The following is a 55424-nucleotide window of genomic DNA, read 5'->3' as shown; positions in this document are numbered from 1 at the left end:
CGCAGGAAGCCTGGGCTGCGGCGAGTGGCCGGATCCTGGCGCATCATCATTCCCGAGCCGGCGCTGAACAGATAAGTCAGCGCAATGCAGGCAATGACCATATAGAACCAACGCATCACCATGCTGCCGCCCAGGCCGACGTGCAGATCGTGAGCGACACAGCGGTGCTCGACTTCCTCGGCACCGTGCCAGCGCAGCAGGTCGATCATTACCGGATCGGCGTTGTCCAGTTTATCGGTGGTGATGATCCAGTTGCCGAGCACGCAGGTGAAGTGTTCGACAGCGGCGATCAGGCCGACCCGCTGCAGCAGCCACCAATGTTTCAAGCCTCGGCCAAGCGCATGGTCGCCGATCGGCAGCTCGCCCAAGGGTTTGTCGAACAGCCAGCTGAGGCGGCGGGTGAACGGTTTCGAATTGATCCCGTGGCGATCCAGATAAGGCTGCAGGGCGCTGTCGTGGGCTCGGGCGTGCTGTGCTTCCTGCTTGATGAAGCCACGCACGTCGTCGCGCAGGCGCTCGTCGGTCACCAGCGGCAGAGCCTTGTTGTAGACCTTGCAGAACCAGAACTCGCCGGCCGGCAGGAGAATGTGCAAGGTGTTCATGATGTGCGAGGCCTCCGGTTCGTTGGGTACCCAATGCAGCGGGGTATCGGCGAAGTCGAAGCGCACCTTGCGTTGCTCCAGGCGGTGATGTTGCTCGGTCATTGTTGTTCTCCTTGGCGGCGGCAGGCCGGGGTATTGAGTGAAGCGGCGTCAGGCGTGTGGGGCGGGGGCGCCCAACTGCTCGATGTACTCATGGATCCACAGGGCCAGCTGCTGCGGTTCGGTGAGTAACTGCCAATGCCCGGCGCGGATTTCCCGGCGCGACAGATTGGGTGCCCAGCGCTGCAGTTGTTCGAACAGTTGTGGATGCACGAAGCGATCGCGAGTCGGCACGATCAGCTGCACTGGCACCGGGGTGTAACGTTCACGCGGGTTGAACATCGTAGTGATGAAGTTGGCCCGGTAGAGCTTGACCCCATGCTGTCCATCGGAGCAGAGCGTGCTGTTGGGGTGGGGGTCGTGGATGCCCTCGAGGCGCGCCAAGATCGTCGGCCACGCGCGGGTCAGGCCATTACGCCAGAGGAACTCCGGCAACCATGGGGTATGAAAGAAACCGATGTACCAGGAGCTGAGCAACTGGCTGCCGACCTTGAGCAACGAGGCCAGGCGTTTTTCCTTGAGGCGATCGCGCATCCAGTGGCCGACATGATCCAGGCACGGTCCGGAAATGGTGGTGTAAGACGCCAGCAGCGGCTGGATACGCGGTTCGGTGACGGCTTCCCAGGTCTGGATCGAACCCCAGTCATGGGCGACCAGGTGCACGGGGCGGTCCGGGCTGAGGGCCTTGATCACCGCTTCCAGGTCGTTGGCCAGCCGGGCCAGACGATAGTCCTGGGTGCGCCGGGGGATCTGCGAGGCGCCGAAGCCGCGCACGTCGTAACTGATGATCTGGTAGTCGGCGGACAGCTCGTTGATCAAGGGCAGCCAGACTTCATGGTTGTCCGGGTAACCATGCACCAGCAACAGCACCGGGCCCTCGCTATTGCCCCAGCGATAGACGGCCAGTTCGACGCCATCGCCCTGGATACGTAGTTTTTCCGCAGCGGCAGGCATCTTGGCCACAGGCAGGGCATGAGTTGCAGTCAGTGCAGATGCAGACAAGGCGGTGGGCATAAACCATCTCCGATCAATTGTTACATCAAACGATGGCAAGTTCGGCCGCGGTCGGAAACTTATCCAATGGTCAGTCGCAATATGCGCGCTCGCTAGCGCTGTTACCGAGCTACTCAATGTCTCGGCATTCAATCTCGGTGTGTTGTTGGTGGCTTGCCGCGACCGCTATGATCGGGCGATGAACGACTCCTCAAGCTTTCTCGGCCGCCTGTTGGCCCGCGGGCCAAGCGCCGCACAAGTGGCTGCCGCGCGCGAATACAGTGTCGATGAACTGGCCGACGCGGCGGGTACCACCGTGCGGAATTTGCGTGCCTATCAGGATCGCGGCCTGCTGGCGCCCCCAGAGCGCCGTGGCCGCATCGGCGTGTACCACGCAACGCATCTGGCGCGTTTGCGGCTGATCGGCCAACTGCTCGAGCGTGGCTATAGCCTGGCGAGCATTCGCGAGTTGCTCGCCGCCTGGGAGCAGGGCCAGGGTCTGGCGCAGGTATTGGGTCTGGAGCAGGCTATCGTCGGCGCCTGGAATCAGGTCGAGCCGACCCTCCTGGAGTTCGCCGAATTACAGGCGCTGTTCGGCGCTGAGCTGACCGATCACAACCTGGATCTGGCCCAGCGCCTGGGCCTGGTGGAGTTCGCCGGCGATCACCTGCGCGTCCTCAACCCGCGGGTGTTTGCCGCTGGCGTGGAGTTGCATCGCGTGGGGATTCCGCTGCCGACGCTGCTCGAACTGTTCGCCTCGATCCGCCAGAGTCTGCAGCCGGTGGCCAGTAGCATCGTGCAGATGATCGTTCAGCATCTAGTTAACCCGCTGCTGAGCAACAGCTTGCCGCATGTCGATCAGCTGCAAGCGCTTAACGAGCAATTGCTGCAGCTGCGGCCGCTGGTCGAGCAAGTGGTCGACAGCGAACTGGCGCAGGCGCTGCACGCCGCGGCGGATGTGGAATTGGGTGAGCGGGTCGGTGATGTGTTGCGCGGTTTCCTCAGCCCTTCATAACCTGCCGCGCGCCGTTTAGCAGGCCGTTGAAAAACGTAGCGAGCGAAGGCTAGACAAGGCGCAATCAGGCGAAAAAGCGCAGTTTACGAGTGGTAAATGAGCATTTTGAGCCTGATTTCAACGCGGTATAGCCGAGCGCAGTAGTTTTTCAACGGCCTGTTAGCGCAACGCCAGATGGCGGCTCAGCAGGGCGCGCAGGGCCGCCGGCTTGACCGGTTTGGCCAGGTAGTCGAGACCGGCGGCGTGCACTTGGGCAATCAATTCCGGGCGCCCATCGGCACTGATCACCACGCCCGGCACCGGCTCGCCCAAGCGGGTGCGCAGCCAGGCCATCAGCTCGGTGCCGGTTTCGCCTTCGTCCAGGTGATAGTCGACCAGCGCCACTTGCGGACGCACCGCCTCGTCGAGCAAGTGCTCGCATTCCAGGCGGTTGCGCGCCGTCCAGACCTGGCAGCCCCAGCGCGAGAGTAGGCTGTGCATACCGGTGAGGATGCTGTCTTCGTTGTCGATGCACAGCACCTGGGTGCCGCTGAGTGCCTGGCCGTTGATTTCGGCGACCACGCTCTTGGCCGGTGCCGCGCTTTTGGCTAGTGGCACGCTGACGCTGAATACGCTGCCTTGGCCTGGCCATGAACGGACTTCCAGCTGATGGTCCAGCACTCGACAGAGCCCGTCGGCGATGGCCAAGCCCAACCCCAGGCCTTTTTCGGCGCGGGTTTGGTGGCTATCCAGGCGTTTGAACTCCTCGAAAATCACCTTGCGCTTGTCCTCGGGAATCCCCGGGCCACGGTCCCAGACCTCCAGGCGCAGCTGCTCGCCCTGCCGGCGTACGCCGAGCAGCACATGGCCCTTGGCGTAGCGGAAGGCGTTGGTGAGGAAGTTCTGCAGCACCCGGCGCAGTAGCTTGATATCGCTGTCGACCCGTAGCGTGCTGCCTTGCACCCGGAAATCTATGCCTTGCTCCAGGGCGAGAACCTTGAACTCGGCGCCCAGGGCATCGAACAGGTTGTTCAGCGGGAAGGCGATGCGCTCCGGTGTGACGCGGCCATTTTCCAGGCGCGAGATGTCCAGCAGGTCACTGATCAGGTCTTCGGCCGAGCGTAGCGAGCTGTCCAGATGACGTACCAACTCCTGTGCATCGCGCGGCAGCACTTCAGGCTGGTGGGCGAGGGCGGCGGAAAACAGTCGCGCGGCATTCAGCGGCTGCATCAGGTCATGGCTGACGGCAGCCAGGAAGCGGGTTTTCGACTGGTTGGCGGACTCGGCGACGCCCTTGGCGGCGCCCAACTCCTGGTTCAGTTGCGAGAGCTCCTGGGTGCGCTCGACGACCCGCTGTTCCAGCCCCTCGTTGGCGTCCTTGAGCGCTTGCTCGGCTTCGCGGAAGGCGGTGATGTCGGTGAAGCTCATGACGAAGCCGCCGCCGGGCATCGGGTTGCCGATCAGCTCGATCACCCGGCCGTTGGGGAACAGCCGCTCGGAGGTGTGGGCGTTGCCCTGGCGCATCCAGTACAGGCGCTTGTCGATGTGTTGCTCGACTGCGCCTGGGCCGCACAGGCCGCGCTCGGCGTTGTAGCGGATAATGTCGGCGATCGGCCGGCCGACGCTGATCAGGTCGTCCGGATATTCGAACAGTTCCAGATAGCGACGGTTCCAGGCCACCAGTCGCAGCGACTGGTCGACCACACTGATGCCCTGGGTGATGTTCTCGATCGCTCCCTGCAGCAGGGCGCGGTTGAACTGCAGCACTTCCGAGGCTTCGTCGACGATGCGCACCACATCCTCGACCTGCATCTCGCGGCCCTCGATGGCCGCCTTGACCACCGCGCGGGTCGACGAGGCGCCGAGCACGCCGGCCAGCAGGTGCTCGGTATGGACGATCCATTCGCTATTGGCCGGCTGGCTGGGGTTGAAGCCCTTGCCCTGGCGGTAGGCGAAGCGCAGGAAACTCTGCCGCGCGCGCTCCTCACCGACGAAGCGGCTGGCCAGGGTCAGCAGGTCTTCGACCTGGACCGCCAGCAGGCTGCGGTTGCTGGGTTTGCTGCCGGCGAACTGGCCGATGAAACGCCCGGCCTGCCAATGCTCGGTGACCCGCGTGCGGGAGAAGTACGAAACCCACACGAACAGCAGGAAATTGCTGGCCAGCGACAGCACCACGCCCCGGGTCAGCGGCTCGACATCAATGCCAATGGGCTGGTAGAGCAGCACCGCCAGGCCGGGAATACTGTCCACCGACCAGCCCAGACCGCGTGCGATCACCGGCAGCACCAGGGTGTAGAACCACATCAGCGAACCCATCGCCAGACCGGCGAATACGCCGCGGCGGTTGGCCTGTTTCCATAGCAGCGCACCAAACATGGCGGGCGCGAGCTGGGTGATCGCGGCAAAGGAGATCTGCCCGATGGTCGCCAGGCTGGCGTTGGAGCCGAGCAGCCGATAGCTGACATAGGCGAGCAACAGAATCAGCACGATGCTTACCCGGCGCACCGAGAGCATCCAGTGACGGAACAGTTCGAACGGCCGCTCGGCATTCTTGCGCCGCAGCAGCAGCGGCAGCAGCATGTCGTTGGAGACCATGGTCGACAGCGCTACCGCCTCGACGATGACCATGCCAGTCGCCGCCGACGCACCGCCGATGAAAGCCAGCAGCGCCAGCGCCGGATGCGCCTCGGCCAGCGGCAGGCTGATGACGAAGGAGTCGGGAATGATCCCGGCCGGCAGCAGCATCTGCCCGGCCAGGGCGATGGGGACCACGAACAAGGCCGCCAGCAGCAGGTAGAGCGGGAATACCCAGCGCGCCACCCGCAGATCCTTGGGTTCGATGTTTTCCACCACGGTGACGTGGAACTGTCGCGGCAGGCAGACGATGGCCATCATCGCCACGCCGGTCTGCACCAGCATCGCCGGCCAGTTCAGCGTCTCCGCCCAGAATCCTTCCAAGGCCGTACTGCTCTGGGCCTTGCTCAGCAGGTCGCCGAAACCGTTGAACAGGCCATAGGTGATGTAAGCGCCGACGGCGAGAAAGGCCAGTAGCTTGACCAGCGACTCGAAGGCAATCGCCAACACCATGCCGCGGTGGTGCTCGGTGACATCCAGGTTGCGGGTACCGAAGAGGATGGCGAACAGTGCCAGGATCAGCGAGACGATCAGCGCCGTGTCCTGGGCGCGGGTGCCGGTGGAGTCGGCGCCGGCGCCGGTCAGCAGGTTCACGCCGAGGACGATGCCCTTCAGCTGCAGGGCGATGTAGGGCAGCACGCCGACCAGGCAGATCAGCGCCACCACCACCGCCAACGACTGCGACTTGCCGTAGCGCGCGGCGATGAAGTCGGCAATCGAGGTGATGTTCTCCTGCTTGCTGATCATCACGATCTTCTGCAGCACCCAGGGTGCGAATAACAGCAGCAGGATCGGGCCCAGATAGATCGGCAGGAATGACCAGAGCTGGCCAGCGGACTGGCCCACGGCGCCGAAGAACGTCCAGCTGGTGCAATACACCGCCAGCGACAGGCTGTACACCGTGGCGCGCATCGAGGCCGGCAGCGGCGCACGCCGACGATCGCCATAGAAGGCGATGGCGAACAGGATGGCCATATAGATCAACGCAACTGCTGCGATCAGTCCGCTGGACAAGGACATGCGTACTCCGGGTTGAAAGCACCGGGGGATTACCCCTCGGTGCGTGATGCTCTGCAACCTGCGCGCAGAGCCTAACAGGCCGTTGAAAAACTACTGCGCTCGGCTATACCGCGTTGAAATCAGGCTCAAAATGCTCATTTACCGCTCGTAAACTGCGCTTTTTCGCCTGACTTCGCCTTGTCTAGCCTTCGCTCGCTACGTTTTTCAACTGCCTGTTAATCCGGCGGTTGGCCGGGAATCTAAGGCTTCTGACAGTGTCGCATCAAAGTACAGTCCAGTCAGGCGCGACTAAGGTCGCAGCCCCCATCCACAGTGTTTCGCCAGTTACAATGTCGCTTGGCGTCGATGAGGATTTCCCATGTTCAAGCCGCAATTGGTCGCACTACAGCGTGGCGCACTGCGCTTGGAACCCATGCTCGATAGCGATATTCCGGAATTGGTGGCGCTGGCCGAGACCAACCGCGACGAGCTGGCCTATATGGCCGGGCCGCTGCGCCTGGACTGGTACCGTGCGGCCTTGAATGAGCAGCGCAACGATTTGGCCCTGCCGCTGTGCATTCGTCTCGGCGAGCGCCTGGTCGGCACGACGCGTTATTTCGATTTCATCACCAATCTGCCGGCCGCCGAGATTGGCGCAACCTGGCTGGACCGCGAACAGCACGGCACCGGGCTGAACACCACGATCAAGTATCTGATGCTGCGCCACGCGTTTGAAAGCTGGCGGATGGTCCGCGTGCAGCTGAAGACCGCCGCCAGCAACCTGCGCTCGCAGCGCGCCATCGAAAAGCTCGGTGCAGTACGTGAGGGCGTGCTGCGTAACCACCGGCGGTTGGCCGACGGTCGCCTCGACGATACCGTGATGTACAGCATCACCGACGCTGACTGGCCGCAGGTCAAGGCCGGCCTGGAGGCGCGTTTCGGCGCCTGAGGCATGGGCGCGGTTCGCGAACAGACCCACTTCTGGCAGGCGGATGCCTTGCCGGGCGTCGAGTTGCTGCATGCACATTACGTCGAGCAGCGCTTCGCCCCGCATGTGCACGAGGGCTATGTGTTCACCGTGATCGAGCACGGCGCGCAGCGTTTCCGCCACCGCGGCAGCGATCACCTGGCGCCGGTCGGCAGCATGGTGCTGATCAATCCGGACGAGGTGCACACCGGCTCCAAGGCGCATGAGCAGGGCTGGCGCTACCGGGCGTTTTACCCGGACAGCGCCCAGGTCAGCGACGTGCTCGGCGAGTTGGGATTCGCTCGCAGCGGCTTACCGTCATTCGCCAGCAGCGTGCTGCAGGACCCGAAATTGCACGTGGCCTTCGCTGCGCTGCACCGCTTGCTGGATGGCGGTGCCAGCGCCTTGCAGCAGCAGACCGCGTGGCGCGAAGCGATCCTGCTGCTGTTCCAGCGTCATGCCTGTTTGCCGCTGGCGCTGGAACCGGGCCGCGAGCCGCGAGCCGCGCGCGGTGGCGCAGGCCAAGGAACTGCTGAGCAGCCAGTTGGCCGAGCCGCCGTCGCTGGAGCAGTTGGCGGCGGCGGTGAACCTGTCGCCGTTCCATTTCGCCCGCGTGTTCCGCGCTACAACCGGGCTGCCACCGCACGCCTGGCTCAAACAACGGCGTCTGGAGCAGGCGCGGCTGTTGCTCAAGGCCGGTTGCGCGCCGATCGGCGTCGCCGCACAGCTGGGCTTCGCCGATCAGAGCCACTTGAGTCGCCAGTTCAAGCAGGCCTATGGCGTGGCGCCGGGCGAGTACCGCAAGGCCTGCACCCGCTAGGCTGGATCACGCCGCACTGCAGTCATCCGACGAGTAGCAAGATCGTTCAAGACGCTCTCCGACCCGCGCGCTAACCTCAGGCGTTCAAGGAGGTGGCATGTCCCGTCAACACGAATTCCTGCAAGGTGCGCGCGATATCGTCCCATTGGTGGTCGGCGCGATCCCGTTCGGCATCATCTTCGGCTCCCTGGCCAGCAGCTACGGGCTGTCGGTTTGGCAGACCCTGGGCATGTCGCTGCTGGTGTTCGCCGGTTCGGCGCAGTTCATCGCCATCACCCTGATCGGCGGCGGCGCCGGGGTGGCCGTGGTGCTGCTCACCACCTTCGTGGTCAACCTGCGCCACGCGCTGTACAGCGCCACCTTGCAACCCTTCGTGCGCCATCTGCCGAAGCGCTGGCGCATGCCGCTGGCGTTCTGGCTGACCGACGAAGCCTTCGCCGTGGTCCAGCACCGCTACGCCGAACGTGACGCGTCGCCGCACAAGCATTGGTACTACTGCGGCGCGGCGCTGACCATGTACCTCAACTGGCAGCTGAGCACCGTGGTGGGCGTGCTGTTCGGCCAAGCGGTGCCGAACCTGGCGGCCTGGGGCCTGGATTTCGCCATGCTGGCGACCTTCATCGGCATCGTCGTGCCGATGCTCAAGAGTCGTCCGCAGATAGCCGCGGCATTGGTCGCCGGCGCAGTGGTGCTGCTGTGCAACGAGCTGCCGTACAAGCTCGGGCTGATGGCGGCGGCGCTGTCCGGCATCGCCGTGGGTATCGTGCTGGAACGCCGCGCCGCCTGGCAGCAGGCAGAGGAGGGCGTGTGATGCAGACCTGGTGGCTGATTCTCGGCATGGCGGCGATCACCTTCGCGATTCGCTACAGCCTGTTCGCCTGGCCGGACTTGCGCTTCCCGCCGGTGGTGCGTCAGGGCCTGCACTACGTGCCGACTGCCGTGCTCACGGCGATCGTGGTGCCGGGCATGTTCATGCCCGATGGCCAGCACTTGCAGGTGTCGCTGGACAACGCCTTCCTGCTGGCCGGTCTGGCGACCATCCTCATCGCCGCGCTGAGTCGCCATCTGCTGGGCACCATTCTCGGTGGTTTGCTGATCTTCTTCCTGCTGCGCTGGGCACTTGGGCAACTGCCTGTCTGAAAGTCGCCAAAGTATTCCTATTGGCTAATTCCTCGTATTTACGTCGGAAAGCCTTTCGCGTAATTTGCGCCCCTTTTTACCGGCCGCTCGAGGCCGTGGATTGGGGAAGACACGTTATGCAGTCTGTCGGAATGCCTTCGCGCCTGGCTCTGGGCGTCGCGCTGGCGCTGGGCGCCATCACTTCGGTCGCGGCCGAGGAACTCGAACTGGGCAACGTCGAGGTGGTCGGCGACTGGTTGGGCGAGGCGACCGATGAGGACGTCAAGAACCACCCGGGCGCGCGTAGCGTGGTCAGTCAGCAGACCATCGAGGAAAGCGGCGCCAAGCAGGTCCGCGAACTGCTGCGCCGGGTACCCGGCCTGCAGGTGCAGGAAAGCAACGGCACCGGCGGCAGCGACCTGGCCCTCAACGTCGGCGCCCGCGGCCTCACCGCGCGCCTGTCTCCGCGTTCGACCATCCTCATCGACGGCGTGCCGATGGCCTTCGCGCCCTACGGCCAGCCGCAGCTGTCGCTGGCCCCGGTGGCGGTCGGCAACCTGGAGAAGATCGACGTGGTGCGTGGCGGCGGGGCAGTGCGCTACGGCCCGCAGAACGTCGGTGGCATCATCAACTTCGTGACCCGCGAGATCCCCGAGACCCAGGCTGGCAACGTCAACATCGGTACCGAAGTGGCCGGGCACGGCGGCTTCAAGACCCAGACAAGCGCGTTCCTCGGCGGCACCGCCGACAACGGCATGGGCGCGGCGCTGCTCTATTCCGGCATTCGCGGCGCCGGCTACCGTGACGACAACGACGGCACACTGGTCGACGATTTCATGCTGAAGAACAAGTTTGCCCTCAGCGAGATCGACGAGCTGGCGACCAGCCTGCACTACTACCGCGCCGACGCCGACATGCCTGGCGGCCTGAATGCCGCACAATTCGACGACGATCCTTACCAGTCGGTGCGCTCGTACGACAGCTTCGAAGGCGAGCGCAAGGACTTCTCCTTCAAATACACCCGTACCCCGGACGCCAACCGCACCTTCGAGCTGGGCTCGTACTATTACGAGAGCTACCGAGGCAGCAATATCGTCACCGAGCGCAGCGCGGTCAATGACCAGCTGATGTCCTACCCGCGCAACTACCACGTGTTCGGCATCGAGCCGCGCTACTCGCAGCTGTTCCTGTGGGGCGAAGTCGCCCATGAGGTTGGCGTCGGCTACCGCTACGTCGACGAGGGCATGCACGAGCAGACCAAGAGCAGCGCGGTGTACAAGCGCGCCAGCGGCACGCCGTACACCACGCCATTCACCGAGACCGCCGACAACACCGGCGGCACCGAAGCGCATTCGGTGTACATCGATGACCGTATCGACGTCGGCCGCTGGACGGTCACCCCGGGGCTGCGCTACGAGCGGGTGCGCACCACCTGGCACAACCGCCTGAAGGGCTACGAGCGCGAGGTCAACTACCTCGAGCCGCTGCCGTCGCTGAACGTCATGTACCACCTCTCCGATGCCTGGAAGCTGTACGCCAACTACAACACCTCGTTCGGCTGCCTGCAGTACTTCCAGCTCGGTCAGGACCCCGGAGCGCCGCTACCGTCCTACGGCAACGAAGTTGGCCCGGGCCTGGAGCCGGAGAAGGCGCACACCTACGAGCTCGGCACGCGCTACGACAACGGCGCCTGGCGCGGCGAGGTGACATTGTTCCGCATCGAATTCGACAGTCAGCTGCAGTACGCCAAGCAGGACGGCTGGACGCAGCTCGGCGCGACCACCCACCAAGGCATCGAGACGGCGCTGAGCTACGACCTCGGCAGCCTCGATCCGATGCTCGACGGGCTGTCCACCTACGCCAGCTTCACCTACACCAAGGCCACCGCCGACAAGGGTGTGTTCGCCGACCAGGACCTCAACTTCTATTCGCGCATCACCTCCACCCTCGGCCTGCGCTACACGCGCAACCGCTGGACCTGGAACCTCGACGGCTTCGCCCAGTCGCAGCAGTACGTTGCCGACGTCGCCAACGGCATCTATTACCGCGACGAAACCGCCGATGGCCGCTACGGCGACATCCCCGGCTACGCGATCTGGAACGCCCGCGGCGAGTACGCCTTCGGCCCGCAGCTGTCGAACCTGACGCTCGGCGTCGGGGTGAAGAACCTGCTCGGTCACGAGTACTTCACCCGTTCGCTGGACAACAACTACGGCAAGTACCTCGGTCAACCGCGCACCCTGTTCGTCCAGGCTGGGGTCAGCTTCTGATCCGCAGAGGGTAAAAAAGGGCGCCATTGGCGCCCTTTTTTCATGCGTCGGTCATCCGCCTGGCGAAAACTGTGGCTTGTGGTGCGCCATGTGCCGTCCTATCAGCTCTGGACGGTTTCGCCGCGCTCGCGGCTTTCCACGACCCTTTAAGGTGACAAGGACGATGACCCAACACTCGCAATTCGCCCTGCTGGGCAAGAAGCGTTTCCTGCCGTTTTTCATTACTCAGCTACTTGGTGCGTTCAACGACAACATCTTCAAGCAGTCGCTGATCCTCGCCATCCTGTTCAAGCTCAACGTCTCCGGTGACCGCACGATATTGGTCAACCTGTGTGCGCTGCTGTTTATCCTGCCGTTCTTTCTGTTTTCCGCGTTGGGCGGGCAGTTCGGGGAGAAATTCACCAAGCACCGGCTGATCCGCGCCATCAAAGTGGCCGAGATCGTCATCATGCTGATCGGTGCGGCAGGCTTCCTGCTCAATAACCTGCCGCTGATGTTTATTGCGCTGTTCGGCATGGGCACCCACTCCGCACTGTTCGGTCCGGTGAAATATTCGATTTTGCCGGCCGCGCTGCGCGAGAACGAGCTGGTCGGTGGTAACGCCCTGGTGGAAATGGGCACCTTCCTGGCAATCCTGGCCGGCACCATCGGTGCTGGCGTGATGATGTCGAGCCACGCCTACGCCCCCGTGGTAGCCACTGCCATCGTGCTGGTGGCGTGCGGCGGTTACCTGAGCAGTCGGGGGATTCCCTATGCGGCGGCGGCGTTGCCTTCGCTGAAACTGGACTGGAATATCTTTCGCCAATCCTGGTCGATCCTGCGCTTGGGCCTTGGGCAGCGCCCGGCGGTGTCGCGCTCATTGGTTGGCAACTCGTGGTTCTGGTTTCTCGGCGCGATCTATCTCACCCAGATCCCGGCGTATGCCAAGGAGTGGTTGCACGGCGACGAGACGGTGGTAACGCTGATCCTCACCGTGTTCTCGGTGGGCATCGCACTGGGCTCGATGCTCTGCGAACGGCTGTCCGGGCATAAGGTGGAAATCGGCCTGGTGCCGTTCGGCTCGATTGGCCTGACGGTGTTTGGTCTGCTGCTGTGGTGGTGCTCGGGCGGTTTTCCGCTGGCGGCCGCACCGCATGATTGGCTGGCGGTGCTCGGCTACGGCCAGGCCTGGTGGATACTCGGCTCGATCCTGGGTATCGGCGTCTTCGGCGGCTTCTATATCGTGCCGCTGTACGCGCTGATCCAGTCGCGGACCGCCGAGAGCGAACGAGCGCGGGTGATCGCCGCCAATAACATCCTCAACGCGTTGTTCATGGTGGTCTCGGCGATTGCCTCGATCCTGTTTCTTAGCGTGGCCGGGTTATCGATCCCCCAGCTGTTCCTGGTGGTGTCGTTGATGAACATCGCGGTGAATAGCTACATTTTTAAAATCGTCCCCGAGTTCACCGTGCGCTTCCTGATCTGGCTGCTCAGCCATTCCATGTACCGCGTCGAACATCGTGGCTTGCAGGCGATTCCCGAAGAAGGCGCGGCGGTGCTGGTCTGTAACCACGTGTCGTTCGTCGATGCGCTGCTGATCGGTGGCGCGGTGCGTCGGCCGGTGCGGTTCGTGATGTATTACAAGATCTACCGCTTGCCGGTGCTCAACTTCATCTTCCGTACCGCCGGCACCGTGCCGGTCGCCGGGCGTAACGAGGATCTGCTGATCTATGACGCGGCCTTCAAACGGATCGGTGAATACCTGCGTGCAGGCGAGGTGGTGTGCATCTTCCCCGAGGGCAAGTTGACCGGTGACGGCGAGGTGGATGAGTTCAGAAGCGGCATTGCTCGGATTCTCGAAGAAAATCCGGTGCCGGTGATTCCCATGGCGCTGCAAGGCTTGTGGGGTAGCTTCTTCAGCCGTGCGCCGAGTCGTGGGCTGTTCCGCCGGCTGTGGTCGCGCATCACGCTGGTGGCGGGCACGCCGCTAGCGCCCGAGCAGGCCAATCCACAGCTTCTGCAGGCTCAGGTGAACGAGTTGCGGGGTTCGTTGCGCTGAAGCCTGGCCCCTCTCCCGTGGACGGAGAGGGGCCAGCTGTTAATGGCTGACTTTGAGGCCAATCAGCCCGCAGACGATCAACGCCACGCTGATCAGGCGCAGCAGTGCCATGGATTCACCGAACAGAATGATCCCGGCGATTACCGTGCCGACGGCGCCGACTCCGGTCCAGATCGCATAAGCGGTGCCGAGCGGCAGATCTTTCATGGCCAGGCCAAGCAGACCCAGGCTGACTAGCATCGCTGCGATGGTCAGAGCGGTGGGAAGAGGGCGGGTGAAGCCGTCGGTGTACTTCAGGCCAATGGCCCAGCCGACTTCGAACAGTCCAGCGAAGAACAAGATGATCCAGGGCATACCGAGCTCCTTGATAGGGGCCGTCCCCGACGAGAATTACGCAGCAGCGCGTTGAGGTCGTCCTCACAAGAATGCCGATTTTGCCAATTGTTGACTTGTCGGGCAAGTTTTTCGGGCTTTCTTGGGCGGCTGCAAGGGCGCGGTCGATTGGCCTGCGCCCGCAGGAATATCAGATGCCTTGCGGAGTTTCCTCGCCGCCGAGGGCTTCGAACAAGGCCGGCAGGAACTCGTTGAAGGTCAGCATCATCAAGGCAAAGCTGGCGTCCTGTTGGCTGAGCGCGTCGTCGCCGCCATCTTGTTCGGCCTGATCGGTCAGCAAGTCTTCGAAACGCAGGCGTTTGACGATCATCTTGTCATCGAGGACGAAGGACAGCTTGTCCTGCCATGCCAATGACAGTTGGGTGGCTACTTTGCCAGAGGACAGGTGCAGCTGGATTTCATCGCCGGCCAGGTCCTGACGCTTGCAGCGGACCACGCCACCATCTTCTGCGGTATCGCGCAGCTCGCATTCGTCGAGCACGGTGAAATCGGCAGCGGCTTGCTGGTTTTTCAGCCAGTCGGTAAGCGTGGCCGTCGGCGCGATTTTCACGGTTAGCGGACGCACTGGCAGCGAGCCAATGACTTCACGCAGGGTCGAGAGCAAGTCTTCGGCGCGTTTGGGGCTGGCAGAGTTGACCAGGATCAGGCCTTGCTTGGGCGCGATCGCCGCGAAAGTGGCTGAGCGACGAATGAATGCGCGTGGCAGGAAGGCCTGGATGATTTCATCCTTTATCTGGTCACGTTCCTTCTTGTAGACCTTACGCATTTGCGTGGCTTCGATTTCATCGACCTTCTCCTTGAGCGCATCCCGCACCACGCTGCCCGGCAAAATACGTTCTTCCTTACGAGCGGCAATCAGCAGGAAATCTTGGCTGACATGCACCAATGGGGCGTCTTCGCCCTTGCCGAACGGTGCGACGAATCCATAAGTGGTCAGCTCCTGGCTAGCGCACGGGCGAGCAGGCTTAGCGGCCAGTGCTGCCTCCAGAGCTTCGGCGTCAAAAGGCAGATCCTGAGTAAGGCGATAGACGAGCAGGTTGCGAAACCACATGACGGTAAATCTCCAATGCCGCATAAAGCGCGCATTATTCTCTCCCTGCCGGAATAGGCCAACCCTGAGCTAAGCCTTTGGTGCGTCAGTGAAAACTATTTCAAAAAGAGGTTGCCAGGGTGTTTGTCGCTCCGTAGAATGCGCGCCACACCGAGAGTGAAGGGTGATTAGCTCAGCCGGGAGAGCATCTGCCTTACAAGCAGAGGGTCGGCGGTTCGATCCCGTCATCACCCACCAATCCTTCTTAGTGTTACGCGCAGCGGTAGTTCAGTCGGTTAGAATACCGGCCTGTCACGCCGGGGGTCGCGGGTTCGAGTCCCGTCCGCTGCGCCATTTTCCCTCCTCGCTTCACCTCTGTTTCCTTCAGTCCTTATTTCTCCTCGATAGCTACCCAAATACCTGAACTTATTCAGGTTTTCTCGTTCCTATGGCCGTAGCCAGTAAATGTGGCGGCCTGCTAAGCTCGCGCCTTCACTCGACAGCCTTTGGCGCACAGCACAGACAAGGAAAAAGTATGAAACAACATCGTTTAGCGGCGGCAATGGCCCTTGTGGGGTTGGTTCTCGCGGGTTGCGATTCGCAGACCAGCGTAGAGCTGAAAACCCCAGCCCAGAAAGCCTCCTACGGCATCGGTCTGAACATGGGCAAAAGCTTGGCGCAGGAAGGCATGACTGACCTGGATTCCAAGGCTGTAGCGCAAGGCATCGAAGACGCGATTGGTAAGAAAGATCAAAAATTGAAAGATGAAGAACTGGTTGAGGCCTTCGCCTTTTTGCAAAAGCGTTCCGAAGAGCGCATGGCCAAGGTGAATGAAGAATCCGCCGCAGCTGGCAAGAAATTCCTCGAAGAGAACGGCAAGCGTGAAGGTGTGGTGACTACCGCTTCTGGCTTGCAGTATGAAGTTGTGAAGAAAGCCGACGGCGCCCAGCCTAAGCCTACCGACGTAGTGACCGTTCATTACGAAGGAAAACTGACTGATGGCAAAGTGTTCGACAGTTCGGTCGAACGTGGTAGCCCGATTGATCTGCCAGTGAACGGAGTGATTCCGGGTTGGGTTGAAGGTCTGCAGCTGATGCATGTGGGCGAAAAGTACAAACTGTATATCCCGAGCGAACTGGCCTACGGCGCGCAAAGCCCAAGCCCGGCGATTCCGGCTAATTCGGTGCTGGTGTTCGACCTCGAACTGCTGTCCATCAAGGACCCGGCGGCGCAGCAGCAACAGCAACAGTAAGCGACTCGATTTCAACAACGCCCCGTCTCGACGGGGCGTTGTTGTTTCTGGTGGAAAATAACGAACGCGCTGTTGATCGTGGCGTCTCAACTTAGCGAGATGAGGGAGGAAGTGTTACGGTTATGCACATTGCACGGGCGTTCCGAATTGTTTTTTAGGGGCGAATCTCGGATTTTTTCAAATTTTTTAACTTATTGAATTTATTTGTTTTTTTCCTGTGTTTAAAAATTGCCCGATCTAACCGAAAGCCATGCGGGACGGGCGTTTGCCTCAATCACTCAGATTTTGTTAACAAGGTTATCCACAGGTTCCGTGGATAACCTGTGCGAGCCCTTTAGTACCGGCGTTTGCGAGGTATTGAGATGAAAGCACCATGGAAATTCGATCGTTACCTACCGATTGCCCAGCGTTTCCTCAGCCAAGGACGGCTGCCGTTATTGCTGTTGGCTGTGGCTCGAAAGAGTGCAGGGAAGGGGCGACGACTAGCTGGCGTCAAAGACGATTTACTCCTCCTGCAGTCGCTTTGTATTGCTTGGTGGCGGGGCGAATACCGAGCGATCAGCAAGCAGGCGTTACTCTCAGTCGTAGCGGCATTGGCGTATTTCCTTTCGCCGTTGGACGCGATTCCAGACTTTCTATTGGGCGTGGGCTTTGTCGATGATTTCGCCGTTCTGGCTTGGCTGATGAGTACCTGGCGACACGAGCTGGATGCTTTTCGCACATGGCGCGAAGCGCAGTCGCCTAAGCGGCGGGCGAAGCTGTTGACATTGCCGTCGCCACGCACCCTGCGCGGTAAGGGATGATTGAATCAGGCATGGTGCGCTGAGCGCGAATTTGTCCTGTTAAGATGAGCGCGTTCAATGGATGTCGTGGGAAATAAATGAACGTGCAGATGATCATGCGTGATGGTGAGCCAGAGTACGCCGTTTTGCCTTGGGCGGAGTACCAGGCGTTATTGCAAGCCGCCGGAAAAGGTTCGAAGGCCGCCACCGTAGTAGCCACGGTACGTTGCGGTTTAGACCAGCTCACACGTTTGCGTGAAGAAAAGGGCCTGACCCTTGAGCAATTGGCAAAGGCTGTAGGCGTCAGTCCGCCGTATTTAGCTATGATCGAAAGAGGAGAGCGTCAACCGGACGCGGCTATCCAGCGCGCCTTGGCATGGAATCTGGGCGTTGATGGTTGGGGGGAAGAGGTTTGAGTGTACGGATCAGTCGACAGCATTGGCAGGCGCTTCTTGGCGAGCTTGAAGATGCACGGCGACAGCGTCATCTCCTGACCTATCGAGCTCTCATTGAACGTTTGGAACTGCCCACCCCGGCCATGCAGACCCTGACTGCCGCCTTGGAACACTTGGCGGCCTTGGATGCGCGCGCCGACCGGCCGTTACGCAGCGCGTTGGTCATCAGTCAGGGGGCAAGCCGCTTGCCGCGCACAGGTTTCTTCGACAGCGTGGTACATCTGGGACGCTTTGCCGGTCCTCCCGATGGCGTGGCAGCAGCATCCTGGCATGCAGCGGAAGTGGTGCGAGTATTTGAGTTCAGCTATCCCGAGGATTGCTGACATGTGGCTCTGGCAGCTGCGTGCGCGGCTCGGCTATTGGTGCGCGCGGCGACTGATGCGTTGGGCGTGGTTGGTTCGCCAGCCTCGCGCTTGGCAATGGATGCAGGGTCAATTTTCTCGCCTGGCCGCTTTAGGCGATCAGTCCGCACAAAGCTTCTACGGGCATCTGCTGATATTTCGCGGCCAGGGATTTGGTTCGCGTGAGGAGGGCATTCGCTTGTTACGCCAGGCGGCAACAGCGGGTGACGGTAAAGCCGCTTACCAGCTCGGTGTGCTAAGCCTGGCCGGCGATAGCCGCCAAGCACCAGATGGCCGCGAAGCTGCACGCTGGTGGGTTCTGGCGTCCAATGCAGGGCATCCGCTGGCGAGCCGGCGTTTGGCCGAGCTGTACCGTACCGGTGGTGCAGGCTTGCCAGCCGATACGCAGCAGGCTGACCGTTATGCCGCGCTGGCTAGCGAGCGCGGTCTCTGAGAGCCGCAAGCAGTTAGGCCGAGAGCTTCAGCGTATCGATGATATGCAGGCTATAGCCAGGCACACCTTTGGCGTGGCGCTTGGCCTCCGAGGCCAGGCTCGCCAGTTGGCTGGCATCCAGTTGTTCGCAGCTTTGTGGATGCAACTGCACGACGCCGACAGACAGTGATAGCAACGGATATTCCTCGCGCTGACCTTGGCGATTATGGCCAGTGAAGCAACCCGCTTGGAGATGCTCGGCGTGATAGAAACGCCGACATTGCCCCTGAAAATCTTCGAGCAATCGATTGAGACGGCTGCGCCAATCTTCCGAGCCCATCACCAATAGAAAATCGTCACCGCCAATATGGCCGACAAAATCGCGCGCCGGGTCGACTTGCTCCTTCAAGCACTGCGCCAGGCAGAGCAGCACTTCGTCCCCTTTGGCGTAGCCATACAAATCGTTGAAGGGTTTGAAGCTATCGATATCCACGTAGCAGATCACGGCTTGGCGGGTTTGCTGCAGAAGACGGGTCAGGCATTGCTGAATGGGTACATTCCCGGGCAAAAGCGTGAGTGGATTTGCGTGGCGAGCTTGCTGAATCTTCAACTCGGTAATCAGCTTCAGCACATCGATAACCCGCCCCAGGCCCGCGTAGTGACCTCTGCGAGTGATAATGAAATCTTCCTCGATGCGTTGACGTGCCCGGCTGGTCAACAGTCGGCTGGCTTTCTGTAGCGATTGATCGATTTCGATGGCGAGAAAATCAATGCTCATCAGTCGGCTGATCGGCTTGCGCGCCAGCAGATCGGTGGCAAACGGCTTGAGCAGGGCATCCGATAACGAATGGCGATGCACGATGCCCATTGGTTGCCCTTGTTCGTCGAGCACCGCCAGCGAATTCAAATTTGCCTGCACGCGAAAGGCATCCAGCACCTCGGCGATCGCTCGGTCATGACTGACTGCCTGCTGTTCGATAAGCAGCGCGCTGAGGTCGCTTCCTTCTTCGCTGATTGCCGCGCTGTTGGTCTGTAGGAGCGGCAGCAAACTGCGCGCGTCACGAATGGGCTGTTCTTGCGGGCGGCAGAGCAGGTAGCCCTGAACCAAATCCACACCCATTTCCGCCAGTACATCGAGCTCCTCTGGCCGCTCGATACCCTCGGCTATGACTTGTGCCCGCGACGCTTTGGCCATTTTCAGAATGGATTCGACGAACTCGCGCTTGACTGCATCCTGATGAATGCCGTCGATGAAGTGTCGATCGATCTTCACGTAATCGGGGCGTAGTTCGGACCACAGGCGCAGACTGGAGTAGCCGGCGCCAAGGTCGTCCAAGGCTATTGAAAAGCCCATCGCCCGATAGTGGTGTAGTGCGGTATCGAGCAGTGCGAAGTCCTCGGTCGGCGACTGCTCCGTCAACTCGATCACCACGCGCTCGGGACAGATACCGAATTTCTGCAGCAGTTGTAACGTGCGGCCAGGCTGGTAGTGAGGGTCTAGCAAGGACTCTGGCGAAACGTTGAGAAACAGCTTTCCCTCAAGCTGCTGTTCGCTGAAGCGGCGACAAGCGCTTTTTCGGCAGGCCAACTCCAGTTCGCTCAAGCGACCGGCATGACGGGCCACGCCGAACAGGTTGATGGGTGAGTGCAGGGGGCTATTGGATGGGCCCCTGGTCAGAGCCTCATAGCCGAGAATGCGTCGTTCGGAGAGTGACAGAATCGGTTGGAACAGGCTGTGCAAGTCGCCGTGAGCGAGGATCAAATCCAGCGCGCTCAACTGCTCGGTGACGGTCATGGAAGCTCTCGGTCGGCAAAATAAAAGGGGCTGATATCGCTATCAGCCCCTTATTTCACGACAGAATGGTGACGCTATGATGTCAGTGCTTGGCAACCGCCGAGTTCAGACCTAGGAAATCGAGCATGATTTGGCCGCTTTCCACCAAATACGCGTCGTCTTCCGGTTTCAGCTTCTCACTTTCGGTCGGCAACGCATCCTCATCTTCCTGCTTTAACTCCTTCAACGCTTCTTCGCCCTTGGCTTTGCGTCGAGTGTTCTCCATTGCCAACTGCTGGGCATCGATATCGGCATGCTGGGCGCGTCGCTGGGTTTCGTTGAGACTGACGACGGTGTCATGCATCAGTTTCTGTGCCAGCGCCAGGCGGTCGCGAGTAAACACGAAGTCCGGATTTTTTGCCGCGCGGGCATCGTGACGGGCCTTGAGTTCGCTGAGGAATGGCTTGAGCGGATCGTTTTCCTGCTGGATTGCCGGGCGAATACTGTCCCAGGGCATCGCCTCAGGCAGAGCGCTTTCGCCGATTTCCTTGGTATCCACGACTGCTGGGTACTCAATGTCCGGGAGTACGCCTTGGTGCTGGGTACTTTGTCCGGAAACGCGATAGAACTTGGCCAAGGTCAGCTTCAGTTCACCGTGATTGAGCGGCTGAATGGTTTGCACAGTGCCTTTGCCGAAGGTTTGTCCACCGATGATCAAGGCGCGGTGATAATCCTGCATGGCGCCGGCAAAGATCTCCGACGCGGACGCCGAAAGGCGGTTGACCAGCAAAGCCAGAGGACCGGTGTAGTAGGCACCAGGATTCTCATCGGCGAGCACGTCGACGCGGCCATCGCTGTTGCGCACCAGTACGGTAGGCCCTTGATTGATAAACAAGCCTGTCAGCTCAGTGGCTTCCTGCAGGGAACCGCCGCCGTTGTTGCGTAAATCGATGACGATGCCGTCGACCTTTTCTTTCTGCAGTTCGCCGATCAGCCGTTTTACATCGCGGGTGGTGCTTTTGTAGTTAGGATCGCCAGCGCGGAAGGCCTTGAAATCAAGGTAGAAGGCCGGGATTTCAATCACCCCAAGCGTATATTTGCGGCCTTCATGGTCGAGCTTGAGGACGGACTTCTTCGCGGCCTGCTCTTCAAGCTTCACCGCCTCGCGGGTGATCGATACCACTTTGCTGGTCTGGTCGTTGGGCGCATTGCTGGCCGGAAGCACTTCAAGGCGGACCACCGAGCCTTTGGGTCCGCGAATCAGCTTGACCACTTCGTCCAGTCGCCAGCCGACTACATCGACCATCTCGCCGTTACCTTGTGCCACGCCGATGATCTTGTCGGCTGGGGCGACTTGCTTGCTCTTTTCGGCAGGGCCGGCTGGAACCAAGCGGACGATTTTGACGTGATCGTTATCGCTCTGCAGCACGGCACCGATACCTTCCAGCGACAGGCTCATATTGATATCGAAGTTTTCCGCGTTGTCCGGCGACAGATAGTTAGTGTGCGGATCATAGGACTGGGCGAAGACGTTGATGTAGGCCTGGAAAATGTCTTCGCTGCGAGTCTGCTCGAGGCGTGCCAACTGATTTTTGTAGCGCTTGATCAGCTGTTCCTGGATGGCCTTGGGCTCTTTGCCGGCAATTTTCAGACGCAGCACTTCGTCTTTCACGCGTTTGCGCCACAGGTCGTCCAGCTCGGCGGTGTTCTTCGCCCAAGGAGCTTTTTCGCGGTCTGTCTGGAGACTTTCGTCGACGCTGAAATCCATCTTGTCGACACCTTTGTTGAGCTCGGCAAGGGCGAAATCAACACGCTGTCTTACTCGGTCCAAATGGCGTTTGTAGATGAAAAAACCTGGGGCCAGATCACCGCTCTTCAGTAAGTCGTCGAACTTGGTCTGCCATTTGTCGAACGCGGCGATATCTGCCGCGGTGAAATAGCTGCGCGCCGGATCGAGGAGTTTCAAATAGCTGTCGTAAATGATTACCGAGCGGGCGTCGTTGAGTGGCGGCTTGCTGTAGTGATGGCGTTTGAGCAGTTCCACCACGTTGAGGCTGGCGATCACCTGCTCGCGGTCGGGCTGAAGACTGTCCCATTTATTTGCACTGCCAGTTGCGGCGAACGCCGACAAGGCACTGAAACCTAGGAATAGGGCAAGGGTGCTGCTGGGAAGGAAGCGCTTCATGCTGATTCGACGTGATGGCGGTTGATAACGCATATTAGGCCGTCTTTAAGTGCGACGGTTCAATGGGAGTCCGTCGCGAAATGCAAAAAGCCCGGCGCATGGCGCCAGGCTCAGTCCAGATTCACTATGGAGGCACCGTGAAGGCATTGCAAGGCGTTGAGGGACGCGTGGAATGGGGAGATGCGGAGAGTCCGATATGCGATGTCGGCCAGGTTCGTATCCGTGTGGCGGCCGCTGGTCTCAATCGGGCTGATTTGCTTCAGCGCGCCGGTCTGTATGCACCGCCGCCAGGAGCCAGCGATATTCTCGGCTTGGAATGCGCGGGGGTGATCAGCGAGGTCGGCGCGGGTAGTTCCTGGAAGGTCGGGGATCGGGTTTGCACTCTGCTGGCTGGCGGTGGGATGGCCGAAGAGGTGGTAGTCGATGCTCGCCATGTGTTGCCGGCGCCAGAAACGCTGAGTCTGCTGGAAGCAGCGGCATTGCCGGAAGTGTACGCCACCGCATGGCTCAATTTGTTTCAGCTGGCCGGCCTTAAACCCGGCGAAAAAGTGCTGTTGCATGCCGGGGCCAGCGGGGTCGGTTCGGCAGCCATTCAACTGTGTAAGGCCTTTGGCAGCCCCTGCTGGGTCAGTGTCGGCTCGGCCGAACGCTTGGCTTACTGTGACGCGTTAGGTGCGCAAGGTGGGGTGATCCGTGGCGAGGATCTGCAAGGTCTGCGCGATTTTGGCCCGTTCGATGTAATTCTCGATCCGGTCGGCGGAAATTATGCAGCGTTGAATCTTGAGCTGCTGGCCCGCGATGGCCGTTGGGTGAATATTGGCCTGATGGGCGGTCGTAAGGCCGAGCTGGATTTGGCGCTGTTGCTCGGTAAGCGGGTGCAGCTGATCGGCTCGACATTGCGCACTCGTGATGATCAGTTCAAGGCCGATCTCCTCGGGGATCTGGGCCAGCACGTATGGCCATTATTTGACGAAGGCCGCTTGCGTCCGCAATTAGAGCGTAGCTACGCGGTTCAGGATGCGGAGGTGGCTTTCGCCGAGTTGGCGACCAACACGGTATCCGGCAAGCTGGTTTTGGTGATCGACGACAGCCTTGTCTGAAAACGAAGTTCGCGCCTAGCTAGGCAATGGAGGAGCAGGTAGCTCTGCTCCCTCCCTCGGATTGAAAGGCATCAATGAGATCATCGCCAGCTGAGAATTGGCCATTTAGCCTGTTTCGCATGCTCTTGTAGAGACGCGTCGGGGTTTACCACATGCGGCCTGCTGACCTGGCTCAGCAGGGCCAAGTCATTGTGGGAGGCAGAGTAAAAGGAGGCGCCATCCAGCGTTTCGGTGTGCTCTTCCAGCCAAGCCTGCAAGCGCGTCAGTTTGCCTTCCCGATAAGGCAGTTCGCCCTCGGTATGGCCGCTATAGCTCCCATGCCTTTCTTCCAGATCGATGGCCAATACGTCGCTGATCCCCAGACGAGCGGCAATAGCACTGACCAGAAAATGCGCCGAGGCGGAGATCAGCAGAATACGATCGCCCGTTGCCCGGTGATTGGCCAGGCAGCGTATGGCGTCGCTGTGGAAAAGCGGCTCGATGACATCTTCAACGAAAGGCTCGACAACGAACGCGACTTCTTCTGCGGTGCGCCCCACGAGAGAGGAGAGACTGAACTTAAGGTAGTCCTCCAGCGCTAGAGCGTCGCGGAGATAAAGGTCCATCAGTTCATGCTCGCGGGCGAGGTATGACTCGCCGTCTACCCAGGCCATATCAGCCATGCATTGCGCCCACAAACTGGCGCAATTGCCATCGATCAACGTGTCGTTGAGGGCAAAAATTGCCAAAGCCATCAAGCTACCTCTCGCATGTGCGCGCGCATCAGAGTGGCGCTAACGGGCCACGATCGCTCAAACCAACTCGGGGCTGGCATAGAACGCGCTGAGTACCTTCACCAGATGAGCCAGATCATGACTGCCGGCCAGTTCGCGGATGGAATGCATGGCGAAGGTCGGCAGGCCGATGTCCACGGTGCGTACCCCGAGTTGGCTGGCGGTGAGCGGGCCAATGGTCGAGCCGCAACCCATGTCACTGCGCACCACGAAACTCTGTACTGGCACTTCGTTCTCCAGGCACAGGTGACGGAAGAATCCGGCGGTTTCGCTGTTGGTGGCGTAGCGCTGGTTGTTGTTGATCTTGATGACCGGGCCAGCATTCAGCTTCGGGCCATGGTTACTGTCGTGTTTGTCGGCGTAATTGGGGTGCACGCCATGCGCGTTGTCGGCAGAGACCAGCAGTGACTGCTGAATCGCCCGGGTATAGCCATCGCCATCCGGCAGCAGGCGGCGCAAGACTTGTTCGAGGAACGGACCGTCCGCGCCGCAAGCCGAGCAGGAGCCAACTTCTTCGTGGTCGGTACAGACCAGCACGCAGCTTTCCTCTCCCTCGGCCTGCAGCAACGCCTGTAGGCCGGCATAGCAGGACAGCAGATTGTCCAGGCGTGCGCCGGCAATGAAGTCGCCGTTCAAGCCGATCACAGCAGCGCCCTGGGTATCGTAGAAGCTCAGCTCGTAGTCCAACACCGCATCGGCATTGAAGCCGTGTTCGCGGGTCAATTGTTCCGCCAGCAAGGCGCGAAAATCATACGGCTCGTGACCGGCAACCTGGGCGAGGATCGGCGGTAGTTCGTTCTGCGCATTGATCGCCCAGCCGAGATTGGCTTCGCGATTCAGATGGATGGCCAGATTGGGGATCACTGCGATGGCTTGTTGGAAGTCAATCAGCTGACTTTCGACCTTGCCGTCGCGGCGGAACGTGACTCGCCCGGCCAATGACAAGTCGCGGTCGAACCACGGAGCCAACAGGGCGCCACCGTAAACTTCCACGCCGAGCTGCAAGAAGCCTTGGCGCTGCAGTTCGGGTTGCGGCTTGACGCGCAGGCAGGGGCTGTCGGTGTGGGCACCGACCAACCGGAGACCAGCCTCAACGGGCGGTCGCTTGCCTAGCCGGAACGCGATGATCGAGGAGTCGTTGCGGGTCACGTAATAGCGGCCGCCGGCCTCGGTTTGCCAGGCGTCACGCTCGTCGAGTCGACGGAAACCCGCGGCCTCGAGGCGCCGGCTGAGGCTGACAGTGGCATGGAAGGGTGTGGGCGAGGCCTTGAGGAAGTCGATCAGGCCTTGATTCAGGTCTTCGGGCATACGGGACTCCAAGCAGCAGATGGCCTGAGTTTACTGCATTCGTTACTTCAGAACGGTGCCGGGCACTCGAAGCGCAAACGCTCGCCGCTCTGCGGGTGGGTAAAGGCCAGCATGCTGGCGTGTAGGCAGAGCCGGTCATGCGCAGCGAGTGCCTGTGGGTGGGCGTACAGGCGATCGCCGAGCAGGGGATGGCCAATGGAGAGCATGTGCACGCGCAATTGATGCGAGCGGCCGGTTATCGGGGTCAGCTCGACTCGGCTGTAATCGTCATAGCGTTCCAGTACACGCCAGAACGTCAGGGCATGACGACCCTGCTCATGGTCCACCACATGACGGGGCTTGGTGGGTGGGTCATAGCGCAGTGGCAGGTCGATGCGCCCGCTATCCAGTTCCGGTTGCCCCCAGCACAGTGCGGTGTAAGCCTTCTCGGTTTCCCGGTCATGGAACTGGCGGGACAGTTCACGATGGCTGTCGGCATCGCGCGCCAGCAAGATCAGCCCCGAGGTTTCCCAATCCAGGCGATGCACGATGCGTGCTTCGGGATAGCCGTGTTCCTGCAGGCGGGTGATTAGGCAGTCCTTGTTGTCGTCCGCGCGACCGGGCACCGACAGCAACAGGGTTGGCTTGTTGATCACCAGAATGGCGGCGTCTTGGTGAAGGATTTCGATGGTCGACAGCGGCATTCGAGGCTCGTTGGGCGAAGCGGGAAGTTGTATCGCAAAAACGCAGACGGCGGCCTAGGCCGCCGTCGTATTGAGCTGTCGAATCAGCGATCCGGCAGGGTGATGTTGAGTTCGAGAATCGAGCAGCTGCCCTGATTCTCCAAAGCCACATGCACCTGATCGGAGTCGATGTTCACATACTTGCGAATGACGTCGACCAGCTCCTGCTGCAAGGCCGGGAGGTAATCCGGCTTGCTGCGTTGACCGCGCTCGTGGGCGACGATGATCTGCAGACGCTCTTTCGCGATCGAAGCGGTGGATTCCTTCTTGCGTTCACGAAAGAAGTCAAAAATATTCATTCACGGCCTCCAAACAGGCGTTGCAAGAGTCCTTTCTTCTGCACATCGAGGAAACGATGAGCGACTTCCTTGCCGAGCAGGCGATCGACGGCATCGCTATACGCCTGGCCGGCGTCGCTCTGGTCGTCAAGAATCACCGGTACGCCCTGGTTCGAGGCTTTGAGTACCGCTTGGGATTCGGGGATCACGCCGAGCAGGCGGATGGCGAGGATTTCCTCGACGTCTTCGACGCCGAGCATCTCACCTTTGGAAACGCGCTCGGGGTTGTAGCGAGTCAGCAGCAGGTGTTCCTTGATCGGCTCTTCACCGTTCTCGGCACGGCGCGATTTGCTCGCCAATAGGCCAAGCATGCGGTCCGAGTCGCGTACCGAGGAAACTTCCGGATTGGTCACCACTACGGCTTCGTCGGCGAAGTACATCGCCAGATGCGCACCTTTTTCGATACCCGCCGGCGAATCGCAGACTACGTATTCGAAATTCTTGCGCAGCTCGTCCATGACTTTTTCCACGCCTTCCTTGGTCAGCGCGTCTTTGTCACGGGTTTGGCTGGCGGCGAGAACGTAGAGGTTCTCCAAGCGTTTGTCTTTGATCAGTGCTTGGGTGAGGGTGGCTTCGCCGTTGACGACGTTGACGAAGTCATACACCACCCGACGTTCGCAACCCATGATGAGATCGAGGTTCCGCAGACCGACGTCGAAGTCGACGATGACGGTCTTGTGCCCGCGCAGGGCCAGGCCGGTGCCGATGGCGGCGCTGGTGGTGGTTTTACCCACGCCACCCTTGCCGGAAGTGACTACGAGGATCTTGGCCAAGGTGATTCACCCCTAAGGAAAAGGATTTCAGGTCCCTGAAAATGAGCGGCAGTATCCGTTAAAGGCGGGTGATGTTCAACACATCACCCGACAGGCTGACGTGCACTGCGTCGCCCCAGTTAGGGTCGCGCCGGAGGTCTTCGGCAACCTTGTATTGGCCCGCAATGGAGAGCATTTCCGCGCCCATTTGCTGGCAAAAAATTCGCGCTTTGGTATCACCCTTGACGCCTGCCAGAGCGCGTCCGCGCATCGGGCCGTACACATGGATGTTGCCATCGGCGAGAAGTTCCGCACCGGCACTGACTGGCGCCATGACAACCAGATCGCCGCCTTGGGCATAGATCTGCATGCCGCCGCGCACCGGCGAGGTCACGATCTTGGTTGGCTTGAGCTGCGGCTCGGCGGCCTTTTCGGCCTTCTTGCGAGCGGCAGCGCTTTCCGCCGGTTCGATCAGTTTTTCTCGCGCACCGGAGGGCGGCAGCACTGGCAAGTCCAGGGCGCTGGCGGCGGCGATGTCTTTTTCGCGGTTGGCGCGGATCGCCAGGGTGCGCAACCCATGGCGGCGGCATATGGCCATTAATTCAGCGATATCCAGGGCGCCTTCGTCCTCGGGCAGTTTGTCCAGCGCCAGCACCAAGGGGATGTTGCTGAAGAAGTTGGGGGCCTGCGCGACCTTGGCCGCCAGCTGCGAATCGAGGCGGGCGAGATCGTTGTGGGCGAGTTCCAGCACGGTGATGGCCAGCATGCTGCCTTTGAGCTGGAACACGGGGTCTTGGTCGAGAAGGTCGGCTTGGCTCATGTCGGACTAGGGGTGCCTGCGGTTAGCGATAGCCGCGACTTATAGCGAGAACGCCGGTGGGCCGCAAGCTGCGTGCGGCGTGTAGAATGCCCGGCCATGTCGTTTGTCCGGAAGCTGTGATGGATCGTCCGCAATTTCGTAGCTATTTCCTGCATCCACGGTTTTGGCCGTTGTGGTTCGGCCTGGGGCTGCTGTGGTTGATCGTCCAGTTGCCGTATCCGCTGTTGTTGCGTTGCGGGCGTGGCCTTGGCGGGCTTATGTACAGCCTGGCGGTTTCGCGCCGACAGATTGCTGCACGCAACCACGAGTTATGTTTCCCGGAATTGTCGGCAACCGAGCGCAAGCGACTGTTGAAGGACAATTTCGCTTCCACCGGCATCGCGTTTTTCGAGATGGCTATCAGTTGGTGGTGGCCGAAAAAGCGTCTGCGCCGCCTGGCGCACATCGAAGGGCTGGAGCATCTCAAGCGCGCGCAGGCTGACGGCCAGGGCGTGATCCTCATGGCCATCCATTTCACCACCCTGGAAATCGGCGCGGCGTTGCTGGGTCAACAGCACACCATCGACGGCATGTACCGCGAGCACGACAATCCATTGTTCGATTACCTGCAGCGCAATGGCCGTGAGCGGCATAGCCTGGAGGCCACCGCTATCGAGCGCGACGATGTGCGCGGCATGCTCAAGTTGCTGCGCAGCGGCCGGGCCATCTGGTATGCGCCGGATCAGGACTACGGCCCCAAGCAAAGCATCTTCGCGCCGCTGTTCGGCATTCAAGTGGCGACCGTCACGGCAACCAGCAAATTTGCCCGCCTAGGCCGCGCCCAAGTGCTGCCGTTCACGCAGATGCGCCTGGCTGACGGCTCCGGCTATCGCTTGACGATCCATCCGCCGCTGAGTGACTTTCCTGGCGCCAATGAAGAGGCCGATTGCATCCGCATTAATCAGTGGGTAGAAGCGGCGATCCGCGAATGCCCGCAGCAATACCTGTGGGCTCACCGGCGCTTCAAAACGCGCCCTGAGGGCGAGCCAAGTCTTTACAAGAAACGTACTTAGCGGCATCAGCCCGCGCGAACAGGGAATGTCTATGCCGTCTGCTGTCAGCCCCGCATCGCCTGTCACTGGGCTGATTCTGTCCGGCGGTGGTGCGCGAGCGGCCTATCAAGTCGGGGTGCTGGCAGCGATTGCTGAGCTGCTGCCTGATTCGGTAGTCAATCCTTTTCCGGTAATTGTCGGTACCTCGGCGGGGGCGGTCAACGCGGTGGGGCTGGCCTGCGGGGCGTTGCATTTCAACGAGGCCGTACAGCGTTTGACCGCCGTTTGGCGCGGCTTCCATACCGGTCAGGTATACCGCAGCGATTGGCCGGGGGTGATGCGCCAAGCCAGTCGTTTCGTCACCCAGCATCTGTTCGGCTTTGCCGGGAATGCACCGGTGGCGTTGCTCGATAGCTCGCCACTGCGTGGTTTACTGGGTCGGGAGTTGGATTTTTCCGGAATTTCCGCGGCAATCCGCCAGCGCCGTTTGCGGGCGATCGCGGTCACCGCTTTCGGTTATGACTCCGGCCAGGCGGTGACCTTCTATCAGGGGCGCGGAACCATCGATCCCTGGTTCCGTCACCGGCGAGTTGGCGTACCCACTCGGCTGAAGCTGGAGCACCTTCTGGCTAGCGCCGCGATCCCGCTGATCTTTCCAGCCGAGAAGCTCCATCGTGAATATTTCGGCGATGGCGCCATGCGTCAGGCAGCGCCGATCAGCCCCGCGTTACATCTGGGCGCCAACCGGGTGCTGGTGATCGGGGTCAGTGGTAACCCGGTAAACGGCGATGCCAATGCCGCAGTCGTGCATCCGCGCACCGGCAAGCCGCCGAGTCTTGCGCAGATCGGCGGGCATCTGCTCAACAGCAGCTTCATCGACAGTCTGGAAAGCGATATCGAGATGCTTCAGCGCCTCAATCTGCTTAGTCATTTGTTACCGTCACCGGCACCGCATGGACTCGGGCTGAAGCCGGTGGAGGTCCTGGTGATTTCCCCGAGCGAGCCGCTCGATCAGATCGCAACTCGGCATCGCGCCGAGCTGCCGCGCTCGCTGCGCATGTTCCTGTATGGGCCGGGAGGCACCGAGGCCAGCGGGGCGACGGTGCTCAGCTACCTATTGTTCGAGCCGGGTTATTGCAACGAACTGATCGACCTGGGTTACCGCGATGCGATGGCGAAGAAAGACGCCATCTGCCGTTTCCTCGGCTTATCCGTGGCGGTGTCTGAGGATGGCGACGGCTAATCCAGCGACATCCCTGCTTACACCGCCCGATGTTCGCCGCTGAACTTCAGCGTCGCCCGACAGCGCCGGCAAAAGTAGCGCCGCCCCTTGGCAACCAAGGCGTGACGCTGGGCAGAGAAGGGGAATTCGCCTTCCGGACAGCTGCATAAATAGATGAAGCGGCTTACCTGGCGACGGTGGATTGCGTAGGTGTGGCAGCGGTCAGGCGGCAATTCGTAGACGCCGCGCATGATCAGTTGCCATTCCTCGCCGTGCGGCTGGATTTTTGAACCAAATAGCTGATGCGCGACCAGGTGTGCGACTTCGTGCGCCACCGTCTGCTTGAGAAAGTGCTCCTGATTCTCTCGATACAACTGCGGGTTGAAGCGCAGCTTGTTTTCATGCAAGTGGGCCACGCCGGCCTTTTGGCCGCGCAACTTGAAACACACCTGCGGGCGCTGGAAAGGGCGCTTGAAAAACTCTTCAGCCTGCAGGTAGCAGGCCTCGACACGGGCATTGAGTAACTCGGGCATTTAGGCACTCCAGAGGGCGCAAGTATGCCGCAATCGCTCACTGCTTCGAATCGCCACTCGCCAGGTGGTTAGGGCTCCTCGCGCTCCTGTCGCCCGGGCAAGGCGATACAGAGTTTGAGTCCAGAGGATCGCCTCAAGGATTAATTCTTCAGCTAGGCAGTGCCGGGGAAAGCAAAAGGCCGCCCTTGGGGCGGCCTTGATGAGTCAGTCACAATCAGTAGCGGTAGACCGGACCAACGCCTGAGCCCCAGAGAATTACCGACAGGGCGATCATCGCCACCAATACCACCAGCCCGACTGCCAGCACGGAGCTGGAGAACAGGAAGCCTTCATCCTCGGGAATACTCATGAAGGTTGGGATACCCACATAAAGCAGGTAGACCGTGTAGCAAATGGCCGCGGTGCCAACCGCCATGGCCAGCCAAATGTTGGGGTACAGCGCGGCCAGGCCGCCGATGAACAAGGGGGTAGCGGTATAGGCGGCAAAGACCACGCATTGCGCCATGCTCGGGCTGGCGTCATAGGTGCGCGCCATCCAGTGGATGAATGCACCCATCAAGGCTACTCCAGCCAGCATTGCCAGATAGGTAAGGATGGTCATCTGTAGCGCGCTGCTTTCGGTAAGCATGACCGGCGCGCCATTGCCTACGGTCCATCCCACTTGGGTGGTACCGATGTATGCGGACACGGCGGGTATGGCTGCGAGAATCAGTACATGGGTGAAATACATGTGGCTGATGCTTTCCTCTTCGCCACGGATTTCTTGCCACTCTTGATCGGGATGGGTGAATAGCCCCAGAACGTGATGGATCATTCCAAACACTCCTCTTGTTATCGCGATCGCCCCCCAGCGTAGCGCCCGGCGCGCGTAGGCAGCGTTGCCGGGTGCAGGGCCGAACCTATGCGACCGTACGTCGAAGTATAGGCAGGCGCTGGAAGCCACGGGGCGCGCGGGGTTAGAGCAAATAGCTCTGTCAAAATCGCTAGTAATAGCGCTCGAGAATTTCTATGGCGAGGTTCAGCGACTGCAAGCGCTCGGTGCTGCCACCGCGATCGGGATGATGCTCGCTGACCAGTTCCCGGTAGCGGCGCTTGATGGTGGCGCGGTTGAGGATTTCTCTGGAAGTGTCCAAGCCCAGCAGCTGCAGCGCCGCCTGTTTCTCGTCGCCACCCTGCATGCGTTTCCAGAAACTGGTCAGCAGCTTCTCGACATCCTCTTCCTGGGTGTCGCGCAAATTATCCAGGTCGAGGTAATAGTCGCGCAGCGAGTCGTGTTCGCTGACTGCCGCGTTGCCGGCTTGATACGGCAGCAGCTGGACATGCAAGGCATTGATCTGCAGATGACCGACCTGCTCGCTCCATAGTCGGTCACGCAACCGATAGAGCGCGTTGAAGACCAGGAAATGAGAGCGGAACAGCACTAGGCGGTCGGTGAGCGGTCGGTGCGGGATATGCGTGGAATGGCGGGTTTTCAGGAGCTGGATCAGTTGATACTCACTGCAGCCCTGAACCTCCTCGCGCAGCAGGATCAGCAGTTGCTCGGCGAGGTCGAGTTCGGCGTCGAGATCGGCATTCATCGCCAGAGCCTAGCACGCTCGATTGCGGGGCTGGGGCGGCAGCGGGTTTGTGCGTAAAATAGCCGCCCTTCGTCACATCTCGCGGGTTTTAGTGCGCCATGGGCACCCTTTCGGTCAATCAGAACAAACTGCAAAAACGCCTGCGCCGGCAGGCCGGCGAGGCCATTACCGATTTCAACATGATCGAAGATGGCGACAAGGTGATGGTGTGCCTGTCTGGCGGCAAAGACAGCTACACCATGCTCGACATGCTGCTCTATCTGCAAAAAGTGGCGCCGATCCGCTTCGAAATCATCGCGGTGAATATGGATCAGAAACAGCCCGGCTTTCCTGAGCATGTGCTGCCGGCCTATCTGGAATCGATCGGTGTGGCCTATCACGTGATCGAGAAAGACACCTACTCGGTGGTGAAGGACAAGATTCCGGAAGGCAAGACCACTTGTTCCCTGTGCTCACGGCTGCGCCGCGGCACGCTCTATACCTACGCCGACGAAATCGGGGCGACCAAGATGGCCCTCGGTCATCACCGCGACGACATCCTCGAAACCTTCTTCCTCAATATGTTCTACGGCGGCACGCTGAAGGCCATGCCGCCCAAGCTGCTCTCCGACGACGGCCGCAACGTGGTGATTCGCCCGTTGGCCTATTGCAACGAGAAAGATATCGAGGCCTATTCCGAGCTCAAGGAATTCCCGATCATTCCGTGCAACCTGTGTGGCTCGCAGGAGAACCTGCAGCGCCAGGTGGTCAAGGAAATGCTCCAAGACTGGGAGCGCAAGTCGCCGGGCCGCACCGAGATCATGTTCCGCGCCTTGCAGAACGTGGTGCCTTCGCAATTGGCCGACCGCAGCCTGTTCGACTTCACCAGCCTGCGCATCGACGACAGCGCCACGCCGCGCTTTCTCGATGTGATGAGCCTGTAGCCCGGATGCAATCCGGGAAACCCGCGACTCCATCCTCCCGGATTGCATCCGGGCTACGACCAGGCCACGTGATCTCCTATGCGCGACTACCAATGGCTGCATGAATATTGCTTGAACCGCTTCGGTTCGGCCGCTGCTCTCGAGGCGCGCCTGCCGCAGCCGCAGTCTGCCGCCGAGTTGCGGGCCATTGCCGACGATCGCTATCTGTCGACCATGGCGCTGCGGGTCTTCCGCGCCGGCCTTAAGCACAGTTTGGTGGATGCCAAATGGCCGGCGTTCGAGCAGGTGTTCTTTGCCTTCGATCCCGAGAAAGTGGTGCTGATGGGCGCCGAGCATCTGGAGCGACTGATGCAGGATGAGCGGCTGATCCGCCACTTGGGCAAGCTCAAGAGCGTACCGCGCAATGCTCAATTCGTCCTCGACGTGGTGCATGAGAAGGGCAGCTTTGGCGCATTGATTGCCGACTGGCCGGTAACCGACATCGTTGGCCTGTGGAAGTATCTGGCCAAGCACGGCAGCCAGCTCGGCGGACTGTCGGCGCCACGGTTTTTGCGCATGATCGGCAAGGACACCTTCATTCCCACCGACGACATGGTCGCAGCGCTGAAGGCGCAAAAGATCATCGACAAACTGCCGACCAGCCAGAAGGATCGCGCCATCGTGCAGGACGCCTTCAACCATTGGCATGCCCAGAGTGGCCGGCCGCTCTGTCAGCTGTCAGTGATGTTGGCGCATACGGTCAATCATTGAGCCGTTTGACGGAGCGATAGACGCGCACAGAAATCCGGCAACGAGCTGTTAGCGGAGGTTTTCAGATGAATCAGGCCATCGAGCGTGTCGCCAGGGCCCTCCAGCGGGCCGAGCGCATTCTGATCATCACTGGTGCGGGGCTTTCCGCCGATTCTGGCCTGCCGACTTATCGTGGCCTGGGTGGGCTGTATAACGGCAAGACCGCCGAAGGTCTGCCGATTGAAGAGGCGCTGTCTGGACCGATGCTGCGGCGCGATCCGGCGTTGTGCTGGAAATATCTCGCCGAGCTCGGTAAAGCCTGCCTGAGCGCACAACCCAATGCCGGCCACCAAGCCATCGCCGACTTACAGCGAATCAAGCCGGCGTGCTGGGTACTCACCCAGAATATTGACAGCTACCATCGCCGCGCCGGCAGCCCGGCGGAGCGCCTGATCGAAATCCATGGTGAGCTGGAGCCGCTGTATTGCCAATCCTGCGGCGCGCAAAGCGATGAACTGACCGCGCATCTACAGCGGCCGTTGCCACCAAAATGCGCGCGCTGCGGCGGGGTTCTCCGTCCGCCAGTGGTGCTGTTCGAGGAAATGCTTCCCGAACAGGCCATCGATCAGCTGTATGCCGAACTGCGCAAGGGCTTCGATGTGGTGCTGAGCGTCGGCACTACGGCAAGCTTCCCGTACATCGTCGAACCCCTGCTGCGCACGCGCGCCGCCGGTGGGTTTACCGCCGAAATCAATCCATCGCGCACAGAGTTCAGTCAGGCCGTGGACGTACACCTGCAAGGGCGGGCCTTAGACATTTTGCCGCAGCTGCTAGGTCACATCCGTGGCGACAAAAGTTTGCAATAGAGCTTCCGGGAAGGCATATTCCCGTCTCCTATAAGAACTAAAGACACGGCCGTGCCCATGCTCAAACGCTTCGCACCCCTCGTGCCACTCGCACTGACATTCTTTCTCGGGGCTTGCGCCGGCTACTCGCCGAGCGCGCTGATAGATGCTGATCAAGCGCTTCCAGCACCCGAAGCCATGGAGCAAGAAGCCGCGCTCGAGCCGCTGCCCGATTTCTCCACGGCCAAACCCTATGCACTACCGAGTTTCGCTGACAGCATCCTGGCCCATGGCCTGTCGCTGGTCGGGACCCGCTATCGTTTCGGTGGTACTTCGGCGAATACCGGCTTCGATTGCAGCGGCTTCATCGGCTATCTGTTCAAGGAAGAGGCGGGCGTGAGTTTGCCGCGTTCCACCCGCGAAATGATCAACCTCAAGGCTCCGCTGGTTGCGCGCAACAATCTGCAACCGGGCGATCTGCTGTTCTTCAGCACTGCCGGTCGTGGTCGCGTCAGCCATGCCGGGATTTATCTGGGCGATGACCAGTTCATCCATTCCTCCAGCAGCAAAAGTGGCGGCGTGCGGGTCGACAGCCTGGGCGACAAATACTGGAGCCGCACTTTCATCGAGGCGAAACGCGCCCTCGCCCTGGCCTCCAACACCCAGGGGCCGCGTCATCAGTGATGGCTCGCGCAGGCTGCAAAGCTTGCGCGGCATGGGTTACCGGGGCAGAGTAGGGCGCATCCAGGCACAGGATCGCCGCCTATGACCCCCAAGGCCCGCTTCGCCCTACTTGTTCTCTGCGCGCTGCTGACTGCCTGCGCCGGCACTCCACCCTCGAAAGCCCCGCTCTTCACCGCACCCATCAACGGCGCCACGACCGATGATGTGCTGTTTCGCGCGTTCGGCCTGGTGGGCACGCCGTACCGCTATGGCGGTAATACCCCAGACGGCGGCTTCGATTGCAGCGGCCTGATCGGCTATGTGTACCGCGATGCGGCGGGCATCCAGTTGCCGCGTTCGACCCGTGAAATGTTCGCCATGCGTGGCTCGAGTGTGAGTCGTGATGCGCTGCAGACGGGCGATCTGGTGTTCTTCGCCACCAATGGCGGCCGGCAAGTCAGTCATGCTGGTATCTATGTGGGCGAAGGGCGTTTTGTCCATGCACCCTCCAGCGGCGGTACCGTGCGCCTGGACAGTCTCTCGGCGACCTATTGGCAAAAGACCTATCTGGATGCCCGACGGGTATTCATCCCGGCAGGTCTGGCCCATAACCAGTAACAGCGAGGTAGCGCATGACCGCTCGCACGCTGCCGCTCGACGATGCCCTCTACGCCTACCTGCTGGATGTGTCCCTGCGCGAAACTCCGTTGCTGGCCCAGCTACGCGCGGAAACCCAGGCGCTGCCCATGGCGCGCTGGCAGATCGCGCCCGAGCAGGGCCAGTTCATGGCTCTGCTGGTCAAGCTGACGGGCGCCCGGCGAATTCTCGAAATCGGTACCTTCACCGGCTACAGCGCACTGGTGATGGCCGAGGCCATGGGCGCGGGCGGCCAACTGGTCTGCTGTGATCTGCCCGGCGACTACAACGCCATTGCCCAGCGTTATTGGCGTGAGGCCGGGCTTGCCGAGCGCATCGACCTGCGCCTGGCCCCAGCCCTGGAAACCCTCGGCGCGCTGGAGCGGGACGGGCAGGGCGAAGGGTTCGACTTGATCTTCATCGATGCCGACAAGGCCAACTATCCGCACTATCTGGAGCATGCCTTGCGCCTGACTCGGCGCGGCGGGCTGATTCTGTTCGACAACACGCTCTGGAGCGGCCGGGTCCTGGAAGCCAATCCAGACAGTGCCGATACCCGGGCAATCCAGGCGCTTAATCGGGCATTGCAGGGTGATGCGCGCATCGACCTGTCGTTGTTGCCGCTGGGCGATGGCCTGACGCTTTGCCGTAAGCGCTAACGTTGGCGTAGCCAGGTCGCGGCTACGAAAGTGCCGAACCGCTGTGCATTGACGACCGCAGCGTCGCCCACTACCCTGCGCGCCTTGCTTCAGGTGCCCCGGCCATTGGCCAGAGGGTGAAACAGGGAAGCCGGTGCGTCCGTCCAGACAATGGCCAGACAATTCCGGCGCTGCCCCCGCAACGGTAGACGAGTCAAAAACCGCATCCCGCCACTGTGCTCACGCACGGGAAGGCGCGGTTTGAATCCAGCAGGATTCGCTCGTGAGCCCGGAGACCGGCCTGTCGCAGTCCATGGCATCGCGGAGGGCGCTGTCTGGCGCATGGGCTGAGGATTTACCTCGCCCATGCGTTGCCTTCTCCGTGTGCTTTTCCTGGTCTGGGCCGTGCGGGGAGTACGGCGGAGCACATAACGAAAAATGCGTAAGTCCTTTTTGGCGCCGACAGCAGTTCTGCTGTGCGGCGTGTCAGCTGTTGTCCTTCCGGCCCTGGCGGCCGAACCAACCCTCGAACTCGACCAGCAGGTCGTGACCGCAACCCGCATCGAACAGGCGGCCGAGCGCAGCCTGGCGGCGGTGACGGTGATCGATCGCGAGCAGATCGAGCGTAGCCAGGCACAATCGGTACCCGAGCTGCTGCGCAAGGTTCCCGGCGTATCGCTGGCCAACAACGGCGGTCCGGGCAAGTCCACCTCGCTGTTCATGCGCGGTAGCAATTCCAACCATGTGCTGGTGTTGATCGACGGCGTCAAGGCCGGCTCGGTAACCAGCGGTGGCACGGCCCTGCAAGATTTGCCGGTGGAGCTGATCGAGCGGATCGAAGTCGTGCGCGGCCCGCGCTCCAGCCTGTATGGCTCGGAAGCCATCGGCGGGGTTATTCAGATATTTACCCGCAAGGGCGGCGAGGGCGGGGCCAAACCGTTCTTCTCTGCCGGTTACGGTACCCATGACAGCTACGAAGGCAGCGCCGGAGTCAGTGGTGGCGACGGCAAGGGCTGGTACAGCCTCGGCGTGGCCAGCCAGGACACCGACGGCATCAACGTCAAGCCGGCCGGCGTTAGCAGCTACGAGTCCGACAGCGATGGCTACCGCAACCTGTCCGGCTCAGCCAGCGCCGGGTACCGCTTCGACAATGGGCTGCAGCTCGACGGCAATGTCTTGCAGACCAACTCGCATAACGACTATGACTCGGTGAACACCCGGCGCACCGCAGGCTTCGATGCCTATGCCGATGGCGAAACCAAAATAGTGGGCGGCCGGGCGCGATTCAATCCGCTGGAGCTCTGGAAGGTGACGTTGCAGGCGGGGCGCAGCGAGGACAAATCCGACGCCTACCAGGACGGTAAGTTTTATTCGCGCTTCGATACCCGGCGCGATTCGTTGTCCTGGCAGAACGACTTGACCCTTGCCGAAGGCCACACGCTCACCCTGGGTACTGACTACCAGCTCGACTCCGTGAATGGCAACACCGCCTACTCGGAAGACTCACGCGACAACAAGGGGGTTTTCGTCCAATACCTGGGGGAGATGGGCCGCCAGGACTGGCAACTGAGCCTGCGTCACGACGACGATGAACAATTTGGCAAGTACGACACCGGCAACCTGGGCTGGGGTTATGCGCTGACCGACGAGCTGCGCTTCACCTCCAGCTACGGTACTGCCTTCAAGGCGCCGAGTTTCAATCAGCTGTATTACCCGGGGTTTGGCAATCCGGACCTGGATGCCGAGAAATCCCACAGTGTCGAAGTCGGCCTGGCTGGTGAACACGCCTGGGGTCACTGGGCCGCGAACGCCTACCGCACCAAGATCGACAACCTGATCGCCACCATTACCGTCAACGGCATGAGTCAGGCCGAGGGCGTGGATGCGGCGCGGATTCGGGGCCTTGAGCTGGTGCTTGGCAGCGAGCTGTTCGGCTGGCAGTGGAACGCCAACTACAGCCTGATGGACCCGGAAAACCGATCCAAACGCTCTAGCCGCACAGGCATCGCCTACTACGGCAAGGATCTCAACCGGCGTCCGGGGCAGACCTTCAACCTCGATGTCGACCGGGCATTCGGCGCCTTGAGTATCGGCGCCACCCTGAGTGCGCAGAACTCGACCTATGACGATCTGGAAAACCAGAATGAGCTGGCCGGTTTCGCCACCCTGGACCTGCGCGGCGAATACCGCCTGACCCCGGAATGGCGCCTGCAAACCCGCGTTGCCAACTTGCTGGATGCCGATTACCAAACAGCCGCCGGCTACAACCAGCCGGGACAGGCGGTGTATTTCACCGTGCGTTACCAGGCGCTGTGACAGACCGTTGAAAAACTACTGCGCTTGGCTATGCGGCGTTGGAATCAGGCTCGGGCTGCTCATGTACAACTTGTACACTCCGCGCCCTCGCCTGATTCCGCCTTGCCTAGCCTGCGCTCGCTACGTTTTTAAACGGCCTGCCGCTTCTACGTGAATTTGAACCAGAAGGAGCTACACCATGCCAATCCTCTCTACTCGCAACCAACTGGCGATTGGCCTCGTCCTGGGGTTGTTAATGGCGGTGACCCGCGGTCAACACTTCGCCACGCTCAACCTACCCAGCGCCTCCTGGGCGGTATTTTTCCTTGCCGGTGTGCTACTCAGGCCGCGCTGGGTATTTCCGGCCCTGTTCATCGAAGCATCGGTGCTGGACTTCAGCATGGTGGCGATGGGTTCGGTCAGTGATTGGTGCACCTCGCCGGCGTATTGGATTCTCGTACCAGCCTATGCCGCGCTGTGGTTCGGCGGTCGCCTGTACGCCACCTGGCATCGCGATGATCTGCGCAGCGTGATTGTCCTGGCGCTGACCGTGCTGGTCAGCGCGTTTGTCTGCCACCTGCTATCAAGCGGCGGGTTCTTCTTCCTTTCCGGGCGATACCCGGAGCCGACCCTGGCCGGCTTCCTGCCGCGTATCGCTTTGTACTACCCGCGCTTCCTCGCCAACCTGACCCTGTATGTCGGCGTGGCGACGGCGTTGTATATCGGCGTGCGCGCCTACTTCAAATCGCACCCAGTCGAGGTGGCGCAATGAGCGAATCCACCGAGCGTGACGCCCGCCACCAGGCGCGCATGCAGCGCAAGAAGGCGCTGATCGACGACAAGATCGCCCAGGCCCGGGACGAATACGGCCTGCTGCTGGTGCACAGCGGCAACGGCAAGGGCAAAAGCAGCTCGGCCTTCGGCATGGTCGCTCGGGCCCTGGGCCATGGCCTCAAGGTAGGCGTGGTGCAGTTCATCAAGGGCGCGGCGAGCACCGGTGAGGAAGCCTTCTTCCGCCGTTTCCCCGACGAGGTCAGCTATCACGTGATGGGCGAGGGCTTCACCTGGGAGACCCAGGATCGCCAGCGCGACATCGCCAAGGCCCGCGAGGCCTGGGTTGTGGCCCGGCAGTTGTTGAATGACGATGACATCAGCCTGGTAGTGCTCGATGAGCTGAACATCGCCCTGAAATACGGCTATCTGGAGCTCGACGAAGTGCTCGCCGACATCGAAGCGCGCCCGCCGCTCCAGCATGTTGTGGTGACCGGCCGTGGCGCCTTGCCGGGGATGATCGAGGCGGCGGACACCGTCACCGAAATGACCCTGCTCAAGCATGCGTTCAAGGCCGGGGTGAAGGCGCAGAAAGGGATCGAGTTTTGAGCTTCCTTCGTATCGGCAACGCTATGCCTATCAATGTAGGAGCGAATTTACTCGCGATAACAGGCACGTTCGAGTTAGCCCGATCGCGAATGAATTCGCTCCTACGGGCCAGCGTTCGATGAGCGGTCCACGCAGCTGCCCCGCACTGCTGATCGCCGCACCGGCCTCTGGGCAGGGCAAAACCACGGTCACCGCTGCCCTGGCCCGTCTGCATGCGCGCCAAGGGCGGCGGGTGCGGGTGTTCAAGTGCGGGCCGGACTTCCTCGACCCGATGATCCTCGCCCGCGCCAGCGGCCAGCCGGTATACCAGCTCGACCTGTGGATGGTCGGCGCGGATGAGAGCCGGCGTCTGCTCTGGGAGGCGGCGGGCGAGGCCGATCTGATCCTGATCGAAGGGGTGATGGGCTTGTTTGACGGCACCCCCTCGGCAGCCGACCTGGCCCGGCACTTCGGTGTACCGGTGCTGGCGGTGATCGACGGCTCGGGCATGGCCCAGACCTTCGGTGCCATGGCGCATGGGTTGGCCAGTTTTCAGGCGGATCTGCCGTTCGCCGGGGTGCTTGGCAACAAGGTCGGCAGCTCGCGGCATGGTGAGATTCTGCGCGATTCGTTGCCGCCCGCGCTGCGTTGGTTCGGGGCCTTGCCGCGCAGTGCTGCTGCCGAGCTACCGAGCCGTCATCTGGGGCTGGTGCAGGCCGAGGAATTGGCCGATCTCGATGCGCGTCTGGATGCTGCCGCCGACGCTCTGGCCGCCAGTGCGGACGGCAGCCTGCCACCGCCAGTCGCCTTTGCCGCAGCGCCGCCAGCCGTGCTGCCACCGCTGCTGGCCGGCGTGCGCATCGGCGTGGCCCGTGACGCGGCATTTGCCTTTGTGTATCAGGCCAATCTCGATCTGTTGCGTGCACTGGGTGCCGAGCTGAAATTCTTCTCGCCGCTCAGCGACCAGGCGTTGCCGGAAGTGGACAGCCTCTACCTGCCCGGCGGCTATCCCGAACTTCACCTGGCGCAGCTGGCGGGCAACACGCCGATGCGCGCGGCGATTCAGGCGCACCATACCGCCGGCAAGCCGATCCATGCCGAGTGTGGTGGCATGCTCTACCTCCTCGACAAACTGACTGACCAGCAGGGTCAGAGCGGCGCCATGCTGGGTCTGCTGCCGGGCGCGGCGACTATGCAACCGCGCCTAGCGGCGTTGGCCTTGCAAGAAGTCGAGCTACCGGAAGGCCGGTTGCGTGGCCATACCTACCACCACTCGCTGTTGGACTGCGCGCTCGAACCGATTGCCCGCGGCGAGTGCCCGAACTACCGGCGCACCGCCGAGGCGGTGTATCGCCTGGGTCGGTTGAGCGCCTCCTATATCCATCTGTACCTGCCGTCCAACCCCGTGGCTGCTGCGGGGTTATTTCGCCCATGAGCGAGCACGCCTTCAGCGCGGCCGAGCGCGCGGCGGTCTATCGCGCCATCGCCGAGCGCCGCGACATGCGTCACTTCAGCGGCGGCACAGTCGCGCCGAAGCTGCTGGCGCGCTTGCTGGAGGCCGCGCACCAGGCGCCGAGCGTCGGCCTGATGCAGCCCTGGCGGTTTATCCGGATCACCGCAGCGCCGCTGCGCGAGGCCATTCATGGTCTGGTGGAGGCTGAACGACTGCGCACCGCCGAGGCGCTGAACGAGCGCGCCGATGAGTTCATGCGCTTGAAGGTCGAAGGCATACGTGACTGCGCCGAACTGCTGGTAGCGGCGCTGATGGATGATCGCGAGCGGCATGTGTTCGGCCGCCGCACCTTGCCGGAGATGGATCTGGCCTCGCTGGCCTGCGCCATCCAGAACCTCTGGCTGAGCGCGCGCGCCGAAGGCCTGGGCCTCGGCTGGGTGTCGCTGTTCGAGCCACAGGCGCTGGGCGAATTGCTTGGTCTGCCGCCCGGCGCCAAGGCCCAGGCGGTGCTGTGCCTCGGTCCGGTGACCAGGTTTTACCGCGAGCCGATGTTGCAGACGCAAGGTTGGGCTGCCCCGCGGCCGTTGCACGAGTTGTTGTTCGAGAACCGTTGGGGAGAATCACGATGAGTGTGGCACTGCTCAGTCTGGCGGGCGTGGCACTGGATGCCCTGTGCGGTGAACCCAGACGCTGGCATCCGCTGGTGGCGTTCGGCCGGTTGGCCGGGGCGCTGGAGCAGCGGCTGAACCGTCCCTACGACGACGGCGCCGGCGCGATGGGCTGGCGCAGCCACGGGCTGATGGCCTGGTTGCTGGCGGTGCTGCCGCTGACTTTGCTGGTCTGGCTGCTCAGCCGTCAGCCACCCATTGGCTGGCTGGTCGAGGTGTTGGCGTTGTACGCCGCCCTCGGGTTGCGCAGTTTGGGCGAGCACGCGCTGCCGGTTGCCCAGGCCCTACGCTCGGGCGATCTGCTCGAAGCCCGTCGGCGCGTCGGTTTCATGGTCAGCCGGCAGACGGGTGAACTGGATGAGGCTGGTGTCGCCCGCGCGGCCACCGAGTCGGTGCTGGAGAACGGCAGCGATGCGGTGTTCGCCGCGCTGTTCTGGTTTGCCGTGCTTGGCGCGCCAGGCGTGGTGCTGTATCGGCTGAGCAATACGCTGGATGCCATGTGGGGCTATCGCAATGCACGGTTCGAGCGTTTCGGCTGGGCCGCCGCGCGCATCGACGACGGGCTCAACTATGTGCCGGCGCGCTTGGTGGCGCTGACCTATGCGCTGCTCGGCCAGACGGCTCGCGCGCTGCGCTGCTGGGGCACGCAAGCGCCGCACTGGGACAGCCCCAACGCCGGGCCGGTGATGGCCGCCGGCGCGGGTGCGCTGGGTGTCAGCCTGGGCGGTGCGGCGGTCTATCACGGCGAGCTGCACAACCGCCCAGCGTTGGGCGAAGGCGATCCGGCCGCTGCGCGGCATATCGAGCTGGCGCTGCAACTGGTCCAGCGCGGCGTTTGGTTGTGGCTGCTGGTGCTGGCGCTGGGGAGTTATCTGCATGCTTGAACATGGTGGACGGCTGAAGGCGGCTGCGCGCCAGTACGGCATCGCCGAGGCGGACTGGCTCGACCTGTCCACTGGCATCGCGCCTTGGCCGTTCGATCTGCCAGCGCTTGCCACGCAGACCTGGGCACGTTTGCCGGAAGTCGACGATGGCCTGGATGCCGCCGCGTGCAGCTACTACGGCGTCGAGCAATTGCTCGCGGTGCCGGGCTCGCAAGCGGCCATCCAGCTGCTGCCACGTTTGCGCCCGAGCGGGCGGGTTGGCGTGCTGGCGCCCTGTTACGCCGAGCATGCCGAGGCCTGGCGCAAGGCCGGACACGAAGTGATTGAACTCGCCGCGGATGGGCTCGAAGAGGCCCTGCCGCGTCTCGACGTGCTGGTGCTGGTCAATCCCAACAATCCCACCGGCCAGCGCTTCGATCAGGCTCTGCTGCTCGACTGGCACGCCCGATTGGCTCGCCACGGCGGCTGGCTGGTGGTCGATGAGGCCTTCATCGACTGCACCTCGGCACTCAGCCTGGCAGCCAGCGCGGGCGAGGGGCTGATCGTGTTGCGCTCGTTTGGCAAATTCTTCGGCCTGGCCGGCGCGCGTCTGGGTTTCGTGCTGGCAGACGCGAAACTGCTGGCGGCGTTGGCCGAGCAGCTCGGTCCGTGGGCGATCAGCGGGCCGACCCGCGCCGTGGGGCAGGCTTGCCTGCGCGATCGCGGCGCCCAGCTCGCCCAGCGCCAGCGCGCCGAGGCGGCGTGCGCGCGGCTGGCCGAGTTACTGGTCGGGCAAGGCTGGGCGCCGCAGGGCGGCTGTGCGCTGTTCCAGTACCGGGTCGACCCGCGCGCCGCGCAGCTCCACGATTTCCTCGCTCGGCGTGGCATTCTCGTGCGTTTGTTCACGCAGCCAATCGCTCTGCGCTTTGGCCTGCCGAAGGGCGAATCGGACTGGCAGCGGCTGGAACAGGCGCTTGCGGACTTCGGTAGGAGCGAATTCATTCGCGATCCGCAGCCGCAGGCGATACCGACCATCGCGGATGAATCCGCTCCTACAGACGAGTCCGAGCATTGACCACACTTATGGTGCAAGGCACCACCTCCGACGCCGGCAAAAGCACCTTGGTGGTCGCCCTGTGCCGTTGGCTCAAGCGCCAGGGTGTCGATGTGGTGCCGTTCAAGCCGCAGAACATGGCGCTCAATAGCGCGGTGACTGCCGACGGCGGCGAAATCGGCCGCGCCCAGGCGGTGCAGGCCCAAGCCGCCGGGCTGGCGCCGCACAGCGACATGAACCCGGTGCTGCTCAAGCCCAACAGCGACACCGGCGCCCAAGTGATCATCCACGGCCGCGCTATCAGTAGCATGGAGGCGGCGGCCTACCACGACTACAAACAGGTGGCGATGCAGGCGGTGCTGGCCTCGCACGCACGCCTGGCCGCGCAGCATACGGTGGTGATGGTCGAAGGGGCGGGCTCGCCGGCGGAGATCAATCTGCGCGCTGGCGACATCGCCAACATGGGCTTCGCCGAGGCGGTCGACTGTCCGGTGATCCTCATCGCCGATATCGACCGCGGCGGGGTGTTCGCCCATCTGGTCGGTACTTTGGAGCTGCTCTCGCCCAGCGAGCAGGCGCGTGTCCAGGGCTTCGTCATCAACCGCTTCCGCGGCGACCTCGGCCTGCTGCAGCCCGGCCTCGACTGGTTGGAGGCGCGCACCGGCAAGCCGGCGCTCGGCGTGCTGCCGTACCTGATGGATTTCCACCTGGAGGCCGAGGACGCCATCGATCAGCGCCAAGCTGCCAAGGCCGAACGGGTGCTCAAGGTGGTGGTGCCGGTGCTGCCGCGCATCAGCAATCACACCGACTTCGACCCGCTGCGCCTGCATCCACAGGTGGATTTGCAGTTCGTCGGCCCCGGCCAGCCGATCCCGCCAGCCGATCTGCTGATTCTGCCCGGCTCGAAAAGCGTGCGCGCCGATCTGGCGTTTCTCCGCGAGCAGGGCTGGGAGCCAGCGATTCAGCGGCATTTGCGCTACGGCGGCAAGCTGCTGGGGATTTGTGGCGGCTTGCAGATGCTCGGTCGCCACCTGCACGACCCGCTGGGCCTGGAGGGCGCCGCCGGCTCCAGCCCCGGCCTCGGCCTGCTGGAGTTGGAGACCGTGCTGGAGGCGGAGAAACAGTTGCGCAACGTTGCCGGCCAACTGTGTCTGGAACAGGCGCCGGTCAGCGGCTATGAGATCCACGCCGGGGTCAGCAGTGGGGCGGCGTTAGAGCGTCCTGCTGTGCAATTGGCCGATGGCCGTCAGGACGGCGCCATCAGCGCGGACGGGCAGATCGCCGCCACCTACCTGCACGGCCTATTTGAATCGCCGCCGGCCTGCGCCGCGCTGCTGCGCTGGGCCGGCCTGCGCGAGGTGCAGGCCGTGGATTACCACGCCCTGCGCGAGCGCGACATCGAGCGGTTGGCCGATATGGTCGAGGCGAACTTGGATGTGGCGCGGTTGCGGGCGTTATGCGGTTTGCCATGAACGTAGGGTGGGGACGCTGTAGGAGCGAGTTCATTCGCGATCCAGCGCTACCCGATAGATCGCCATCGCGAATGAATTCGCTCCTACCAAGTGCGGTAGGGCGGGTGCAACCCGCAAGGCGAAGGTGGATTCGAGTGATGAAGACTGAGGTAATGCATGCGTGAACTGATCCTCGGCGGCGCCCGCTCCGGCAAGAGCCGGCTGGCGGAGAAGCTGGCCACCGAATCCGGGCTGGCGGTCACCTATATCGCCACCAGTCAGCCGCTCGACCTGGAGATGGCCGAGCGGGTTGCCGCGCACCGCGACCGCCGCCCGGCCGCCTGGACGCTGGTCGAGGAACCACTCGAATTGGCTCGCGTCCTGCGCGAACAGGCGGCTGCCGACACCTGCCTGCTGGTCGATTGCCTGACGCTGTGGTTGACCAACCTGCTGATGCTGAACGACCAGGAGCGACTGCAAGGCGAGCGCCAGGCGCTGCTGCAAATCCTCGGCGAATTGCCCGGCCGGCTCATTCTGGTCAGCAACGAAACCGGTCTGGGGGTGGTGCCGCTGGGTGAATTGAGTCGCCGTTATGTCGACGAGGCCGGCTGGCTGCATCAGGCCCTGGCCGAGCGCTGTCAGCGGGTGGTGTTCACCGTCGCTGGCCTCCCCATGATTCTCAAGGGCGAACCGCTATGAGCTGGTGGCAACAACCGGTGCGTCCGCTGAATGGCGCAATACGCGAGCGGGCCCTGGCGCGTCAGCAGCAGTTGACCAAGCCGCCTGGCTCGCTAGGCCGGCTGGAGCGGCTGGCGGTCGATCTCGCCGCGATGCAGGGGCGCGAACGGCCAAGCGTGGAGCGGGTGTGGATTGCCGTCTTCGCCGGGGATCACGGCGTGGTCGAGGAGGGCGTGTCGGCTTTTCCACAGGCGGTAACCGGGCAGATGCTGGGTAATTTCGTCGCGGGCGGCGCGGCCATCAGCGTGCTGGCGCGGCAGCTCGGCGCGACGCTGGAGGTCATCGACCTGGGCACTGTCGACCTGACCCTGGAACTGCCCGGTGTGCGGCATTTGCGCCTCGGCCCCGGCAGCGCCAATTTCACCCGCGAGCCGGCACTCAGCACCATCCAGTTGGACAAGGCCCTGGCGGCCGGACGCGATTGCGTCGAGCGGGCCGCCGAGGCCAGCGCCGAGCTATTCATCGGCGGCGAAATGGGCATCGGCAACACCTCGGCCGCCAGCGCCTTGGCGTGTGCGCTGCTGGGTTGCCCGGTGGATGAGCTGGTCGGCCCGGGCACCGGTCTGGATGCGCAAGGAGTGCAGCACAAAACCGAGGTGATCGAGCGGGCGCTAGCGCTGCACGCCGATCAGTCCGGCGATCCATTGGCGATCCTGCGCTGCCTGGGTGGCTTTGAGCTCGCCGCCTTGGCTGGCGCATATCTGGCGTGTGCGCAGCACGGTATCCCGGCGCTGGTGGATGGCTTTATCTGCACGGCGGCGGCGCTGTGCGCGGTGCGCCTCAACCCCGCCTGCGGCGATTGGCTGTTGTTCGCCCATCGCGGTGCCGAGCCGGGTCATCGTCACGTGCTCGCGGCGCTGGAGGCCGAACCGTTACTGGAACTCGATCTGCGTCTGGGCGAAGGCAGCGGCGCGGCGTTGGCGGTGCCCTTACTGCAACTGGCCTGCCGGTTGCACAACGAGATGGCCACCTTCGCGGAAGCGGCGGTGGCGCAGCGTCCGCTATGAACCTGTGCCTGGACATGTTGCGCCATGGCGAAACCACCCTTAGCGGTCGCTTTCGCGGCAGTCTCGACGATGCCCTGACCGAGGTGGGCTGGGCGCAGATGCGCCAGGCCGTTGCCCAGCAGTCAGGTTGGGATGCGCTGGTCAGCTCGCCGCTGCAACGCTGCGCCGCATTCGCTACGGAGCTGGCGACCCAGCGCGGTTTGCCGTTGCACCTCGAGGCCGATCTGCAAGAGCTACACTTCGGCGAATGGGAAGGTCGCAGCGCTGCCGAACTGATGGTCAGTGCGGAACGGGAGCTGGGGCTGTTCTGGAACGATCCCTATGCCTACACCCCGCCGCAGGGCGAATCGCTGCGGCAGTTCGAGGCGCGGGTTCTGGCGGCTGTGGCGCGTTTGCAGCAGGCCTACGCCGGTCAGCGCGTGCTGCTGATCACCCACGGCGGAGTCATGAGTCTGCTGCTGGCCCGCGCGCGCCAGTTGGCGCCGGGGCAGCTGATGCAAGTGACGGTGGCCAATAGTGAGTTGTTCCGTCTGCAGGTGGGCGCGGATCTGAGTATGCGGGAGGAATGAAATGCGCCTGCCGCTCGCGCTGCTGATCGCCGTGCAGTTTCTCACCCGTCTACCGGTGCGCTTGCCGGGCATGCCCGAGCCGCAACAGCTGGGACGCTCACTGCTTTGGTATCCACTGGTTGGCCTGCTGCTTGGCGGTGCGCTGTGCGGCCTGCACTGGCTGCTGAAGGATACGCCGGCGCTGCTCCAGGCGGCCTTGTTGCTGGCGATGTGGGTGCTGGCAACCGGCGCGCTGCACCTCGATGGTCTAGCCGATACGGCCGATGCCTGGGTCGGCGGCATGGGCGATCGCCAACGCACCCTGGCGATCATGAAGGATCCGTATTGCGGGCCAGTCGGCGTGGTGGTGCTGGTCCTGCTGCTGCTGCTCAAGTTCGCGGCGCTGGTCGTGTTGCTTGAGCACGACCAATGGCCGGCGTTGCTGCTGGCGCCGTGGCTAGCGCGCGCCCTGTTACCGCTGCTGTTTCTCAGCACGCCCTATGTGCGCGCCGGCGGGTTAGGGCAGGCGTTGGCGGAACACCTGCCGCGCCGAGAGTTGCCTTGGCTAGTCGGCGCACAGGTCTTGGCGATGCTGTTATTCGGTTGGCCGGCGGTGTTCATTCTGCTCGGTGCCGGGCTGTTGCTGATCGGCTTGCGCCGCGCCTTGCTCACGCGCCTGGGCGGCACCACGGGCGATACCGCGGGGGCATTGGTCGAACTGAGCGAATGCCTGGTGCTGCTGATCCTGGCGCTGATCTAGAGCGATCGACTGCTTAAGCCGCCCGCGACACTGCCTCGCATTCCACCACACACCGCTGGCAGGTTTCTGCGCATTGCCGGCAGTGATCGTGGGCGTGCTTACCGCATTCCTCGGCGCAGGCTTGGCAGGCAATCGCGCATAGGCGGCAGATTTCGTCGACCAGGGCGCTGTCGCGGGCCATCAGCGACGTACTGAGGCGGCACATATCCGCGCAGTCGCGATCCAGGCGGATGCAGTCGAGCATGTCGCTCAGGTTCGCCTCTTTCAAACACGACGCGGCGCAGTTTTCGCAGGCGATGGTGCAGGCGCTGCAGGCCTGAACGCAGGATAGATAGCGCTGGTGCATGACTTCCTCCGGGGAGGCGGTGGGGGGAGTGCTGTGGTTGACCAGGCTGGGATTCGGAGGGTTCGCGCGTTCGGACGGGCGGGCGCCATTGGTCATGCTGGTTTGCCCTGTCGAAGTTGCGGGTATATACAGCAACGCATGCTGACTACTCATTGCCTCTGCACCAAGCTGCGCCGTGCCTCGCGCACGGTGACCAAGCTCTACGACGATGCGCTTGCCGAGATCGGCCTTAACGCTGCGCAGTATTCCTTGATGCGCCATCTTGAGCGCCTCGATCAGCCGAGCATTTCCGCGCTAGCCGAGGCCATGGGCCTGGATCGCAGCACCCTGGGCCGCAATCTGCGGGTGCTGGAAAGCAACGGTCTACTCTCGCTGGATGGCGGTGCCGACCAGCGTCATCGCGTGGTACGGCTGACGACCTTGGGCGAGGAGCGTTTCAGACAAGCACAGTGCGCCTGGGAAGTGGCACAGACCCGGCTGGCTCAGCATCTGGGCGAATCCAAGCGCGAGGCGTTGATGCTCTTGTTGGATGATTTGGAAGCGGTTGATTGATCGCATTAAGTATTCGGGTGGCTACCCGTAAAGGATTGTTGGTATGAGCTCGCTGTGGCGCACAAGTGGTTGGGTATTGATGGGCGCGGCGCTGATCCTCGCGCTGTCGCTAGGGATTCGCCATGGCTTCGGCCTGTTCCTGGCACCCATGAGTGTGGATTTCGGCTGGGGGCGCGAGGTATTTGCCTTCGCCATCGCCCTGCAAAACTTGATCTGGGGCCTCGCGCAGCCTTTCGCCGGCGCCTTGGCGGATCGTTTCGGCGCGGCCAAGACGGTGATCGTCGGCGGCATTCTGTATGCGCTGGGCTTGATGTTCATGGGCCTTGCCGACTCGGCGTGGTCCTTGTCGCTGAGCGCCGGCTTGCTGATCGGTATCGGTCTGTCCGGCACCTCGTTCTCGGTATTGCTCGGCGTAGTCGGGCGCGCGGTACCGATAGAGAAGCGCAGCATGGCCATGGGCATCGCCAGCGCCGCCGGCTCGTTCGGCCAATTCGCCATGCTGCCGGGCACGCTGGGCCTGATCGGCTGGCTCGGTTGGTCGTCGGCCTTGCTGGCGCTGGGGTTGCTCGTGGCGTTGATCGTGCCGCTGGCCGGCATGCTCAAGGATCGTCCGCTGCCGTTGCTGGGCCATGAGCAGACCTTGCGTGAGGCGCTGCACGAGGCGGTTGGCCATTCGGGATTCTGGCTGCTGGCGCTGGGCTTTTTCGTGTGCGGCTTTCAGGTGGTGTTCATCGGTGTGCACCTGCCGGCCTATCTGGTCGATCAGCATTTGCCGGCGGTGACCGGTACCACGGTGTTGGCGCTGGTCGGCCTGTTCAACATCTTTGGCACCTACATCGCCGGCTGGCTGGGTGGGCGGATGTCCAAGCCGCGCCTGCTGACCGCGCTGTATCTGCTGCGCGCGGTGGTGATCGTGGTGTTTATCAGCCTGCCGTTGAGTGTCTGGAGCGCCTATGCCTTTGGGATCGCCATGGGCCTGCTGTGGTTGTCCACGGTGCCGCTGACCAATGGCACCGTGGCCACCCTGTTCGGCGTGCGCAACCTGTCGATGCTGGGCGGCATTGTGTTTCTCTTCCATCAGCTGGGTGCGTTTCTCGGCGGCTGGTTGGGCGGTTATCTGTATGACCACACCGGCAGCTACGATCTGGTTTGGCAGATTTCCATCGTTCTCAGCCTGCTCGCCGCGGCTCTTAACTGGCCAGTCCACGAACAACCAGTCGCTCGGCTGCAAACCGCGGGAGGTATCGCATGAGCGCCAGAGGCGGTTGGGCGGCATTGTTGAGCGTCGCGGTGATTCTTCTGGCACTCGCCTGGTGGGGTTGGCAGCAGGGCGGGCTGGCGTTGATGCAGTTGGGCATGGGCACCTGTTGAGCGGTGTCGATTGCCGCTGATGGCGAGTGCGGGTAGCGTGGTTCCACGCCCCTCGGTTCAGGACCCACGCCATGCTCATCCGTTCGCTGTTCGCCACGTTATTGCTCGCCACGCTGACCGGCCCCGTATGGGCCAGTGAGTGTCCACCGCTGTTGCAGGGCGAGCTGCCCAAGTTGCGTGCCAAAGAGAATATCGACCTGTGCCAGCGCTTCGCCGGCAAGCCGCTGGTGATCGTCAATACCGCCAGCCATTGCGGTTTCGCCCCGCAGTTCAAGGGCCTCGAAGCGCTGTACAAGGAGTACCAGGCGCAAGGCCTGGAGGTGATCGGCGTGCCGTCCAACGACTTCAAGCAGGAAGATGCCAATACCGAAGAGACGGCCAAGGTCTGCTACGTCAATTACGGCGTGACCTTCACCATGACCGAACCGCAGAAAGTCACCGGCGCCGAAGCCATTCCGCTGTTCAAACAGCTCGCCGAACAGAGCGGTCAACCGCGCTGGAACTTCTATAAATACGTGGTCGATCGGCAAGGCAAGGTCGTCGCCAGCTTCTCCAGTCTGACCAAGCCGGACAGCGACAGCTTGCGCGAAGCGGTGAAGCAGGCGATTGCGTCCCAGCCTTGAAGGGCGTTCGGCAGATGGGCAGGTGCCTCGCGGACCTGGGTGACAGCTACATGAGCCGCGGGGATGCGATCAACCACCTGTTTGGTGTTCGTGGCTCGGCAAAATCCTGTGGCACTCTACCGCGAGCACGCCAACCGTCTGAAGAATAAAGGCGTGTAATACCACGCGGGGTCATTGCGCCGGCCATGCGGGACAGGTTCCCGATGGCCCGTCTGGCGGCCCGTCGCCAGGAGACGCTATGACCGTACGAACGTCGTATCTGCTGGGGGGCGCTGCGGTCTTATCGGCCGGTGCCATCGCCTTGACCCTCTACCTGCAATGGCCGCCCGCCACGGCGCCTCTCCCGTCGGCAGATCCAGTGACCAGCACCGACAAGCCTGCGCCAGTCACTGCCGCAGTGAACGAGCCAGCGCCCGTGGCGGTGGCGCAGCACAATCCACCTTTAGTTCCCACGCGGGCTGGCACCGATGTCGATGGCCGCCTGCAAACCGACGGCAAAGGCAATCTGGTGGTCGATTCCGCGGTACGCGACTACATCGATTATTACCTTCGCGCGGCCGACGAGGTCGGGCTGGAGAAAGCGGTCAATGCTTTGATCGACGACGCCCATGGCCGCTTGCGCGAGCCGGCGCTCGGCCAGTTCTCGCGGTTACTGGGCGATTATCTGGACTATAAGCGCGCCAGCCTGGCGCTGACGGAACAACCGCTCAGCGCCCAACTGCAGCTGGACCCGCAGGCCCAGGTGCAGGCCTTGCAGGACGCTTCCCAGCGCATGGCCGCGCTGCGTCGTGAATATATGTCCGAAGCCGCCGTGGAAGCCTTCTTTGCCAAAGAAGAGGCCTATTCGCGCTACACCCTGGGCAGTTTGGCGCTGGAGCAGCGTGAGGATTTATCCGACAGTGCCAAAGCTGTCGCCATGGAGGAGTTGCACGCCCAGTTGCCCGCCGCCATTCGCGCGAGCGAAGCCCGTCAGGCCCACGAACAGGTCTTGCAGGCAGAGATCGAACGCCTGCAACAGCAGGAGGCGAGCGAGGAGGAGATGCGCAGCTTCCTGAGCAAGAACTATGACGCCGCAACGGTTGACCGGCTGATCGATGAGCAGCGTTCGGAGCAGAGCTGGCAGCAGCATTACGCCGGTTATCGTCAGGAGTTGCTCTCGTTGGCGGCAAGCGGTCTGGACACGGAGGACCTGCGTGCCGAAACCGCGCGTCTGCGCGAGCGCCTGTTCACCGAGGAGGAGATGTATCGGGTGGAGGCCTTCGATGCCCTGGCGGCCAGGAAAGAGGCAAGTGCCAGCGTAGGACGCTGAGCGATGATAGCTGCGTAATTGCATCGAACTTGACCGCCAGATTGCATTGCCACTGACCACTCAATTGCATTCGTGCTGACCTGGACAGTTCCAGCGTCTAGAAAACCGGGGGCGATTCAGTTTTTAGATGTGCCATTTGTGTAATCTTCGAACTTATTGAAAAAAGGAAGCTGAGCACTATCCTCAGCTTCTTTTTCATAATTGGGATATGCGATTTCGCATTCACCGTCGGCATTAACAAGTAACCATGATGGCTTCTGTATTTGCAAAAAATGCCTATTACGCTTTGGGGGGTGTGCCTTCGGCGTGTGATACAACTGCTTCGATTTGGATCAAGGCATTTTTAGGCAAAGCTGATACCCCCACTGTTCTTCGTGCAGGAATACCGCCTGGAAAGAATGTCGTGTAGACCTCATCTACAGCATCAATATCTTCGATATTTTTAAGGAAGATATTTATCTTAACTACATCACCCATAACGTGGTTGACACTTTCCACAATTGTTTTGATATTTTCTAAGCACTGTCCAGCTTGCTCTTTTACACCACCATTAACCACTTCACCAGTTTTTGGGTCTAAAGGTAATTGAGCTGAGATATGGTTGTAATGAGAAAAAGCTACAGTTTGTGTGGATAGAGAGCTTTTGGGTGCGCCTCCCGTATTGTTTGCTTTTATGACGATTCCATGCCTGTCTTCAACAACTTGCGGCGGCGTGCCATCTCCGTGCGACACAACTGCTTCGATTTGTACCAAGGCATCCATAGGCAAACCTGAAACTGCAACTGCTGTCCGCGCAGGAACATAGGCTGCGGCCCTAGCAATAGCCGAATCTGGGAAAAATGTTTTATAGACTTCGTTTACAGCTTCAATATCCGAGAGGTTCTTAAGGAAGATATTTATCTTAACAATATCGTCAAAAGGCACGTCGATACTTTCTAAAATTGCCTTAATGTTTTTTAAGCACTGCCCAGTTTGCTCTTTTACACCGCCAGCTATCAATTTGCCAGTTCTTGGATCGATAGGTAATTGAGCTGAAAGGTTATTGTAATGAGAAAAAGCTACAGCTTGCGTAGATAGAGGGCTTACTGGTGCGTTTTCCGTGTTTCTTGCAGCTTTTATTAGGTCGCCTGCCTGTGGTGCTTCTGGAATTGTACCCTCGCCGTTTGAAATAAGTGCTTCAACTTGCACCAAAGCATTCATGGGTAAAGCTGTAACTGCGACTGTCGTCAGTGCAGGAACGTAACTCGGGAAGAATTTTGCATAAACTTCGTTTACAGCGTCAATATCTGAGATGTTCTTAAGGAATATAGTGATTCTAACAATATCGTCCATAATATGGTCGATACTTTCTACAATTGCCTTGATATTTTTGAAGCACTGTCCAGCCTGCTCTTTTACACCGCCAGCTACCAATTCTCCAGACTTTGGGTCGATAGGTAGTTGAGCTGAAAGATTATTATAATGAGAGAAAGCTACAGTTTGTGAATATGGACCTATACTTTTTGGAGCATTTTCCGTATTTCTTGCCAATACTGCGTTATATCTACTCATAATAGTAATTCCCTTTTTGCTGAGACTTCGTAGTTTGTGTGGCAAACACGTATTCCACTTCGCTATCGACAGTTGCCACCGTTTATCCGGGTGACGGACATCAAGTCCGCGCGGGGGCAGGCTAGTAAGTGCCCGAGGGTTACTTCATGGAGCAGGTGCAAGTGTAGTGGTCTCTGCGTGCTGCGCCATTGCGCTATCCCTCCCGAGCTGAATTGGGGTACGACGGCAAGTTTCGTGGCGGGTTGTCAGCTTTTCTCGCGCGTGAATCCAGGTCTGAAAACGCCGAGCTTTTAGCTTCTATCAGCCGCTTGGTGCGCTATAGCTACGGCGAAGAGCCGCCGGCCGGATCAGGAGGTGGGGGGAGCCGAGGCAGGCGCACGAAGTTGGACGGGCGGGAGCTCATGTCCGGCCACTCCTGGAGGAAGTACGCACTCAGGCGTCTGCTTGCTGTTGGGCTAGTCTGCTTTCGGCCCAAAGCAGAGACACACCGCTTAGCGCCGTTGACTCAGGGATTCGATGATCCGGCATTCCTCGATCATCCCCCCATGACAGCAGGACAGCAGGCGTTGAAGCTCCTGCTCAAGGCCTTGCAGATCGCGGATACGCAATCTGACTTGATCCAGCTGTTCCGCGACCTTGGCATCCACCGCAGCGCATGACGCCTGCCGGTGGTCAGCAAACCCCAG

The 55424-nt window shown here is 61.6% G+C and carries 56 protein-coding genes, 2 tRNA genes, 1 pseudogene and 1 riboswitch (2 of these 60 cut by a window edge); of the genes and pseudogenes, 40 read left to right on the top strand and 19 right to left on the bottom strand.

Going from position 1 to position 55424, the window contains the following annotated elements; all coding sequences use genetic code 11:
• Both NVV93_RS13275 and NVV93_RS13270 read right to left on the bottom strand, forming a co-directional pair.
• A protein-coding gene (locus NVV93_RS13275) for a metal-dependent hydrolase (protein WP_258251113.1) crosses the window boundary here: on the bottom strand, window positions 1-704 show its 5' portion. The gene continues 187 nt to the left of window position 1, outside the view; 704 of the gene's 891 nt are visible here — the first part of the coding sequence; it begins with the start codon at window positions 702-704; its stop codon lies beyond the left edge, outside the window.
• A gap of 48 nt (window positions 705-752) precedes the next feature.
• On the bottom strand, window positions 753-1715 hold the full coding sequence (locus NVV93_RS13270; RefSeq protein ID WP_258251112.1) for an alpha/beta fold hydrolase: 963 nt from the start codon (window positions 1713-1715) through the stop codon (window positions 753-755).
• Window positions 1716-1893: 178 nt separating this feature from the next.
• Between NVV93_RS13270 and NVV93_RS13265 the strand changes: the two genes are divergently transcribed.
• Window positions 1894-2709: a MerR family transcriptional regulator gene (locus tag NVV93_RS13265; RefSeq protein WP_258251111.1), complete on the top strand. Its 816-nt coding sequence runs from the start codon at window positions 1894-1896 to the stop codon at window positions 2707-2709.
• Between the two features lie 159 nt (window positions 2710-2868).
• On the opposite strand, the gene NVV93_RS13260 is transcribed toward NVV93_RS13265, so the two are convergent.
• Window positions 2869-6342, bottom strand: coding sequence for a PAS domain-containing hybrid sensor histidine kinase/response regulator (locus NVV93_RS13260; protein ID WP_258251110.1), 3474 nt, complete (start codon window positions 6340-6342; stop codon window positions 2869-2871).
• Window positions 6343-6700: 358 nt separating this feature from the next.
• Here NVV93_RS13260 and NVV93_RS13255 point away from each other — a divergent pair, with 358 nt between their 5' ends.
• The 6 genes and pseudogenes from NVV93_RS13255 to NVV93_RS13230 all read left to right on the top strand — a co-directional run bounded on the left by NVV93_RS13255 (window position 6701) and on the right by NVV93_RS13230 (window position 13535).
• Complete coding sequence (locus tag NVV93_RS13255) at window positions 6701-7270, top strand: GNAT family N-acetyltransferase (protein ID WP_258251109.1); 570 nt, start codon at window positions 6701-6703, stop codon at window positions 7268-7270.
• Between the two features lie 3 nt (window positions 7271-7273).
• Window positions 7274-8108: pseudogene (locus NVV93_RS13250) on the top strand (AraC family transcriptional regulator).
• Window positions 8109-8205: 97 nt separating this feature from the next.
• Complete coding sequence (locus NVV93_RS13245) at window positions 8206-8919, top strand: AzlC family ABC transporter permease (protein ID WP_258251108.1); 714 nt, start codon at window positions 8206-8208, stop codon at window positions 8917-8919.
• Window positions 8919-9248 (top strand): AzlD domain-containing protein, encoded by a 330-nt coding sequence (locus tag NVV93_RS13240; protein ID WP_258251107.1) that lies wholly within the window; start codon window positions 8919-8921, stop codon window positions 9246-9248. Before NVV93_RS13245 ends, NVV93_RS13240 begins: the two co-directional genes overlap by 1 nt.
• Before the next feature lie 116 nt (window positions 9249-9364).
• Window positions 9365-11497: a TonB-dependent siderophore receptor gene (locus tag NVV93_RS13235; protein ID WP_258251106.1), complete on the top strand. Its 2133-nt coding sequence runs from the start codon at window positions 9365-9367 to the stop codon at window positions 11495-11497.
• A 163-nt stretch (window positions 11498-11660) separates the two neighbouring features.
• Complete coding sequence (locus NVV93_RS13230; RefSeq protein WP_258251105.1) at window positions 11661-13535, top strand: MFS transporter; 1875 nt, start codon at window positions 11661-11663, stop codon at window positions 13533-13535.
• Window positions 13536-13574: 39 nt separating this feature from the next.
• On the opposite strand, the gene sugE is transcribed toward NVV93_RS13230, so the two are convergent.
• Together sugE and rdgC are read right to left on the bottom strand one after the other, a co-directional pair.
• A complete protein-coding gene (sugE, locus tag NVV93_RS13225; protein ID WP_258251104.1) occupies window positions 13575-13889 on the bottom strand; it encodes a quaternary ammonium compound efflux SMR transporter SugE in 315 nt (104 codons plus the stop codon).
• 169 nt (window positions 13890-14058) lie between these two features.
• Complete coding sequence (gene rdgC, locus NVV93_RS13220; protein WP_258251103.1) at window positions 14059-14979, bottom strand: recombination-associated protein RdgC; 921 nt, start codon at window positions 14977-14979, stop codon at window positions 14059-14061.
• 161 nt (window positions 14980-15140) lie between these two features.
• Between rdgC and NVV93_RS13215 the strand changes: the two genes are divergently transcribed.
• The 7 genes from NVV93_RS13215 (at window position 15141) to NVV93_RS13185 (ending at window position 18242) form a co-directional block, all read left to right on the top strand.
• Window positions 15141-15216, top strand: a tRNA-Val gene (locus tag NVV93_RS13215).
• Window positions 15217-15235: 19 nt separating this feature from the next.
• A tRNA-Asp gene (locus NVV93_RS13210) sits at window positions 15236-15312 on the top strand.
• Window positions 15313-15493: 181 nt separating this feature from the next.
• Entirely contained in the window at window positions 15494-16210 is a 717-nt protein-coding gene (locus NVV93_RS13205; RefSeq protein ID WP_258251102.1) for an FKBP-type peptidyl-prolyl cis-trans isomerase, read from the top strand.
• A gap of 362 nt (window positions 16211-16572) precedes the next feature.
• Window positions 16573-17013, top strand: coding sequence for a YkvA family protein (locus NVV93_RS13200; protein ID WP_258251101.1), 441 nt, complete (start codon window positions 16573-16575; stop codon window positions 17011-17013).
• Between the two features lie 77 nt (window positions 17014-17090).
• Window positions 17091-17408 carry a helix-turn-helix domain-containing protein gene (locus tag NVV93_RS13195; protein ID WP_258251100.1) on the top strand — a complete coding sequence of 106 codons (318 nt, stop codon included), beginning with the start codon at window positions 17091-17093 and terminating at the stop codon, window positions 17406-17408.
• On the top strand, window positions 17405-17770 hold the full coding sequence (locus NVV93_RS13190; RefSeq protein ID WP_258251099.1) for a hypothetical protein: 366 nt from the start codon (window positions 17405-17407) through the stop codon (window positions 17768-17770). Before NVV93_RS13195 ends, NVV93_RS13190 begins: the two co-directional genes overlap by 4 nt.
• A complete protein-coding gene (locus NVV93_RS13185; RefSeq protein ID WP_258254365.1) occupies window positions 17763-18242 on the top strand; it encodes a tetratricopeptide repeat protein in 480 nt (159 codons plus the stop codon). The genes NVV93_RS13190 and NVV93_RS13185 overlap by 8 nt, the downstream gene beginning before the upstream one ends.
• A gap of 13 nt (window positions 18243-18255) precedes the next feature.
• Here NVV93_RS13185 and NVV93_RS13180 read toward each other — a convergent pair whose 3' ends face one another.
• A complete protein-coding gene (locus tag NVV93_RS13180; RefSeq protein ID WP_258251098.1) occupies window positions 18256-20016 on the bottom strand; it encodes a bifunctional diguanylate cyclase/phosphodiesterase in 1761 nt (586 codons plus the stop codon).
• A gap of 82 nt (window positions 20017-20098) precedes the next feature.
• Entirely contained in the window at window positions 20099-22180 is a 2082-nt protein-coding gene (locus NVV93_RS13175) for a carboxy terminal-processing peptidase (RefSeq protein ID WP_258251097.1), read from the bottom strand.
• A gap of 137 nt (window positions 22181-22317) precedes the next feature.
• Between NVV93_RS13175 and NVV93_RS13170 the strand changes: the two genes are divergently transcribed.
• Window positions 22318-23280: an NAD(P)H-quinone oxidoreductase gene (locus tag NVV93_RS13170; protein ID WP_258251096.1), complete on the top strand. Its 963-nt coding sequence runs from the start codon at window positions 22318-22320 to the stop codon at window positions 23278-23280.
• Between the two features lie 80 nt (window positions 23281-23360).
• Here the strand turns inward: NVV93_RS13170 and NVV93_RS13165 are convergent, their stop codons facing one another.
• From NVV93_RS13165 to minC, 6 genes are read right to left on the bottom strand one after another with little or no spacing between them, the layout of a single operon-like run.
• Window positions 23361-24014 (bottom strand): HAD family phosphatase, encoded by a 654-nt coding sequence (locus NVV93_RS13165; RefSeq protein WP_258251095.1) that lies wholly within the window; start codon window positions 24012-24014, stop codon window positions 23361-23363.
• Between the two features lie 57 nt (window positions 24015-24071).
• Window positions 24072-25361 (bottom strand): M18 family aminopeptidase, encoded by a 1290-nt coding sequence (locus NVV93_RS13160; protein WP_258251094.1) that lies wholly within the window; start codon window positions 25359-25361, stop codon window positions 24072-24074.
• 47 nt (window positions 25362-25408) lie between these two features.
• On the bottom strand, window positions 25409-26077 hold the full coding sequence (locus NVV93_RS13155) for an RluA family pseudouridine synthase (RefSeq protein WP_258254364.1): 669 nt from the start codon (window positions 26075-26077) through the stop codon (window positions 25409-25411).
• A gap of 50 nt (window positions 26078-26127) precedes the next feature.
• The gene (gene minE, locus NVV93_RS13150; RefSeq protein ID WP_258251093.1) at window positions 26128-26382 is read right to left on the bottom strand and encodes a cell division topological specificity factor MinE; all 255 of its coding nucleotides are present in this window, start codon (window positions 26380-26382) and stop codon (window positions 26128-26130) included.
• Window positions 26379-27194, bottom strand: a complete 816-nt coding sequence (minD, locus tag NVV93_RS13145) for a septum site-determining protein MinD (RefSeq protein ID WP_258251092.1) — start codon at window positions 27192-27194, stop codon at window positions 26379-26381. The genes minE and minD overlap by 4 nt, the downstream gene beginning before the upstream one ends.
• A 58-nt stretch (window positions 27195-27252) precedes the next feature.
• Window positions 27253-27993 carry a septum site-determining protein MinC gene (gene minC / locus NVV93_RS13140; RefSeq protein ID WP_258251091.1) on the bottom strand — a complete coding sequence of 247 codons (741 nt, stop codon included), beginning with the start codon at window positions 27991-27993 and terminating at the stop codon, window positions 27253-27255.
• 119 nt (window positions 27994-28112) lie between these two features.
• Here minC and NVV93_RS13135 point away from each other — a divergent pair, with 119 nt between their 5' ends.
• Both NVV93_RS13135 and NVV93_RS13130 read left to right on the top strand, forming a co-directional pair.
• Window positions 28113-29045 carry a lipid A biosynthesis lauroyl acyltransferase gene (locus tag NVV93_RS13135; protein ID WP_258251090.1) on the top strand — a complete coding sequence of 311 codons (933 nt, stop codon included), beginning with the start codon at window positions 28113-28115 and terminating at the stop codon, window positions 29043-29045.
• A 31-nt stretch (window positions 29046-29076) separates the two neighbouring features.
• On the top strand, window positions 29077-30267 hold the full coding sequence (locus NVV93_RS13130; RefSeq protein ID WP_258251089.1) for a patatin-like phospholipase family protein: 1191 nt from the start codon (window positions 29077-29079) through the stop codon (window positions 30265-30267).
• Between the two features lie 17 nt (window positions 30268-30284).
• Here NVV93_RS13130 and NVV93_RS13125 read toward each other — a convergent pair whose 3' ends face one another.
• From NVV93_RS13125 to NVV93_RS13115, 3 genes are all read right to left on the bottom strand, one after another.
• Window positions 30285-30779: a SprT family zinc-dependent metalloprotease gene (locus tag NVV93_RS13125; RefSeq protein WP_258251088.1), complete on the bottom strand. Its 495-nt coding sequence runs from the start codon at window positions 30777-30779 to the stop codon at window positions 30285-30287.
• Between the two features lie 214 nt (window positions 30780-30993).
• A complete protein-coding gene (locus tag NVV93_RS13120) occupies window positions 30994-31593 on the bottom strand; it encodes a Yip1 family protein (RefSeq protein ID WP_258251087.1) in 600 nt (199 codons plus the stop codon).
• Window positions 31594-31762: 169 nt separating this feature from the next.
• A complete protein-coding gene (locus NVV93_RS13115) occupies window positions 31763-32356 on the bottom strand; it encodes a DNA-J related domain-containing protein (protein ID WP_258251086.1) in 594 nt (197 codons plus the stop codon).
• A 98-nt stretch (window positions 32357-32454) separates the two neighbouring features.
• Here NVV93_RS13115 and ttcA point away from each other — a divergent pair, with 98 nt between their 5' ends.
• The 18 genes from ttcA (at window position 32455) to NVV93_RS13025 (ending at window position 48986) form a co-directional block, all read left to right on the top strand.
• The gene (ttcA, locus tag NVV93_RS13110; RefSeq protein ID WP_258251085.1) at window positions 32455-33279 is read left to right on the top strand and encodes a tRNA 2-thiocytidine(32) synthetase TtcA; all 825 of its coding nucleotides are present in this window, start codon (window positions 32455-32457) and stop codon (window positions 33277-33279) included.
• A 78-nt stretch (window positions 33280-33357) separates the two neighbouring features.
• Window positions 33358-34029, top strand: a complete 672-nt coding sequence (locus tag NVV93_RS13105; protein ID WP_258251084.1) for a DNA-3-methyladenine glycosylase I — start codon at window positions 33358-33360, stop codon at window positions 34027-34029.
• A 65-nt stretch (window positions 34030-34094) separates the two neighbouring features.
• Window positions 34095-34874 (top strand): NAD-dependent deacylase, encoded by a 780-nt coding sequence (locus NVV93_RS13100; RefSeq protein ID WP_258251083.1) that lies wholly within the window; start codon window positions 34095-34097, stop codon window positions 34872-34874.
• Between the two features lie 57 nt (window positions 34875-34931).
• Window positions 34932-35537, top strand: a complete 606-nt coding sequence (locus NVV93_RS13095; RefSeq protein WP_258254363.1) for a C40 family peptidase — start codon at window positions 34932-34934, stop codon at window positions 35535-35537.
• 81 nt (window positions 35538-35618) lie between these two features.
• Window positions 35619-36134, top strand: a complete 516-nt coding sequence (locus NVV93_RS13090) for a C40 family peptidase (RefSeq protein WP_258251082.1) — start codon at window positions 35619-35621, stop codon at window positions 36132-36134.
• A gap of 14 nt (window positions 36135-36148) precedes the next feature.
• Window positions 36149-36811 carry an O-methyltransferase gene (locus tag NVV93_RS13085; protein WP_258251081.1) on the top strand — a complete coding sequence of 221 codons (663 nt, stop codon included), beginning with the start codon at window positions 36149-36151 and terminating at the stop codon, window positions 36809-36811.
• A 74-nt stretch (window positions 36812-36885) separates the two neighbouring features.
• Window positions 36886-37110: riboswitch (cobalamin riboswitch) on the top strand.
• A 118-nt stretch (window positions 37111-37228) separates the two neighbouring features.
• Complete coding sequence (gene btuB / locus NVV93_RS13080) at window positions 37229-39106, top strand: TonB-dependent vitamin B12 receptor (RefSeq protein ID WP_258251080.1); 1878 nt, start codon at window positions 37229-37231, stop codon at window positions 39104-39106.
• A gap of 178 nt (window positions 39107-39284) precedes the next feature.
• Window positions 39285-39857: a hypothetical protein gene (locus tag NVV93_RS13075; protein ID WP_258251079.1), complete on the top strand. Its 573-nt coding sequence runs from the start codon at window positions 39285-39287 to the stop codon at window positions 39855-39857.
• Complete coding sequence (cobO, locus tag NVV93_RS13070) at window positions 39854-40465, top strand: cob(I)yrinic acid a,c-diamide adenosyltransferase (RefSeq protein WP_258251078.1); 612 nt, start codon at window positions 39854-39856, stop codon at window positions 40463-40465. Before NVV93_RS13075 ends, cobO begins: the two co-directional genes overlap by 4 nt.
• A 118-nt stretch (window positions 40466-40583) precedes the next feature.
• The gene (locus tag NVV93_RS13065) at window positions 40584-41879 is read left to right on the top strand and encodes a cobyrinate a,c-diamide synthase (RefSeq protein ID WP_258251077.1); all 1296 of its coding nucleotides are present in this window, start codon (window positions 40584-40586) and stop codon (window positions 41877-41879) included.
• Window positions 41876-42526 carry a 5,6-dimethylbenzimidazole synthase gene (bluB, locus tag NVV93_RS13060; RefSeq protein ID WP_258251076.1) on the top strand — a complete coding sequence of 217 codons (651 nt, stop codon included), beginning with the start codon at window positions 41876-41878 and terminating at the stop codon, window positions 42524-42526. Before NVV93_RS13065 ends, bluB begins: the two co-directional genes overlap by 4 nt.
• The gene (gene cbiB, locus NVV93_RS13055; RefSeq protein WP_258251075.1) at window positions 42523-43449 is read left to right on the top strand and encodes an adenosylcobinamide-phosphate synthase CbiB; all 927 of its coding nucleotides are present in this window, start codon (window positions 42523-42525) and stop codon (window positions 43447-43449) included. Before bluB ends, cbiB begins: the two co-directional genes overlap by 4 nt.
• Window positions 43442-44503: a threonine-phosphate decarboxylase CobD gene (cobD, locus tag NVV93_RS13050; RefSeq protein WP_258251074.1), complete on the top strand. Its 1062-nt coding sequence runs from the start codon at window positions 43442-43444 to the stop codon at window positions 44501-44503. Before cbiB ends, cobD begins: the two co-directional genes overlap by 8 nt.
• A gap of 8 nt (window positions 44504-44511) precedes the next feature.
• Window positions 44512-45954 (top strand): cobyric acid synthase, encoded by a 1443-nt coding sequence (locus NVV93_RS13045; protein ID WP_258254362.1) that lies wholly within the window; start codon window positions 44512-44514, stop codon window positions 45952-45954.
• A 156-nt stretch (window positions 45955-46110) separates the two neighbouring features.
• Entirely contained in the window at window positions 46111-46632 is a 522-nt protein-coding gene (gene cobU / locus NVV93_RS13040) for a bifunctional adenosylcobinamide kinase/adenosylcobinamide-phosphate guanylyltransferase (RefSeq protein WP_258251073.1), read from the top strand.
• The gene (gene cobT, locus NVV93_RS13035) at window positions 46629-47678 is read left to right on the top strand and encodes a nicotinate-nucleotide--dimethylbenzimidazole phosphoribosyltransferase (protein ID WP_258251072.1); all 1050 of its coding nucleotides are present in this window, start codon (window positions 46629-46631) and stop codon (window positions 47676-47678) included. Before cobU ends, cobT begins: the two co-directional genes overlap by 4 nt.
• Window positions 47675-48247: a histidine phosphatase family protein gene (locus NVV93_RS13030; protein WP_258251071.1), complete on the top strand. Its 573-nt coding sequence runs from the start codon at window positions 47675-47677 to the stop codon at window positions 48245-48247. Before cobT ends, NVV93_RS13030 begins: the two co-directional genes overlap by 4 nt.
• A 1-nt stretch (window position 48248) precedes the next feature.
• Window positions 48249-48986, top strand: a complete 738-nt coding sequence (locus NVV93_RS13025; RefSeq protein WP_258251070.1) for an adenosylcobinamide-GDP ribazoletransferase — start codon at window positions 48249-48251, stop codon at window positions 48984-48986.
• Between the two features lie 13 nt (window positions 48987-48999).
• Here the strand turns inward: NVV93_RS13025 and NVV93_RS13020 are convergent, their stop codons facing one another.
• The gene (locus NVV93_RS13020; protein ID WP_258251069.1) at window positions 49000-49332 is read right to left on the bottom strand and encodes a four-helix bundle copper-binding protein; all 333 of its coding nucleotides are present in this window, start codon (window positions 49330-49332) and stop codon (window positions 49000-49002) included.
• A gap of 138 nt (window positions 49333-49470) precedes the next feature.
• On the opposite strand from NVV93_RS13020, the gene NVV93_RS13015 reads away from it, so the two are divergent.
• The 5 genes from NVV93_RS13015 (at window position 49471) to NVV93_RS12995 (ending at window position 53187) form a co-directional block, all read left to right on the top strand.
• Window positions 49471-49884 (top strand): MarR family winged helix-turn-helix transcriptional regulator, encoded by a 414-nt coding sequence (locus NVV93_RS13015; RefSeq protein WP_258251068.1) that lies wholly within the window; start codon window positions 49471-49473, stop codon window positions 49882-49884.
• Window positions 49885-49927: 43 nt separating this feature from the next.
• Complete coding sequence (locus NVV93_RS13010; protein WP_375162887.1) at window positions 49928-51136, top strand: MFS transporter; 1209 nt, start codon at window positions 49928-49930, stop codon at window positions 51134-51136.
• Complete coding sequence (locus tag NVV93_RS13005) at window positions 51133-51255, top strand: hypothetical protein (RefSeq protein WP_258251067.1); 123 nt, start codon at window positions 51133-51135, stop codon at window positions 51253-51255. The genes NVV93_RS13010 and NVV93_RS13005 overlap by 4 nt, the downstream gene beginning before the upstream one ends.
• 71 nt (window positions 51256-51326) lie before the next feature.
• Window positions 51327-51878 (top strand): glutathione peroxidase, encoded by a 552-nt coding sequence (locus NVV93_RS13000; protein ID WP_258251066.1) that lies wholly within the window; start codon window positions 51327-51329, stop codon window positions 51876-51878.
• 238 nt (window positions 51879-52116) lie between these two features.
• Window positions 52117-53187, top strand: a complete 1071-nt coding sequence (locus tag NVV93_RS12995; protein WP_258251065.1) for a lipase secretion chaperone — start codon at window positions 52117-52119, stop codon at window positions 53185-53187.
• Between the two features lie 279 nt (window positions 53188-53466).
• Here NVV93_RS12995 and NVV93_RS12990 read toward each other — a convergent pair whose 3' ends face one another.
• Window positions 53467-54738 (bottom strand): RidA family protein, encoded by a 1272-nt coding sequence (locus NVV93_RS12990; RefSeq protein WP_258251064.1) that lies wholly within the window; start codon window positions 54736-54738, stop codon window positions 53467-53469.
• 491 nt (window positions 54739-55229) lie between these two features.
• Window positions 55230-55424, bottom strand: the 3' end of a protein-coding gene (locus NVV93_RS12985) for a helix-turn-helix domain-containing protein (RefSeq protein WP_258251063.1). 213 nt of this gene lie beyond the right edge of the window; the window shows 195 of its 408 coding nt (coding positions 214-408); its start codon lies beyond the right edge, outside the window; its stop codon occupies window positions 55230-55232.

Source organism: Pseudomonas sp. LS44 (genome assembly GCF_024730785.1).
Classification (GTDB): Bacteria; Pseudomonadota; Gammaproteobacteria; order Pseudomonadales; family Pseudomonadaceae; genus Aquipseudomonas.
This window is presented reverse-complemented; position numbering and strand designations above follow the sequence as displayed.

Coding starts and splice junctions, on each gene's coding strand:
- NVV93_RS13240 (WP_258251107.1), top strand. CDS start 8,919: ATGCAGACCTGGTGGCTGATTCTCGGCATGGCGGCGATCACCTTCGCG.
- NVV93_RS13230 (WP_258251105.1), top strand. CDS start 11,661: ATGACCCAACACTCGCAATTCGCCCTGCTGGGCAAGAAGCGTTTCCTG.
- rdgC (WP_258251103.1), bottom strand. CDS start 14,979: ATGTGGTTTCGCAACCTGCTCGTCTATCGCCTTACTCAGGATCTGCCT.
- cobD (WP_258251074.1), top strand. CDS start 43,442: ATGCTTGAACATGGTGGACGGCTGAAGGCGGCTGCGCGCCAGTACGGC.
- ttcA (WP_258251085.1), top strand. CDS start 32,455: ATGGGCACCCTTTCGGTCAATCAGAACAAACTGCAAAAACGCCTGCGC.
- cobT (WP_258251072.1), top strand. CDS start 46,629: ATGAGCTGGTGGCAACAACCGGTGCGTCCGCTGAATGGCGCAATACGC.
- minE (WP_258251093.1), bottom strand. CDS start 26,382: ATGAATATTTTTGACTTCTTTCGTGAACGCAAGAAGGAATCCACCGCT.
- NVV93_RS12990 (WP_258251064.1), bottom strand. CDS start 54,738: ATGAGTAGATATAACGCAGTATTGGCAAGAAATACGGAAAATGCTCCA.
- NVV93_RS13245 (WP_258251108.1), top strand. CDS start 8,206: ATGTCCCGTCAACACGAATTCCTGCAAGGTGCGCGCGATATCGTCCCA.
- sugE (WP_258251104.1), bottom strand. CDS start 13,889: ATGCCCTGGATCATCTTGTTCTTCGCTGGACTGTTCGAAGTCGGCTGG.
- NVV93_RS13015 (WP_258251068.1), top strand. CDS start 49,471: ATGCTGACTACTCATTGCCTCTGCACCAAGCTGCGCCGTGCCTCGCGC.
- NVV93_RS13195 (WP_258251100.1), top strand. CDS start 17,091: ATGAACGTGCAGATGATCATGCGTGATGGTGAGCCAGAGTACGCCGTT.
- NVV93_RS13090 (WP_258251082.1), top strand. CDS start 35,619: ATGACCCCCAAGGCCCGCTTCGCCCTACTTGTTCTCTGCGCGCTGCTG.
- NVV93_RS13020 (WP_258251069.1), bottom strand. CDS start 49,332: ATGCACCAGCGCTATCTATCCTGCGTTCAGGCCTGCAGCGCCTGCACC.
- NVV93_RS13025 (WP_258251070.1), top strand. CDS start 48,249: ATGCGCCTGCCGCTCGCGCTGCTGATCGCCGTGCAGTTTCTCACCCGT.
- NVV93_RS13010 (WP_375162887.1), top strand. CDS start 49,928: ATGAGCTCGCTGTGGCGCACAAGTGGTTGGGTATTGATGGGCGCGGCG.
- NVV93_RS13045 (WP_258254362.1), top strand. CDS start 44,512: ATGGTGCAAGGCACCACCTCCGACGCCGGCAAAAGCACCTTGGTGGTC.
- NVV93_RS13065 (WP_258251077.1), top strand. CDS start 40,584: ATGAGCGGTCCACGCAGCTGCCCCGCACTGCTGATCGCCGCACCGGCC.
- minC (WP_258251091.1), bottom strand. CDS start 27,993: ATGAGCCAAGCCGACCTTCTCGACCAAGACCCCGTGTTCCAGCTCAAA.
- NVV93_RS13005 (WP_258251067.1), top strand. CDS start 51,133: ATGAGCGCCAGAGGCGGTTGGGCGGCATTGTTGAGCGTCGCGGTGATT.
- NVV93_RS13255 (WP_258251109.1), top strand. CDS start 6,701: ATGTTCAAGCCGCAATTGGTCGCACTACAGCGTGGCGCACTGCGCTTG.
- cobU (WP_258251073.1), top strand. CDS start 46,111: ATGCGTGAACTGATCCTCGGCGGCGCCCGCTCCGGCAAGAGCCGGCTG.
- NVV93_RS13100 (WP_258251083.1), top strand. CDS start 34,095: ATGAATCAGGCCATCGAGCGTGTCGCCAGGGCCCTCCAGCGGGCCGAG.
- btuB (WP_258251080.1), top strand. CDS start 37,229: ATGCGTAAGTCCTTTTTGGCGCCGACAGCAGTTCTGCTGTGCGGCGTG.
- NVV93_RS13205 (WP_258251102.1), top strand. CDS start 15,494: ATGAAACAACATCGTTTAGCGGCGGCAATGGCCCTTGTGGGGTTGGTT.
- NVV93_RS13125 (WP_258251088.1), bottom strand. CDS start 30,779: ATGCCCGAGTTACTCAATGCCCGTGTCGAGGCCTGCTACCTGCAGGCT.
- NVV93_RS13115 (WP_258251086.1), bottom strand. CDS start 32,356: ATGAATGCCGATCTCGACGCCGAACTCGACCTCGCCGAGCAACTGCTG.
- NVV93_RS13075 (WP_258251079.1), top strand. CDS start 39,285: ATGCCAATCCTCTCTACTCGCAACCAACTGGCGATTGGCCTCGTCCTG.
- NVV93_RS12995 (WP_258251065.1), top strand. CDS start 52,117: ATGACCGTACGAACGTCGTATCTGCTGGGGGGCGCTGCGGTCTTATCG.
- NVV93_RS13000 (WP_258251066.1), top strand. CDS start 51,327: ATGCTCATCCGTTCGCTGTTCGCCACGTTATTGCTCGCCACGCTGACC.
- NVV93_RS13180 (WP_258251098.1), bottom strand. CDS start 20,016: ATGACCGTCACCGAGCAGTTGAGCGCGCTGGATTTGATCCTCGCTCAC.
- NVV93_RS13130 (WP_258251089.1), top strand. CDS start 29,077: ATGCCGTCTGCTGTCAGCCCCGCATCGCCTGTCACTGGGCTGATTCTG.
- NVV93_RS13200 (WP_258251101.1), top strand. CDS start 16,573: ATGAAAGCACCATGGAAATTCGATCGTTACCTACCGATTGCCCAGCGT.
- NVV93_RS13270 (WP_258251112.1), bottom strand. CDS start 1,715: ATGCCCACCGCCTTGTCTGCATCTGCACTGACTGCAACTCATGCCCTG.
- NVV93_RS13030 (WP_258251071.1), top strand. CDS start 47,675: ATGAACCTGTGCCTGGACATGTTGCGCCATGGCGAAACCACCCTTAGC.
- NVV93_RS13105 (WP_258251084.1), top strand. CDS start 33,358: ATGCGCGACTACCAATGGCTGCATGAATATTGCTTGAACCGCTTCGGT.
- NVV93_RS13120 (WP_258251087.1), bottom strand. CDS start 31,593: ATGATCCATCACGTTCTGGGGCTATTCACCCATCCCGATCAAGAGTGG.
- NVV93_RS13135 (WP_258251090.1), top strand. CDS start 28,113: ATGGATCGTCCGCAATTTCGTAGCTATTTCCTGCATCCACGGTTTTGG.
- NVV93_RS13085 (WP_258251081.1), top strand. CDS start 36,149: ATGACCGCTCGCACGCTGCCGCTCGACGATGCCCTCTACGCCTACCTG.
- NVV93_RS13235 (WP_258251106.1), top strand. CDS start 9,365: ATGCAGTCTGTCGGAATGCCTTCGCGCCTGGCTCTGGGCGTCGCGCTG.
- bluB (WP_258251076.1), top strand. CDS start 41,876: ATGAGCGAGCACGCCTTCAGCGCGGCCGAGCGCGCGGCGGTCTATCGC.
- NVV93_RS13095 (WP_258254363.1), top strand. CDS start 34,932: ATGCTCAAACGCTTCGCACCCCTCGTGCCACTCGCACTGACATTCTTT.
- NVV93_RS13265 (WP_258251111.1), top strand. CDS start 1,894: ATGAACGACTCCTCAAGCTTTCTCGGCCGCCTGTTGGCCCGCGGGCCA.
- NVV93_RS13175 (WP_258251097.1), bottom strand. CDS start 22,180: ATGAAGCGCTTCCTTCCCAGCAGCACCCTTGCCCTATTCCTAGGTTTC.
- cbiB (WP_258251075.1), top strand. CDS start 42,523: ATGAGTGTGGCACTGCTCAGTCTGGCGGGCGTGGCACTGGATGCCCTG.
- NVV93_RS13160 (WP_258251094.1), bottom strand. CDS start 25,361: ATGCCCGAAGACCTGAATCAAGGCCTGATCGACTTCCTCAAGGCCTCG.
- NVV93_RS13165 (WP_258251095.1), bottom strand. CDS start 24,014: ATGGCTTTGGCAATTTTTGCCCTCAACGACACGTTGATCGATGGCAAT.
- NVV93_RS13260 (WP_258251110.1), bottom strand. CDS start 6,342: ATGTCCTTGTCCAGCGGACTGATCGCAGCAGTTGCGTTGATCTATATG.
- cobO (WP_258251078.1), top strand. CDS start 39,854: ATGAGCGAATCCACCGAGCGTGACGCCCGCCACCAGGCGCGCATGCAG.